Here is a 57,671-nt window from a genome sequence, read left to right as displayed (position 1 = left end):
CCGGGAGAATACTCTGAATCTTACTTATAACACAGAAAAAGTAGCATACAGTTTTCAGGGAGGATATAACGATGGAATCTCATTTTATCAATACAATGCCCTACAACGGCTGGCTAATACCAATGTTATGAGGACCAGAACCTATCAGGAGGATCAGGTAAATGTGTACAACATTCAGGCAGGAGCAGATTTTAGATTGAATGATAAAAACAGGCTAAGGCTGAACCTAAGGGGCAGTTCCAGGGAGATTGACCGGATGCGCTTAGGTTCATTATATACTACTGATAAAAGTGAAAAACAGCTTGTTTTTAATACCAGAAATGAAAATCCAATGCACTATTCCCAGAACAATTACGGGATTACCACTGATTATTCTTTTCAAAATAAAGGATTTAAAATAAATTTTTTAGGTAATTATCTCTCCGTGAAAAACAAGCAGAAAGATGATTTTATTAACAGAGACAAAGCTTCTTCTGAGGTATTGTCCTATTGGAAATCTGATCTTGTTAATAAGATAGATATTTATACAGGGCAGATTGATGCCTCTCAAAAAATAGGAGAAGCAGAAGTAGAGGCAGGACTTAAATATAGCCAGTCTGATACCAACAACAATATCAGGTATGATACTTTATCTGTGAATAACCAGTTTGCATTCGATCCTGATAGAAGTAATCTGTTTTCCTACAAAGAGAAAGTATTGGCAGGGTATTTAGCCTATAAACAAAAATTTGGAAAACTTCAGATCAATGCAGGATTAAGGCTTGAAAATACAAATAGTGTTTCTGATGCTGTTACTTTAGATTCTATTGTTTCAAGAAATTATCTGGAATGGCTACCATCTTTCAGTGCAAACTATACATTTAATAAATCTAATGAACTTTCACTATCCTATAGCAGAAAAATAACAAGGCCTGTTTTTTCACAGCTTAATCCATTTCGGTATTACTTCAGTCCTTTGAATTACTCAATAGGAAACCCTTATCTGCAGCCTTCTTTTACAAGCCAGATCAAAGCAACTTATCGATACAAAAATTGGATCACAAGTTTTACAATAGGAAAAGAAAAAGATGTGATGGCCCGCTATCCTATATATAATCCGAAAACCAATGTATTGGAATATCTTGGAGCCAATCTTCCATACCGTAATTTTGTAGTCCTGGAAACAAGTTTTCCTGTGAAAATTACAAAATGGTGGAATATGACAAGCCAGATTTCAGGATATTACAATTATGAGTTCAGACCTTATCTTGATCAGGTTTTTACACTGGGGATTTATAACTATGAAATCAGGCTAAACCAGGTATTTACTTTACCCAAAGGATACACTGTTAATCTATTTGCTAATTATGAATCTAAAACCGGAAACAGTCTTTATATTATCAAACCACGGTATAGCATAGATCTATCCATTCAAAAATCCTGGCTTGATAATAAGCTGAACACAAAGATCGGCTATAATAATATTTTTGATACCTATGATCAGCAGTTAGAGTTCAGGCATAAACAGATTATGGACAATCAGTTTAGGCATTGGTGGGATAACAGTCGTTTCTATTTTTCACTGAGCTATAGCTTTGGAGGCTCAAAATATCAGGCAAAAGAATCTCAGAGAACAGAGGAAGAAAACAGAGCAAGATAAAAGAAAACCTGCTTGGAAAAGCAGGTTTATTATTTTTATTAAGGGCAAACGCAGTTACCACATGTCCAGATTCTGCAGCTACCGTCGTCATTCCATTCACAGCAGTATCTTGGCTTAGTAGGGCCAATTCCTCCGGTTACTGATTTTTGTTGCTCTCTTCCTAATTTTTGCGCGTTTTTAAGCACTGAATTGTTCTTGTTCATGATTTTGATTTTTTGATGTTAATAGTTAATTTGTAAACAATATAATTTCACGGAAATTATATCACTAATATAGGAATTTATTTTATTTAAAAAAGAAAAATTTATCATTATGTATATGAAATATAGAATTTTGTATCTTTTTAGATGAGGTTGTAATGTTTTTTTTCATAAAATAATGAGGATATTTTATACTCAAAAAAGAAAAATAAAGAGTCTCGTATAAATATCTTTTCCAAAAGCAGATTGATGATAAAGTATTAAAAAGCCGCCTCTGCATTTTGTAGAAACGGCCTAGGATATTTTATGGGCACATACATCTGTCACATGTCCAGATGAAACATTTTCCAGTGACATCATCCCACTCACAACATCTTCTGCCTGGTATTGCTCCTCCGATTACTGATTTTTGTTGGTCTCTACCTAATTTTTGTGCCTTTTTCAGCACTTGAATGTTCTTGTTCATAACTTTGTTTTTGATGTTAATAGTTAATTTTAATATATATAATTTCGCGATAATTATATCACTAATGTAGGAAATTAAATTATAAAAAAATCTATTTTTTGGTCCTTATGTAGATGAAATATAGTAGTTTATAGATGTTCTTTTATACTTTATACTGCGGTTTGTTGAATAGGGGGTAAATTTCGCTGAAAGGAGGTTCTTGCGGAGGCCGAAATTCAGGTATAAAATAATCCAAAAGTTTTCTAGATAGAGACCTTTACTTATATTTGTAGTATTGCATAAATCTTTATGAGACTAAACATTAAAAACGAAACGGGCAGGCTGAGATCAGTAGTTCTGGGCCAGCCTAATTCATTGGGAGCCGTTCCCACGCTAGAGGAAAGTTATGACGCTAAGTCATATTACTCAATTGAACACAACATTTATCCTAAAGAAGAGGATATTATCAATGAAATGAACGCTTTTGAAGCGGTATTAAAAAAGTATGACGTTGAAGTATTACGCCCAAGCATTATCCAAGATTATAATCAGGTCTTTTCAAGAGATGTAGCATTTGTAATTGATGATAAAATGATCATTTCAAATGTGATTGCAGACAGAGCAGATGAACAGGAAGCATACAAAAGCGTTTTTGAAAAAGTGGCCTGGAGAAAAATTATCAATCTTCCGGAAACAGCACATATTGAAGGTGGCGATGTAATCGTATGGAATGATTTTATTTTCATCGGAACCTGTTTCAGCGAAGATTACAGAAACTATAAAACGGCAAGAACCAACGAGTATGCCATTGAAATTTTAAAAGAATACTTCCCCAAGAAAAGAATCATTGATCTTGAACTGAAGAAAAATGATAAAATTCCGTTTGAGGGAATCTTACATCTGGACTGTACTTTCAATCCGGTGGGAGAAGACAAATGTATCATCTACAAAAACGGATTTGTTGACGAAAGCGATTACCGCCTGATCATCGATATTTTCGGAGAAGAAAACTGCTTCCACATCAATGATGAAGAAATGTTTGAAATGTTCCCTAATATTTTTTCTATTTCTCCGGATGTTGTCGTTTCAGACAAAGCATTCACAAGAATGAACAACCATTTAAGAAACGAATGGGGAATGACCGTAGAGGAAATCCCATACAGAGAAATCTCTAAAATGGGTGGTCTGTTGAGATGCTCTACAATGCCGCTTGTAAGAGAATAGTTGAGTTGTAGAGTTATAGTGAGAGAGAATCTTTTAATTTTTTAATTCAAAAAAACATGCAAACAACAGATACAGTATTAATGATAGAACCGATTGCATTCGGTTACAACGCAGAAACTGCGAAAAATAATTACTTTCAGGTAGAACAGACAGGTTCTGATATTCAGTCAAAAGCTTTGGCAGAATTCAATACCTTCGTTGGGAAACTGAGAGAAAAAGGGATCAATGTAATTACTATTAAAGATACATTGGATCCTCATACCCCGGATTCTATTTTCCCAAATAACTGGGTAAGTTTCCACAAAGACGGAAAAGTGGTTTTATACCCGATGTTCGCTTCCAACAGAAGAGTGGAGAGAAGAGATGATATTATTGAAAGCATCAAGGACCAGGGATTTGAAGTCTCTGAAGTTGATGACTGGTCATTTCCTGAAACTCAGGGTCATTTCCTGGAAGGAACGGGAAGTATGATCTTCGATCACGATAATAAGATTGCATACGGATCTGTCTCTTTGAGGTTAGACGAAAACCTATTCAGAGAATTCTGTGAAAAGTATGACTTTACACCGGTTGTTTTCCATTCTTATCAGACTGTGGGTACAGAAAGACTACCTATCTATCACACCAATGTCATGATGTGCGTGGCAGATAAATTTGTAGTGATCTGCCTTGATTGTATTGATGATGAATTGGAAAGAGAAAAGGTGATTGAAACCATCAAGAATTCAGGAAAAGAAATCGTTGAAATTTCAGAAGATCAAATGCAGCAGTTTGCTGGAAATATGCTTCAGGTTCAGAATAAAGATGGAGAAAAATTCCTTGTCATGAGTCAGACAGCTTATCAATCGTTAAATCAGGAACAGGTAGCTGCCATTGAAAAATATTGTGAAATTATTTATTCAGATTTAAATACCATTGAGGTAAACGGAGGAGGAAGTGCAAGATGTATGCTGGCAGAGGTTTTTCTTCCAAAAAAATAATATATTTACGAAAAAATTAATTGAACCCATTATCAAATAAAGGTTTACATATTCTTCTGACTTTGGAAACAGAGTCAGAAGATTTGTTATTAGACAGCACAGGTTTTCTTGCTTTTACAGAACGTATTCTCAAAACAAAAGAAGTAGAGATTGTAGGAATTACCAATCATGTATTTGAAAATCAGAGTTTCACTTCGGCAGTCTGCCTTAAAGAATCACATCTCTGTATTCATACATGGCCGGAATTTAAACAGCTTACTTTCGATGTTTTCCTTTGTAATTATACTCAGGATAATACCGCAAAAGTAGAGCAGATTGCGGATGAGGTTGTTCAGTATTTTAAAGCTAATACCATTCAGAAACACAAAATTTACAGATAGAAATGGATCATATATGTCCCGTTTGCCGAACTCATAATAATGATCTGGCCATAGATTTTTCCATTGAAGAATTTATCTGCAGCCATTGTAATAATCTCATTACAATAGGACAGTCTGTCAAGAGAAAGATTGTTAAAAAGCCTGTAGAAAATGTTGTCCTGGAAGTGGGTCGCAAGGGTTTGCTATATGGTAAGGAGTACTGGATAATTAATATTGTTATTAAAAAATATGGTTCAGATACCTTTTGGCGGGAATATGCTCTGAAAGACCGTGCCGGAAACAATGTGTATCTGAGTGAAAGTGACGGCCACTGGGTTTTCCTTCGTCCTGTAGATTTTGCCTTTAAAGAATTCCAATATTATGCTGAAGCAGATGGTAAGAAATACAGATGGTATGAAACCACACCCTGTAACGTTCATGCTGCTGCCGGTTTTTTTGAAGAAAAATTACAGTCTGGGTTAGCGTACTATAAAGAATATGTAAACGGTACAGAAATGATCTCCCGCGAAGAATATGGAAAAGCAGTACAGTTTTTCAAAGGAAATCATATTTCAAGGGGTGAAATTAAAAAAGCATTCGGTATAACAGATATGCCTTACCGCTCTGGAACAGGAATTGTTCAGCCGTTTCTCTTTAATGTTAAACAATGTACCAATATTATGGCAATTACAGCTTTATTGATCTGTATCTTGCAGTTATATGTGGTAACCTCAAGAAGTAATCAGACCGTCTTTGAGCAGGGTGTCAACTTTGCAGATGTTACTGATAAGGAGATGGTAAGTAAAAGCTTTACCCTTTCAGGCGGATCTGCCCCGTTAAAAGTACATGTATTTTCTGATGTGGATAACTCCTGGGCGAATGTAGGCCTCGGCCTTGTAAATGAAAAAACCAACGAAGTAATTTATGCTTCCAAGGATATTGAAAAATATTCCGGATTTGAAGGAGGAGAAAGCTGGAGCGAAGGAAGTACTACTGAAGACTTTAATCTGTGCGGTATTCCTGGAGGAACTTATCATTTTCTGATCTCAGCAGAAAAAGAAGGTGGTACAAAAGACCTGTTTAAATCTGGCTACAGGCCGGAGAATGCAGATTTTTCTATTATTAAAAACGATGCGGGAAGCTTCTTTCTCAAAAATGATAAAGACCAAACCATCAGTACCTATGGCGAAAGAGGTATTCTTGCCAATGATATTATACTGAGAACCGGCCTTCAGAATAATATGAAAGAAACAGGAAAATTAGATTCTATCCTTACCAATATGCCTCAGGAATATGGTTATCCTGGAAACTATGAAAGAAATCCTTCTGTAAATATTAAAGCAAGCTGGCTGCCGGTTTCCTTCTGGAACTTTGGAATTGTGTTGGCCTGTCTCATCATATTTGCCGTAGTAATCTCCTGGATGAAACGTATTTTTGAATCAGGCAAATGGAGTCATAGTTCCAATTCACCCTATTCCAATAATTAAACTATGGAAAGAGTAATTAATTATATCAAAAGCAACTGGCTGCTGTTTACCATCGGAGGATTTTTTATGGGCTGGTTCGTTTACCTTACATTTACAGGAAACCAATTCTGCGACTGTGTAAAAACAGAAAAATATCGCGACGGAACCACAAAAAGCCATTCCCGAACAGGATTTTACAGATACTATCACAAATAAAAATTAAAAACTATGGACAACATGAATGTATTACCTATATTCAATTCAGTTCTTTATTCATTTTTAGGAATTGCCATCTTACTGGTATGTTATTTTATCATAGAGAAATTGACTCCTGAAAAAACATGGCATGAGATTGCTCAAAATAAAAATATAGCACTGGCTATTGTTTTCGGGGCTTTTATCATCGGAATTTCAATGATTATAAGCGCAGCGATTCATGGATAAAAAGAGGATTCCTCTTGAGCTGCTTTTACTGTTTTCGGTATTTGTTATTGCTACATGCGGATTGATTTATGAATTGGTGGCGGGAGCGTTGGCAAGCTATCTTTTAGGAGACTCGGTAAAGCAGTTTTCCTTTATCATTGGGGTCTACCTGTTTTCTATGGGAGTAGGTTCCTATCTGGCTAAATTCATTAAGGGGAATCTTATCGATAAATTCGTAGAGATTGAAATACTGGTAGGAATTGTTGGCGGAGTCAGTTCAGTAGTACTGTTTGTATTGTTTAATACCCTGGCCCATTTTGAAAGTGTTCTATATCTCTTTGTCTTTTTCACAGGATGTTTGGTAGGTGTGGAAATTCCACTTTTAATGAATATTCTGAAAGATAAGGTTCAGTTTAAAGATTTAGTTTCAAATGTATTTGCCTTTGATTATATTGGGGCTTTACTTGCATCTATTCTTTTTCCTTTGGTTTTGATTCCGCAGCTGGGCATTGTAAAAACACCTTTGTTCTTCGGGTTAATTAATATTTCCATTGCCATATTTTTATGCTTTTATCTTAAAAAAGAATTATCAAAACCTTTCTCATTAAAAATAAAATCAATTGCTGCATTTATCTTATTGGTTGGGCTTTTCATTTTTTCAGATACGATTTTGTCTTACTCGGAGGAGAAACTTTATGGGGAAAATATTGTATATACAAAAAGTTCTCCCTATCAGAGAATTGTTTTAACAAGAAACAATCGTGAATTCAGGCTGTATTTGAACAATAACCTGCAGTTTTCCTCAACTGATGAGTACCGTTATCATGAAGCATTGGTACATCCGGCAATGTCGATGGCTAAAAATATTGATAATGTATTAATTTTGGGCGGCGGTGACGGTTTTGCAGTACGTGAGGTTCTGAAATATAAAGAGGTGAAAAAGATTCAGCTCGTTGATTTGGATGGCGAAATGACTGATTTCTTCAAAACCAATGAAACCATGCGAAGACTGAATCAAAGTTCTTTGTCTAATCCAAAGGTGGAAGTGATCAACAAAGATGCTTATATCTGGGTAAAAGAAAATAAAAAGAAGTTTAATGTCATCATTATTGACTTTCCGGATCCGTCCAATTACAGCTTAGGAAAACTGTATTCTCTGCAGTTTTATAAAGAGCTTGAAAGATTGACTACTCCGGATACTAAAATTGTAGTACAAACTACCTCTCCTTATTTTGCCCCTAAATCATTTTGGTGCATAGAGAAAACGCTTAATCAGATTTTTCCTTTTACTTCAGCATATCATACATATGTTCCGTCTTTTGGAGAATGGGGTTTTTCAATGGCCTCATTTGAGCCGGTGAAGAATAAGATCTACAGAAGGCTTCCCAATCTGAAATACTATGATTATGATTTTTCACAAATATCTTACTTCAACAAAGATATGAAAGTGAATGAAGTAGAAGTTAACCGTCTGGATAACCAGATATTAGTCCGTTATTTTGATGAAGAGTGGGGGAAAGTTCAGTAGAAAAGACTTCCTGAAAACAGTAATGTTGGGCGGACTGATGCTTCCATTTCTGCAATATTGTGGAAAGAAGGTGAAATCTCTGTTGTTGAAAATCACGGGCACCAACCATGTTTTAGGGCATAAGCTATGGGCAAAGGATTTTCCACAATTTTCAGAAGTTATCCACATTAAGTATCTCGTGGTAGGTGGAGGGATCTCGGGGCTTTCTGCCTGCAGGTTTTTCAGTCAGCATGGTGAAAATGATTATCTTTTACTGGAAATGGAAGATCATTTGGGAGGAAATTCCTCCAACGGGCAGAACACATTTTCAAAATTTCCGCTGGGAGCACATTATCTGCCCCTACCCAATAAAGAGAATACTGAGATTATAGACTTCCTTGCTGAATTTGGGATTTGTCAGGGAACAGAAGAGAACGGAGAACCTGTTTTGGATGAGTATCAGATGACTTTTCCACAACAGGAAAGACTGTTCTATAAAAACTCATGGCAGAATGATATTGTTCCCCAAAAAGGTATTTCTGCAGAGGTACAGCAAGAGCTTGACCGTTTCTTTAAAATGATGGATGGTTTCCGCCAAAAGAAAGATATCCATGGAAACTATTGGTTTGCGATTCCTGTTCATGATTCCAGCAGGGAAGATGAGGTTCTGGAGTTGGAAAAGATGCTTTTCAAAGATTGGTTACAAGAATATGATTTCAAATCGGAGGAACTTCTCTGGCTGTTGGATTATTCCTGCAGAGATGATTATGGTTTAGGAATAGATTATGTTTCAGCCTGGGCAGGAATTCATTATTTTGCCGGCAGGAAAAACAATTGGAGTAAAAAGTATAAGGATCAGGTATTCACATGGCCGGAAGGAAATGCAAAGCTAACTCATTATCTTTCAAAGTATACAAAAGATAAAATATTAACTAAAAATTTAGTTTTTGATATTGAGATCAATGATAAGGTCGAAGTTTTAAGTTTTGACAATGTTCAGAAGAAGACCAGAAAGATCATTGCTGATAAAGTTTTATTAGCCACTCCACAGTTTGTCAATGAAAGAATATTTAAAAACAGAAAAGCATCACCATTCCATTATGTTCCATGGTTATTGACAACCATTACCCTGAAAAATGATTTTGGAGGAGATGAAGAGCTTGCCTGGGATAACGTAATTTATGGATCATCCGGCTTAGGATATATTTTTGATCAGCATCAGAATATCAGTCAGGTCATCGGCGAGAAAGTGATTACTTACTATAAAAGCTTCTCTACAAACGATTGTAAAAAGGCAAGGAAGAAGCTGTATTCTATGAAAGAACCTGAACTGAAAAACTTAGTTTTAGAGGACCTGAAGAAAGCTCATCCTTTGATAGAAGATTTTATTTTGGAAATGCAGTTTCATAAAATAGGCCATGCTATGATTGCTCCCGTTCCGGATCAGATTTTTGGAGAACATACAAAAGCAGCCAAAGAGCCTATTGAAGGAAAAGTATTTTTTGCCCATTCCGATCTTTCAGGAATTTCTATTTTTGAAGAAGCTTTCTATCAGGGAATAAGAACAGCCCAACAAATGTTTTAAGTCCCCATGATTGGTATATAATCTAAAGAAATAGCCTTGTCAAGGCTGATTGATTTTAAAAAACAAATTACTATCACAGATGAAACAACCTTGGATACATAATGCAAAAACAGACGGGTGGTTTATCTTATCCCCACCATTTCTGGTATTGTTGATCATTTTTCTTTTTCAGAAGCAAATTCAGGGGTTGGAGAATCATTATTCCTTTTATACATGGCTTTTCCTGATTGTTTTTGTAGATGTAGCACATGTGTATTCCACTTTGTTTAAAACCTATTTCGTGAAAGCTGAAGTACAAAGGAGAAAGCTGTTGTATTTGGGCATACCGGTTATAAGCTGGTGCTTGGGAATTGCTTTGTTCCAATTTGGAGCTTTAACGTTCTGGTCAGTACTGGCACTCATTGCTGTGTTTCATTTTATCCGACAGCAGTATGGTTTTATGAGGATCTATGCCCGTTTTGAACCGGATAACTGGAGTAAGAAAATAGATGAGGTTGCGATCTATACCGCTACTGTCTTTCCCATGTTATATTGGTTTAAAACCCCACGTGCCTTTACCTGGTTTGTTAATAATGAATTTGACTGGCTTAAAAATTTACCGGATTATATTGGTGTTATTACGGTTCTGTATATTCTTATTGTAACGGTTTGGATTATAAAAACTATCGTTGAAGTCATTAAAACTAAGACGGTCAATATTCCTAAAACAGCATTGATTACCGGAACTTATTTATCCTGGTATTTTGGAATCATATATTTTAATAATGATCTGCTTTTCACTTTTCTGAATGTAGTTTCCCATGGGATTCCATATATTGCCCTGATCTATATCCGTGAAATTAAACAGAAGGATCATCGTCAGTTGAACTGGATGCAGGTTTTTAAACCATTTTCAGGGATCTTTTTATTTGTTGGCATTATTTTATGCTTAGCCTTACTGGAAGAGTTTTTATGGGAAACCTTGGTGTGGAATGAACACTTTTCAATGGATCTGGCTGTTTCAGAGAGTCTGCTTCAGTTTTTGGTACCCTTATTAGTAGTTCCGCAGCTTACTCACTACCTGTTAGATGGTTTTATCTGGAGAAGACCGAAAAAAGTTAGCTAACTTTGTCTGGAATTTTTAAAATCTAAAAATGAGACAATACTTTTTAACTTTAGCAATTTTCCTCGGAATATTTGTGGGAGGACAACAGAAAACATTCTGTAATCCGATCAATATAGATTATGGTTATACTCCTTTTGAAGTCTTTTCAAAACAAGGAAAACACCGTGCTACAGCAGATCCGGTTATTGTCAATTTTAAAAATAAACTTTTCCTTTTCTCTACGAATCAGGAAGGGTATTGGTATAGTGATAATATGCTGGACTGGAAGTTTATCAAAAGAAAATTTCTCAGGGATAATAAATATATTCATGATCTCAACGCTCCGGCGGTATGGGCAATGAAAGATACATTGTATGTGTATGGCTCTACCTGGGAACAGGATTTTCCGATCTGGAAAAGTACAGATCCTACGAAAGACGACTGGAAAATTGCTGTGGATACCTTAAAAGTAGGTGCCTGGGATCCAGCATTCCATTATGATGAAGATAAAAATAAGCTCTACCTGTACTGGGGATCCAGTAACGAATGGCCTTTATTGGGAACAGAAGTAAAAGTTAAAACCCTTCAGTCTGAAGGCTTCGTAAAGCCTATCATTAAACTGAAACCGGAAGACCATGGCTGGGAAAGATTTGGGGAATATAATGATAATGTTTTTCTTCAGCCCTTTGTGGAAGGAGCTTGGATGACCAAACACAATGGGAAATATTATATGCAGTATGGCGCTCCGGCTACTGAGTTCAGCGGATATTCAGATGGTGTATATGTAAGTAAACATCCTTTAGAAGGCTTCGAATACCAGCAGCACAATCCGTTTTCTTATAAACCGGGAGGATTTGCACGAGGAGCCGGACATGGAGCAACCTTTGAAGATAATTATAAAAACTGGTGGCATGTTTCAACCATTTTTATTTCCACGAAAAATAATTTTGAAAGAAGACTGGGAATATGGCCTGCAGGATTCGATAAAGATGATGTCATGTATACCAATACAGCATATGGAGATTACCCGACTTACTTACCACAGTATGCACAGGGGAAAGATTTTTCAAAAGGTCTTTTTGCCGGATGGATGTTACTTAATTATAATAAACCTGTTCAGGTTTCGTCTACCCTTGGAAGTTATCAGCCCAATTTTGCCGTAGATGAAGATATTAAGACTTATTGGAGTTCTAAAACAGGAAATGCAGGAGAATGGTTTCAGACCGATCTTGGGGAAGTATCCACCATCAATGCCATCCAGATTAATTATGCAGACCAGGATGCTGAGTTTATGGGGAAGACTTTAGGCAAAATGCATCAGTACAAAATCTATGGTTCAAATGATGGGAAAAAATGGAAGGTCATTGTAGATAAAAGCAAAAACACAAAGGATGTTCCTCATGATTATATTGAGCTTGAAAAACCAGTGTCGGCAAGGTTCCTTAAAATGGAAAACCTTAAAATGCCCACAGGAAAATTTGCACTGAGCGGTTTCAGGGTATTCGGAAAAGGAGCAGGGGAAAAGCCAAAAAAAGTAGAAGGATTTGTTCCTCTCAGAGCTGATGCTAAAAAATATGGAGAAAGAAGAAGTATATGGATGAAATGGCAGCAAAACCCTGAAGCGGATGGATATGTTATCTACTGGGGAAAATCTCCTGATAAATTATACGGAAGCATTATGGTATATGAAAAGAACGAGTATTTTTTTACCGGGGCAGACAGAACGGATGCCTATTATTTCCAGATCGAAGCTTTTAATACCAATGGAATGTCTGAAAGGACAGAGATTGTAAAATCTGAATAATTTTAAAACAATAAACCAAACTACATACCATGAAAAAACTTAAAATCATTTCATTTTCACTTTTTCTGCTTGCTTCCTTAGGTTGCGGGAAAAATGAAAACCAGGACTACCAGTCGAATCTGGATAAAGCTGTTCGGAATATTCACAACAGTCTTCAGAAAGAGTTGAAGACTTCTATTCCCTCACTGAGTGTTTACGTAGTTTCCCCAAAAGGAACTCTTTTCAGTACCATAACAGGAGCAAATGGTACTGTGATTAACGAAAATACCTATTTCCGTTTTGCAAGCAATACAAAGAATTTTACTTCTACAGCTATTTTAAAAATGATGCAGGACGGATGGCTGCACCTGGATGATGAAATTACAGAGATGATCCCCGGAACGAATATTCCTTATACTCCAGACGGAGCAGATTGGAATTTCCCCAATAAAAGCCAGATAACGATCCGGCAGCTTTTGCAACATAATGCGGGAGTATATGATATTACGAATGATGCTTCAAAGTATAATATAAACGGACAGACTTATACTGAGTATATGCTTGATAATTTTCCGGATCACCAGTTTTCTACTTCGGAATACGTGAAAATTTTAACAAAAAACAGCCTTACCTATGGTGCACCCAATACAGTGTATCACTATTCAAATACAGGATACTCTATTCTGAGTGAAATTATATCCAGGATTTATTCACAAAAAGCTGGAATGAACAAAACATACAGTAACTATATGTATGATTATATTGTTGGTCCAGGTACAAAGGTTCCGCTAAAAATCAAATTTCCGGAGCTTGCTTCAGATAAGCAGCTTCCTGCACCTTATGTGAAAGGACTCATTAAATATGATAGTCATGACGAGTTTACCAATCTTAAAAATACAAGTGCTCATATAGGAGAAGGAAACGGGATTGGAACTATGAAAATGCTTTCTGAATATATCAGAAGCATAATGAAAGCAGAGAATGTACTTAATGCTTCAAGTGTTAAGCTAATGAGAACCAATAAAGGCCCTGCAACTACTCCTGAACAACATAATTATTCTTTGGGGTGTTTCTACATTCCGGGAGTAGGATATGGACATAATGGTGCCACTGAAGGATATCTTTCCATGATGCTTTATGATCCGGAAACCGATTTTTCAGTAGTTGTACTGATGCCATTCTGGGATCTTAGAAATAATATGAAAGATTTTCCTAAATGTATAAATACTCTGAATGCCGCTGCTGCAGAAGCAAAAAAGGTCGTTGGATATTAAAAAAATAAACGCTTTGAGAATTTTCAGAGCGTTTATTTTTTATCAATATGTTTTAGAAACGTTTCAATTTTATTAATAAGAAAAAAATTATTAGGCTGCTTATCCCAATCCAGATGTCCGCCATTGAATTCATAAGATTCATGGATGACATTATTTTTACTCAAAACCGAATCCAGTATTTTACTTTGGCTTAAAGGAATAACACGGTCTGTTTTTCCATAGTAGGAAAGGGTAGGGGAAGAAGTGGAGGTAATCCAATGCACTGGGCTTGCAAAATTAATTGCTGAGGTTCCGGTTGGTAAAGTTTTAGGGTCAACTAAATGTTTTTCCACAAAAGAATATTCTTCATAGTTTTTAAAACCAGCATCTGAAAGATCAGCAGGACCTACAATATTGATCACCGCTTTTACCTCTTTATCAATATCAGAATGATAAGCATAAAGCATGGATAAATGCCCACCAGCGCTGTTTCCCAGAAGAATCAACTTAGGTCTGTATCTTAATCTGTCTTTGAGAAACGCAGTAACGCTTTTAATATCATCTGTTTGATTGGGAATTCCGTATTGCATTGCAGAGGCGAGTCTATAATTCATATTCACAAAAATATGGTCGGGAAATCTCTGCATCAGGGAAAATGTGAATAAGGTAAGCTGAGATTTATCTCCACCACGCCAGCCTCCACCATGAATTATGATAAAGACTTTACGTTCTCCGGTGAGTTTTTTATCAGGAATATAAAGGTCCATAACCTGCTCAGGGCCTTTTCCATAACGAATATCTTTCTCTTTACTAAAGCTTATATTGTTTCCAATACTGATTTTGTTTTCTTTACATGCAGTCAGTAAAAAGAAGACCAAGCAGATAATGAATCGTAAACTCTTTTTCATACAACTAAAGATAAAAAACCTGCTGAAGAATCAACAGGTTTAGATACAAAATAATTTGATTGAATATATATGAAGAAAGATAGTTTATCTTGTTCTGCTCTTGATAGAATCTGAAGCCCCTTCAATATCTCTTACCTTTTTCAGTTTTTTATTTCCGAAATTGTAAGTAAGGCTTACTGTTAAGGTTCTTTTATACTGATTCTGATGAATATAGTTATAATTTCCATTGCTTTGATAATCGTCAATTACCACAATATTGGTTCTTAAAACATCATTTACATTCACGGCAAAGGTCCAGTCGTTCCAGTTTTTCTTTATGCTAAGATCTAAACTTGATAATCCGCGTAGCATACCCAGTTCTATCTGCTGTTTGTCTATATAGAAGAAATTCACTCCAAGGAACCATGTTTTCGCTTTATCAAGACGGATAGTATTGTTGGTCTGAATCAATAGACTGGTAGAATTTATATCATTGACATAGGTGACGTACTGCCCAGATTCATTTTTGAATCGGTCTCCTGTAGTGGGATCCATATCCAGACTTCCGTTGTTTCTGTTATGTTGAACACCTATGCTGAAGTTGGTCGTCCAATACTGTTTAAAGAATGATTTTTGGACTCCTATCATGGCAGACATTTCCTGCTTATCTCCAAAATTGGTTCTGATATATCTTAAGGCAAGATTTTTACCAGTATCCCCATTAGGCTTTTCTGGATATCCCTGTAGAGGAACCTGGGTGATAGCATCTTTAATATAAGAATGATTTAAAACTACAAAGTAGGAGTTTTTATACATATACATCAGCTCCTGATTATATGTAGAGGAAGCCTTTACAAACGGGTTGTTTTGAGTATAGTTATCATCTGTTAGTTTATTCACAACCGGATTGAGTTCCCAAAAACTAGGTCTTCTCATTCTGCTTGAAAATGAATAAGAGAGATTGTTCTTATCATTAATGGCATAGTTAAAGCTCAGATAAGGAAGAAAATTGCTGTAGTTTCTTTCTATCCTTTTAAGAGCTTCTGCATCTGGAGGTGGATTATCCGAAGTTCCTAAACTGTTGGTAATCTCATATCGGGCCCCTATTTTTCCGGAAATTTTATCAGAAAACTTCTTTTCAGCTGTCACGTAGAAACCATAGATGTTTTCATCGTAGATAAAATGGTTAGGTGCTGACTTTGTTGGCTTTGCAGGGTCAATGAAATAAGTATCGTTTTTAGTATCATTGTCTGTTTTGGTTTTATTATAATTTCCACCTACAGAAATGGTCAGATCATTTTTAAACTTCTGAATATAATCAGCCATTCCTGAGAAATTGTTGATAATCTGTGGCAGGTTCTGTAGTAATTGTGTGCTTTCACCCAATACCTCTCTGTTGATATTGGAATTGTAGGTCATATTATTTATAGACTGGAATCTTTTATAATTCAGGTATGCTGCGTTTATATTCAGCTTACTTCCTAGAGAATCCGTTTTTAATTCATAATTTAAATTGAGCGAGTTATTATAACTTCTTGCATCTTCTTTGTTTTTGGACCAGGTATACCTGGGTTCGTCTTTTTGATTAATAATAGTATTGAACAGAGCTACTGTTGAATTATAACTTTTATTGGCCCAAGTGTTCCAGGATAATGCTAAGTTGCTTTTATCATTCAATTGATAATCTACATTCAGGTAGCCACCAATGTTTTTATTTGGATCATCAATATTACCGGTGGATTCATTGGATGCCCCCTCACTGCTGTTTTTCAAAGTGTAGGTCTGAGCCTCAATATTCTCACCGCCGCTGAGGCTGGCACTTATTCCCAGTTTGTCTTTTCTGTAATTAGCTGAGAAACTTGCCTGGCTGCCATTGTATTTTCCTTGGGTATTGGAGAATCTCATGTTTCCGTTAAGACCGTCACTCATTTTCTTCTTTAAAACGATATTGATGATCCCGTCAGAAGATTCCACCTGATATTCACTTCCCGGAACCGTAATCACTTCAATTTTCTGAATGTTTTCTGCCGGTGTATTTTTCAGGAACTGAGCCAAAGACTCTGCATCCATATTGGATTTTCTTCCGTTGATATAGATTAATACATTATTTTTCCCTGCAATTTTTAATGTTTTGTCATCTGTTGAAGACAATAAGGGAGTCTGTTTCAGAATATCGAAAGTTGTATTTCCTTTCGCTATAGGAGAAGAAGCTACATCATATACCAGACGGTCACTTTGTTTTTTGAAAATCTGTTTCGTGATGGTAACACCTTCTATATTTTTAGTTTTTGTCGAGTCAGATTTCTTTTCCTGAGCAAAAGCACAAGTTCCGAATATGACTGCTATTGACAAAAGTATACGTTTCATGTTTGTTATTTTAAGAGTGGTTAAATGAGGTAAGTTTTTATAGATTAGGTTCTTGATTTTACAGCATCATTCGCTGATTTCATTTCCCTTGCTTTTTTCAGTTTCTGATTTCCGAAGTTGTAGGTTACTCCAATGCTAAATACTCGCGGATAGTTGAAGTTGGTTATATTATTGTATTTTCCATTAGGCTGTATACCATTCACGCTGTAAAAGCTCTGGTTAAATAAGTCATTAACTTCTGCAACAACGGTCCAGTCGCCTATAATTTTTTTAACATTGATATCTAAGCTTTGTCTTACTCCTATTGTACCGCCTTCCATAGCTACTTTACTTCCGAAATAGTAATTAACTCCTAAAAACCAGTCTTTTTTAGATGAAAGACGAATAATATTGTTGAGGGTTGCAGACATATTGTAGTTTTTAACATCCACAATATAAGGCTCCAGTTCTTCAGATTCATATGGACCTAGCTGAGAAGTTGGATCCTGCCAAACCCCGCCTGTGTAAACAATATATCCCAGATTCACAGAATAGTTAGTGGTCCAGATATCTTTAAACCAGGACTTGTTCATCCCAAGTGTTAAGCTGATTTCTCTATTCTTCCCATAGTTGGTTCTTATATATCTCAGGAATTTTATTTTTTGCATAAGCATATCACCATTTGGACCATATATGATATTACCGTTTTTATCCGTTTGTGGAGTTGTTAAAATTCCCTGTAAAGGAAGCAGGTCAGAAGCTGCTGCATCATCAACCATTGTATAATTGAGATTGGCATAGAATGCATTTTTGTACATATAGTTCAGCTCCTGATTATAAAATTTAGCAGCCATTACAAAAGGGTTATTCTGAGTATAATTCGTTGGAGTAAAATATGTTCTGGAAGGATTCAGTTCCCAGAATCTTGGTCTTCTGATTCTGCTGGAGAACGTGTAGCTTAGGTTATGATCTGAATTGATGGCATAGTTTAGATTCAGATAAGGAAGCAGGTTGTTATAATTTCTTTCGAATCCTGTTTTTCCAAGAATATCCCCTGTACTTCTGGTCATTTCATAACGGGCTCCTATTTTTCCGGATAATTTTTCAGTCAGCTTTCTTTCATAATTAAGGTAAATACCCAGAATATTTTCTTTATAAATGAAATGATTGGTTTGCTTAGAATCCATTACAAATTCACCATCAATTAATTTGTCCTGTCTGGTATCATTATCTGTATTTGTATAATTATAACTCACCCCCATTAACCAGGTTGCTCCTTTGGATGTCTTTTTAAGATAGTCTATATTAGCTGCATAATTGTTGATGATTTGAGGTACAGATTGTTGCAAAGCAGAGTATCTCTTTTTATAGTCTTCACTGGAAGGGTCTATACCGAAAGGGATGCTTTCATTGAAGCTTGCTTTATCTCTGTTAAACCACAGATAAGAAACATTAGAAGTCAGTTTACTTCCCAGTGAGTCAGTTTTTATTTCATAATTTAAATTGAAAGAGTGATTTCTGGTTTGGGCGTCTTCATGATTAACAGTTCTGTCCATTAATATCCCATTTTGCCAGTTCGTCATATCAAGAATAGAGTTGAAACTCTTATTATATCTCATATTATAAGATAATCCCAAACTTTGATTCTTACTGATTTCATAATCAACATTAAATCCACCGCCAAAGTTTTTGTTAGGATCATCATTAGAACCATAAGATTCATTTCTGAAAGTTGGGTCTCCGTTGGAAAGCGTATATCTTTGTCTTTCAGTCCAGCTTCCCATTCTGAAATTAGAATTTCCTGACCATTTTCCCTGTCTGAAATTAAAAGAAGCCCCTGCTGACGGATTGTTGTAATAGGCCTGCTCATTCTGCATTTTCAAAGTTCCATTATAGCCATTATTTTTGTTCTTCTTCATCACAATATTGATGACCCCTTCCTTAGATTCCACCTGAAATTCACTTCCCGGAACTGTAATCACTTCAATTTTCTGGATATCTTCTGATGGAGTAGACTTCAGCATTTCAATCAATGCTTCAGAATCCATATTGGTCTTTTTATTATTGATGTAAATAACAGCATCAGACTTTCCAAGAATCTTTAGCGTTTTACCATCAATGCTTGAAATCATAGGAGTTTGCTTTAAAAGGTTAAACGTATTAGTGCCTTTAGCAATAGGGGAAGCTGCTACATCGTAAACAAGACGGTCTCCCTGTTTTTTGAAAACCTGTTTCTTGATATTGACTGACTCAATAGCATTTACTTTCAAACTATCTTTTTTCTGTTGAGCGGAAACCAGTCCGCTGAAGAATAGAGCTGCAATAAGAATTTGAGTTTTCATGATTATTATTTTTTAATTAATAGCTTGTATGGTTTGTTATTTAACATTACAAAGATATGTAATAAATTTAGTATTATGCAATACAAAGTACTTGAAAATAATTTTAACCAATATTAATTGATTGATTTTCAGTGACTAAAAATTTATATTTAAAAATTGATTGCTTGACCTTTCTGTATAATAAGACAACTGTAACAATAATTTTGTTACAGTAAAATGTGAAATTTTATGAAAAATAAATTTATTCTCTGTCGAATTGAGCCAGTTTTTTATCTACCCATACCGTAGCAAAGGGGAAAAAAGCAGCTAATAAAGCGAATACAAAATCTTCATCATCCCAGTTGTAAATTTTTCTTGCAGGAATGCAAAGTAAAAGATAAAGTGTAAAAAATAATCCGTGTAAACTACCCACAACGCTGATAAAAATAATAGAATACAGATTTTCATCATATCGAATCCAGATCATAGCAACACAATACAATAAAACACATGAAATAGCCTCTGCAAGACAAATCTGTTTAAACCATTTGATGAGTTTTTCCTGAGAATATTTGAAGAAGAATTTTTCGATGAAGTCCATTTCTATAAGGATAAATTGAAAGCTAAAAAGTAAGAGACTTTCTCTGACTTCTCATTTTTGCCCTCTAATGTTCTGGTTTTGCAAAATTACTTATAAAAGTTACTTCCATCCAAATATTCAAAAACTTCAGGCGGCAACATAGGTCTTACATTCTTACCTTCCTTGAGCATATTACGGATTTCTGTAGCAGAAAGTTCTATTACAGGTGCTTTTATCATAGAGATATTTTCATGCTGAAGGTATTCAGAATCTTTCTTTTCTCCTTCAAATACTCTTGGATAAACAATGATATGATGATTTTTGATCAGGGCTTCAGAATTTTTCCACTTGTGCAGGCTATCCAGATTATCCTCACCCATAATCAGGCTAAAAGAATAGTCCGGGTACTTTTCATGAAGATAAGTAAGTGTATCAATAGTATAACTCGGTTTCGGGAGCGAAAACTCCACATTGGAAGCCCGCATATTAGAATAATTCTTCACCGCCAGCTGTACCATATCCAATCTGTTATGATCTTTCAGTAAAGACTTTTTGTCCTTAAACGGATTTTGCGGACTCACTACGAACCATAGTTCATCCATATCCGAATTTTCCAGAATATAATTAGCTAAAATAAGATGCCCAATGTGAATCGGGTTAAAAGATCCGAAGAATAGACCAATTTTTTTCATATTTGTCAGATAAAAGGTTATAGGTGATCATATTTAAATGATACTTACCTAATCCCTAAACTTTACATCTTTTATATTAAGATAGTGAGTTACATTGCCTTTCCAGTGATTTTCTTCCAGTGTAAAAGCAAGATCGAAATTTTTATTTTTAAAATCCTCTACAAACTGCCCGAGTTTAAAACCAACACATTCAATATTTCGTCCTGTAGATTCCTGTTTGATATAAAACTTCAGATGATTGTTGTCTTTACCCATCGTTTTAACATAACCGGAAAGCTTTTGATTGGTCAGTGTAAAGATAGGCTTCATATTGTGAGGACCGAAGGGAGCCAGTTTTCTATGAAAATTGATGAACTCTCTGTTAATTTCGTCAACGGTAATTTCAGTATCAATTGATATAGATGGTTCTTTCTGATGGTCCTGAATTTTTTCAGAAACAATTTGTTCAAACTTTACTTTAAATGCTTCAAACTTATCTTTCTCCATTGAAAGTCCTGCAGCAGCATGATGCCCTCCGAATTTAAGGAAATATTCAGAGCACAAATCAAGAGCTTCATGAACATCAAAATCTGAAACAGATCTTGCTGAAGCAACCATTTCACCATTATTTCCGTCTGTAAATACCAGCGTAGGTTTATAATAGGTTTCAATAAGCCTTGAAGCTACAATTCCGATAACACCTTTGTTCCACTCAGGATGATAAACAATGGTTGTATGTTTGGTTTCCTGCTGAGATTCTATAATCTGATTCAGAGCCGAAAGAGTAGAGTTCATGTCCAGTTCACGCCTTTCATCGTTGAGGTTCATGATGTCTCCCACGATCTGGTTGGCATGTTTCAGGTTTTCAGAAACCATAAGTTCCACAGCGGCTTTTCCATGGGAAATTCTTCCTGCAGCATTTATTTTAGGAGCAATTTCAAAAACAATATTTGAAATTTCGAAATGAGACAGCTTATCCTCCGGGATTAATAATCTTAGTCCAAGATTTCTTGTTTTTCTGAGGGTTTTCAATCCCATTTTCGCAAGAACCCTGTTTTCACCGGTCATCGAAACGATATCTGCAGCAATGGAGATAGCCAAAAGATCCGTTAGCTCAAATAATTCAGCATCCGGAAGCTTATAGATCGTATTCAGACCCTGGCAAAGCTTAAAGCCCACACCACATCCTGAAAGTTCCTTGAACGGATATCGGCAGTCATTTCTTTTAGGATCAAGAACTGCAGCCGCATTAGGAATCTCTTCACCGGGAAGGTGGTGATCACAGATAATAAAATCTATTTCCAGGCTGGAAGCATAGTTAATCATATCAATGGCTTTAATACCGCAGTCTAAAGCAATGATTAATGAAAAGCCATTCTCTTTGGCAAAATCAATTCCCTCCGTAGAAATTCCATATCCTTCAGAATTTCTGTCCGGAATATAGTAGTCCAGGTATTTTTTCTCAACAATTTTGCTGAGGTACAGGTACATTAAGGCAACAGCCGTGGTTCCATCCACATCATAGTCGCCATATACCAATATTTTTTCGCCATTTTCAATTGCAGTGGCAATACGCTCTACAGCTTTTTGCATATCTGCCATTAAAAACGGACTGTGTATATCGTTAAGGTTGGGTTTGAAAAATTCTCTCGCCTTCTGATAATTGTCAATTCCTCTTAGAACGAGAAGTTTAGATTCAAAAGTTCCAAAACCAAGCGACGAACTTAGTCCGTCCACAATTTCCTCATCGGGTTCGGGCTTGTAAATCCATTTTTGACTCATGTTCACAAAAATAAGGAAAAAAAATAGCATTTTGATGGGATCGAGAATGAAGTTTTGACTTAATAATTGTTAAAAATTGATTACCTTCGTGCTCCAAATTTAAAATGACTATGAAAAAAATTATCGTATGCCTTACTTTTCTAGGCGCAATGAATTCTATCAATGCACAATTTAATCTCGGAAAAGCTGCCGGGGTTGTTTCAAAGGGTGCAAAAGCTTTAACGTTTACCAACGAAGATGCCATTAAATTATCCAAAGAATCTGTAGATTGGATGGATAAGAACAATGCTGTAGCAGGGCCAAAAGATCCTTATACAGTAAGACTGAATAAACTGTTTGGAAAACACAAAACACAAGACGGTCTGAATTTGAACTATAAAGTGTATAAAGTGAAAGATATCAATGCTTTTGCTTGTGCAGACGGAAGCGTACGTGTATTCTCTTCTTTGATGGATATTATGACAGATAACGAGTTGTTGGCTGTAATTGGTCACGAAATCGGTCACGTTAAAAATCAGGATACGAAAGATGCTATGAAATCTGCTTATTTAAAAGCAGCAGCATTAGATGCCGCTTCATCTGCTTCCGGAACAGTAGCGACTCTTAATGACAGCCAAATCGGAAAGATGGCCAATGAATTTTTAGATGCTTCTCACAGTAAAAAACAGGAATCTGAAGCAGATACTTATTCTTATGACTTTATGAAAGCTAATAAATATGACGTAGTAGGTGCATATACTGCTTTCAAGAAATTAGCATTATTGTCACAAGGAAGTACGCAAACCGGTTTTGAAAAAATGTTCAACTCTCACCCTGACAGTGAAAAAAGAGCTCAGGCTATTAAAAAGAGAGCAGAAAAAGATGGATTATGGAAAGATCCGGGAACTGTTGCTCTTCCAACAACGAAACTTACAAAATAATTATTTTATTTATTGTTTAAACGAAAATACCTCAAAGCATTGCTTTGAGGTATTTTTATATCTATTGAATGTATCTGATTAAGAATACATTTTTTCTCTTAATTCCTTCACTTTTTTATCAGCAAGGTATTCATCATAAGTCATTTCTCTGTCGATGATTCCGTTTGGAGTCAATTCAATGATTCTGTTACAAACCGTTGACAACATTTCGTGGTCATGAGAAGACAATAAAAGATTTCCTTTGAAGTTAGACAATGAGTTGTTCAATGTCGTGATACTTTCAAGGTCTAAGTGGTTGGTAGGTTCATCTAATAAAAGAATGTTAGCTTTCTGAAGCATCATTCTACTGAACATACATCTCATTTTTTCACCTCCGGAAAGTACTTTACATGATTTCAATGCTTCATCACCTGAGAATAGCATTCTTCCTAAGAATCCTCTTACAAATTCTTCGTGACGCTCTTCGTCGTTTTTAGTGAATTGTCTTAACCAGTCAACCAAACTTAAATCTTCCTGGAAGAAATTAGTATTATCTAAAGGCATGTGAGACTGGTTCGTAGTAACTCCCCAAGCCACAGTTCCTTTGTCTGCTTCAACATTTCCAGCCAAAATTTCGAAAAATTCTGTAATTGCTAAAGAGTTTTTAGAAAGTACAGCTACTTTATCTCCTTTCTTAAGATTTAGATCGATATTAGAGAATAATAGTTCTCCATCTTTTGTTTTTTCAAGATCTTTTACATCAAGAATCTGATCTCCAGCTTCTCTTTCCATTTCAAAAATGATAGCAGGATATCTTCTTGAAGATGGCTTAATATCATCAATATTTAATTTGTCGATCATTTTCTTTCTTGCAGTAGCCTGTTTAGCCTTAGCAACGTTAGAACTGAATCGTGCGATGAAGTCCTGAAGTTCTTTTTTCTTCTCTTCAGCTTTCTTGTTAGCCTGAGCTCTTTGTCTTGTTGCTAATTGAGATGCCTGATACCAGAAAGAGTAGTTACCTGTATAAAGGTTAAGTTTAGCATAATCTAAATCTCCAATGTGAGTACAAACCGTATCCAGGAAGTGACGGTCGTGAGATACTACGATTACTGTATTTTCATAATCAGCAAGGAAGTCTTCTAACCAGGAAATTGTATCAATGTCAAGGTCATTGGTAGGTTCATCCAGAATAAGAACATCCGGGTTTCCGAAAAGTGCCTGGGCCAAAAGAACCTTTACTTTGTCTTTGTTCTCAAGTTCACTCATCATTTGCCAGTGCATGTCATCTTTAACTCCCACATTGGAAAGCATGGTCTGAGCATCAGATTCTGCAGTCCATCCACCCATTTCATCATAGATTACACCCAGTTCACCAGCTTTAATCCCATCTTCATCGGAGAAATCTTCTTTTGCGTATAACGCATCCATTTCCTCCTTTATCTCAAATAATTTTTTATTACCTCTTAATACAGCTTCAAGAACAGTATACTGATCATAAGCAAAGTGATCCTGCTCCAAAACTGACATCCTTTTCCCTGGTTCCAGAGATACGTGACCTGTTGTAGGATCCTGCTTTCCTGTTAATATTTTAAGGAATGTAGATTTTCCCGCCCCGTTTGCTCCGATGATCCCGTAGCAGTTTCCTTTGGTAAACATAATATTTACCTCGTCAAAAAGAACTCTTTTCCCGAATTGTAAAGATAAGTTAGATACTGTTAACATATAGTTTTGTAAATTTGGCGCAAAAATACGAAAAGAATTTGGGTATTTTGTAATAATATAATACTCAAGTTTTTAAATGTATGGTATTTTTTATATATTTCATTAACGAAATTTTAAAATGATGAAGATTGAGAAAACAGTTAGCATATTAAATAGAAGAGCCCGCTTTGAATATGAAATTCTTGAAGAATACGAAGCCGGAATGGTTTTGACAGGTACAGAAATAAAATCTTTACGATCTTCCAAAGCATCGATCACAGAATCGTTCTGTCAGTTTATTGATGGGGAGTTATACATCATCAACATGATGATTGATGAGTATAAATTGGGAACTTTTTACAATCATAAAACAAAAAGGGAACGGAAATTGCTCTTGCACAAAAAAGAATTGCAGAAACTTGAAAAAAAGTTAAAGGATGCAGGAAACACGATTATACCTTTGAAATTATATATCACTGATCGAGGGAAAGCAAAAGTGCTGATAGCGCTGGGTAGAGGGAAAAAGCTTTTCGATAAAAGAGAGGCCATTAAAGATAGAGAAAATAAGCGGAACCTGGACAGAATATTAAAGAAAAGTTAAAAATCATTTGAAAAACTTTGTATATAAAGAAAAATTATATTTATTTTGCATTATCAATTATTTAATCATTTAATTCTATGAAAAATCTAAAATTAGGAATTTCAGCATTGGCGCTTACCGTTGCCTCTACTGTTTTCGCGCAGACTACCAACAATCCGTGGTTAATCGGAGTTGGTGCTCATGCAGAAAACCACGTAGCAGCAAGATCTACATTCGGTAATACGTTCTCTGCGAAAAATTTGACAAAGAATCTGTTCAATATGAACAGCTATTCTATTACACCACCATTATCTAAGTTAACAGTTGCTAGAAACGTTGGTAAAGGTTTAGTAATCGACTGGCAAACTTCTGTTGGAAATGTTGAAAACAAAAGATTCAACATGGGGAAAGAATTTTTCCTAATGACAGGTCTAGGTTTCCAGGCTCACGGTGCAGGTCTTTTATGGAACGAAGAATCTTGGTTTGATCCATATTTAAGAGTTGGTGCTAACTACCTAAGACATGACTATACAGGACAAAGTTTCCCTAAAAATGGTCTTGATGCTAATGGTAATGTGTTAGATTATAACGTAACAAACGGAAAAGATGGTAACGAAGTAGGTAAAGCTAATCACTTTACAGTAGCTACTGGTGCTGGTGCTAACTTCTGGGTAACTAAAAACTTCGGTCTTGGTATCCAAGGAGATTATGTTTCAACTCCAGGTGATAAATCTACAGTTGCTAACTTCTGGCAAGCTTCTGCTTCTATCTTATTCAGATTCGGAAACAGAGACAGAGATAAGGATGGTATTCTAGATAAAGATGATCTTTGTCCAGATACTCCAGGTTTACCAGAATTCCAAGGATGTCCTGATACTGACGGTGACGGAGTTCCAGATAAAGACGATCAATGTCCAGATGTAGCTGGTCCAGTTGAAAACAACGGTTGTCCTTGGCCAGATACAGACGGTGACGGTGTTATCGACAAAGATGATGCTTGTCCTACTGTTGCAGGTCCTGCTGAAAACAAAGGTTGTCCTTGGCCAGATACAGACGGTGACGGTATCTTAGATAAAGATGATGCTTGTCCTACTGTTCCAGGTCTTCCAGAATACAACGGATGTCCTAAACCAAAAGGTCAAACAGCTATCGATGTTGAAACTAAATTGAAGAGTGTTTACTTCGATTTCAACAAAGCTACTATCAAAGCTGAATCTAAAGATGCTTTAGATGCTGCTGCTGCTATCATTACAAAAGACGGAGGTAACTATCTATTAGAAGGTAGAACTGATGCTAAAGGTGCTGCTGCTTACAACTTGAAATTATCTAGAGAAAGAGCTGCTTCTGTAGTTGCTGCTTTAGATTCAAGAGGTGTAGATGCTAACGCTCTTAAGTCTGTAGGTGTAGGTGCTACTAAAGCTACTGTATCTGCTAAAGCTACTGATGCTGAAAGACAAGTAGACAGAAAAGTAGTTGTTAAAGCTATCGAAAACGAAGCTGAGTGGAATGCAATCTCTAAGAAAGATTATGCTGATGCTCCAGTGAAGAAAGCTACAGCTAAAAAAGCTCCAGCTAAGAAAAAAGCTGCTGCTAAAAAGAAAAAATAATTAATTTTTCTAAATAATGAATACCTCCAATTTTTTGGAGGTATTTTTTTTTTGTATACTTTTAAGTAATTTTGTTGAAAATTTAAAAATTTAAAATGGGAAGAGCATTTGAATATAGAAAAGCTTCTAAAATGGCCAGATGGGATAAAATGGCTAAGACATTCTCTAAAATAGGTAAAGATATTGCATTAGCAGTAAAAGCGGGAGGAACAGATCCTGAAGCTAACCCTGCATTGAGAAGATGTATCCAAAACGCTAAAGGGGCAAACATGCCTAAGGATAACGTAGAAAGAGCAATAAAAAAAGCAAGTGGTGCAGATGCTGAAAACTATGAAGAAATTACTTATGAAGGATACGGACAAGGGGGTGTTGCTTTCTTTGTAGAATGTACTACAAACAATACAACCAGAACTGTAGCCAATGTAAGAGCTATTTTCAATAAGTTTGACGGTAACCTTGGTAAAAATGGTGAACTTGCATTTATCTTCGACAGAAAGGGGATTTTTACAATCGATTTAGCTCAGGTTAAAATGGAATGGGATGACTTTGAAATGGAAATGATTGATGGTGGTGCTGAAGATGTAGAAAAAGATGAAGAAGAAGTAATGATTACTACAGCTTTTGAAGATTTCGGGTCTTTATCTCACAAATTAGATGAACTTGGAATTGAGGCGAAGAGCGCAGAATTACAAAGAATTCCAAACAATACAAAAGAGGTAAGTGTAGAACAGTTCAAAGCGAATATGAAAATGCTTGAGCGTTTCGAAGATGATGATGACGTTCAAAACGTTTATCATAATATGGAAATCACGGAAGAGCTAATGAACTCTTTATAAAAAATAATATAGCATTCATATACAGTTAACTTTCAATTAGTTTCTTTGTAAAAACTATGAAATGCCTTCATGTTTTCGATTCGGAAATAATAGGTGTTCCGTCCAGCCAATGTAAAAGCTGAAAAATATACGGATGAAAAGAAACGTTGAGTTAGTTGTCATATCGGATGTTCATTTGGGAACTTATGGATGTAAGGCTAAGGAATTGCTGAGATACCTCAATTCTATTCAGCCTAAAACTTTGGTTTTGAATGGTGATATCATTGATATCTGGCAATTCAAAAAGTCTTACTTCCCTAAACCTCATTTGAAAGTAATCAGAAAGATCCTTTCATTTGCTACCAAGAATACGGATGTTTATTATATTACAGGCAATCATGATGAAATGTTCCGTAAGTTTACCGATTTTGAACTTGGAAAACTTAAAGTCTGTAATAAAATCTGCCTGACTATTGATGAGAAGAAAACCTGGATCTTTCACGGTGATGTTTTCGATGCATCTGTCCAGCATTCCAAATGGATCGCCAAACTTGGCGGAAAGGGATACGACCTTTTAATTATCATAAATAATATTGTAAATTGGTTTTTGGAAAAAATGGGTAAAGAAAAATATTCATTTTCAAAAAAAATTAAAAATAATGTGAAGAAAGCAGTAAAGTATATTGGAGACTTTGAACTTACAGCTTCCGAGCTGGCTATTGATAACCAATATGACTATGTAATCTGCGGACATATTCATCAGCCACAGATCCGGGAAGTTGTTAATAAAAAAGGATCCTGTACTTATCTGAATTCCGGGGACTGGATTGAAAACCTGTCTGCATTGGAATACCATGATAAAGAATGGAAAATCTTTTACTATGACGACCACAAACATTTACTGAAAGATGATGAAGCAGAGGAAATTCAGGAAATGGATAATTCTGAGCTTTTAAAAATCGTAACCAATTTTACTTAATGAAAATCTTATATGCATTTCAGGGTACTGGTAACGGACATGTTGCCCGCGCACAGGAGATAATCCCGATACTCAAAAAGTATGCTTCGGTAGATACACTCATTAGTGGTCATCAATCGCAGTTAAAGGCCGATTTCGATATTAATTTTCAATATAGAGGTATTTCCCTTCTTTATAACAAAACAGGCGGTTTATCCTATCGGAAAACATTTACTGATAATAAATTTATTGATGCTGCAAAGACCATTAAAGATTTGGAGCTTTCCCAATATGATTTAATTATCAACGACTATGAACCTTTAACAGGCTGGGCTTCGAAATTGAAAAAATTACCCATGATTGAACTTAGTCATCAGGCATCTATGAGTTTTCCGGAAACGCCTAAGCCTCAAAAGAAAGATTTTCTGGGTGAAATGATTTTAAAATACTATGTTCCCAGTGACAGGAAAATAGGCTTTCATTTTGAGAATTATCATCCACAGATTAAAAAACCGGTCATTCGAAGAAAGATAAGAAGTCTCAACCCGTATAAGAAAGGGTATTATCTTGTTTACCTTCCAAGCTTTGCAGATGAAAATATCATTAAGGTTCTAAGGAAAATTCCTGTAGAGTGGAAGGTCTTTTCAAAATACAGCAAAGTGCAGGTTAAGGTGAAAAATGTTGAAGTATTTCCTATTGATGAAATCCAATATCTGAAATATTTTGAAGGCTGTGAAGGGATTCTGTGCAATGCTGGTTTTGAAACACCTGCTGAAGCGCTTTTCCTGGATAAAAAACTCTTCGTGATTCCTATTCACAATCAATATGAACAGGAATGTAATGCCTGTGCTCTGGATAAAATGGGAATTCCGAATTCTAAAGTGTTACAATTGCAGGAGATTATGGAATGGGTAGCCTCTGACCAGCATCTGGAAGTAGATTATCCGGATAATATTGAGGAGATTCTGGTGAATGAGGTCTTAATTCTTTAAGAAAATATCATCCACATCATTCATTCTCATCATAACGGCTCTGGCATAAGAACAGTGAGGATAAACATTCCAGTTATTTTCCCTTGCAAATTTGATGGCCTCTTCCACTAAATATTTTCCCATTCCCCTTCCTTCAAATTCAGGATGAACGAGAACAAAAGAAATGATCAGCCTATGGTCTTCAGGAAAAATTGTATAGGTTAACCTTCCTACTTCTTTTACTTCGTTATTCAGGGTAAGAACTCCGCCGTTTCCGGATCTGTTGTTTTCAAATTTCATGATACAGGGTTTGTAATTATTAAAGATACGAAAATTATAAGGAGTAATAAAATGTATTCACTTCAATAGTTCTCTAATTCAGTATCTACTTTCGGTGTAAAATTGACCATTGACAATGCATTAATTATCCTTTCCTGTGTAATAGTTATAATCTTTAATAATAACATTAATAAACTGTCTTTCCGTCATCTTTGCTGGGTCTATATCCAGCTTAAGGATGCTTTTGATTTTATCAGAAAGCTTGCTGATAATTTGTCGGTCATCTACTTTGACGGCTTTGGTATAATTATCTTTGATGATCCTCATGTCATTATCACTCAAAGCAATCACCTGAGGAAATGAAGGGATGTAATCTTCATTGATGTTTTCCAAAATAGTATGAGAGATATTGATATTGTTCTTTAGAGAAATAACAGCCGTTCCGGAAGCTATATCTCCCAAACGCTGATTGTTTTTTGAAACAATCATTGAAATCAAACCTACCACTCCGGCAAAAGATACATCTACCAGTCTGAATACCCAGCGGATCATATAGTCTCCAAAGCTGGCCTGATATCCGTCAATTTTTACCACTCTGATCTTCATCAGTTTTTTCCCTGGTGTCTGCCCTTCCATTAAGCTTTCCAAAACAACAGGATAAATGTAGGTTGGAAAGGTAAGTATGATATAAACTGCCATTACAGACCAGGTATCTAACCCGTTCATTAAATATCCCAGGTCAAGGATATTGAAAAACACATAAAGGACCATCAGAACGTAGGCAACCCTTATCAGAAGATCAATGATAAATGCAAGCATTCTTTCCCCAACACTTGCCGTATTGAAGTTAATATTTACATTTTGTGAGGTATTTATCGCGATCTGAGACATATTTTTTATTATTTTAGCCTTACAATTATGAGAGAAGTTTATTTCATTAAACAAAATAAAGAAAAATGGTTGGGAATAGAACAGGTTATTGATGGGAAAATAAAAAAAAATCCTGATGACCTGTCTTCGTTGTATATTAACCTGATCAATGATCTTTCTTTTGCTCAGACTTATTATCCTAAAAGTAATACGACCATTTATCTGAATCACCTTTCATCACAGATCTTCCAAAAGATTTATAAAATCAAAAGAGTAGAGGAGAACAGATTGGTTTATTTCTTTAAAACGGAAGTACCATTGCTGGTCTATCAGTATCGGAGGTATTTGTTGTATGCTTTTCTGTTTTTTATTCTCTTTACCTCAATAGGAGTTCTCTCTGCAATTTATGATAAAGAGTTTGTAAATATTATTCTCGGTGAAAGCTATGTAAACGAAACGATTGAGAATATTAAAAAAAATAATGCTGTAGGAGTTTATCAGAGCGGGACAACCTGGGGAAGTACGATTGGGATTATTTTCAACAATATCCAGGTAGGAGCCAAATTGTATATTTACGGAATTGCAGGTGGAGTGGGAACTTTATTTGCCCTGTTATCCAACAGTGTCATGTTGGGGTCCTTTCAATACTTTTTCTTTGATTACGGAGCATTGAAACAGAGTGCCAGAGGAATATGGCTTCATGGTGTTTTTGAAATCTTTGCGATGGTGGTGGAAGCAATGTGTGGGTTGATTCTAGGAGCATCTATTCTGTTTCCGAAGACTTTTTCGAGGTTTAACTCTTTTAAAAAAGGCTTTAAAGATTCTTTTAAAATATTTTTAAGCACTGTTCCATTTACCATTTGTGCAGGGATTATTGAAGGCTATGTTACAAGACATGCTTTAAAAATGCCATTGGTCCTGAATCTTCTTATTATTCTGGGATCATTAGCTGTTATAGGGTTTTACTATTTTGTATATCCGTCAATAGTCAATAAAAAAACTAATAAACACATCAATGATACAATTTTATAAAAAAAGGGATTTTGGAACTTTCATTAGTGACAGTTTCAATTTTTTCAAACTATACGGAAAGAATTATTTTAAAAATTATATTCTGATCAACGGTTTGCTGTTGATTTTAATGGTAACTGTTTTTATTTTCGGATATAAAGAACTTTTCTCTCAAATTTTCGGTTCTAATCTGGGAGGAGATACCTACTATTTTGAACGTTATTTTTCAGAGAATGCCGGAATGCTGATTGGGGTGGGTGTCCTTACATTCGTACTTTTTATGATTCTGGCTATTATCAATTATCTTTATCCTGTCTTTTATCTGAAAAGAATTGCCACCGGAGCAAAAAATATAAAGACAGATGACATTTTAGGAGATTTCAAAAAAAATGCAGGTAAAATTGCTAAACTATGCCTTGGGATAACATTTATAGTGGCTCCTTTATCTTTATTTCTTGTAGGTTTTTCCTATCTTCTGATCTTTGTTCTGATCGGGATTTTTCTTATAATGCTGGTTTATCCTACATTATTTAATGTGATTACATTTCTGATGTACGATTATTTTAATTCGGGAAGAGGTTTTATGGAAAGCCTGAGCTATTCTATCCGTGCGCAGTTTTCTTATCCTAATGGAAGCGAAAAATCTCCTTATTGGAAATATTGGGGAGCAGCGTTTGTGATGTTTATCATTATATCTACAGCAAGTTCGGTATTTACATATATTCCGATGATCTTTTTTTATGGGTCGATCCTGACGAGCACACCCGATGGAAATTTTGAACAAGACCCTTTTACCGGTGGTTTTGGGATTGCATTTTTTGTGTTTTATGGAATTTCAATGCTGCTTTCATTCTTTCTTTCCAATCTGTTGTATGTGAATGCCGGATTGATGTATTATGACAGCAGAACAGATCTTCATCAGAAAGTAGAACTTGAAGAAATAGACACGATTGGAATCAATGAATAGAACTCTTTTTTTCATATTGTTTTTCTTTTCCCTCGGCTTTGTGAAGGCTCAGGATGATAACTATATGGAAGATTCACTGTATACTACCGGGCATTATCATAATATGCTGCGTGCAGATTCTGTACTGGTGAAGAATCCGGTTTCTGAAAATGCGGTGTATCCCAAAGAATTTAAAAAGAATGTTCCGTCCAGATATAAAGGAAATGAATTTGATTATTCAGTATCAAAACCCAGAGAATCTTTCTGGCAAAAGCTATTGAAAAAGTTTGACCGTATTTTACGCAGCATTTTTGGTGATACGGTTTTTGCTAAATCTTCTGAATTTACCGGAGCATTTATTCGCCTCTTTGTAATTATTCTGGTTGGATTTCTTCTTTATTTCATCATTAAATATATTATTGGAAAAGATGGAAATTTTATTTTTGGTAAAAAGAATAAAAAACTGGATCTGAATGTAGAAGAACTGCATGAAAATATCCATGAAATTAATTTCCCGGAAAGTATAGCAACGTTTGAACATACAGGAGATTACCGTTCGGCAGTCCGTTATCAGTTCCTATTCATTCTTAAAAAATTAAGTGATAAGAAACTGATTAACTGGAATCCTGAAAAAACCAATAAAGATTATGTGGCAGAATTAAAAGTTCCAAATCTTAAAAGTGAATTTTCAGATCTGTCTTACATTTTTGATTATGTATGGTACGGAGAATTCAATATTGACGAACAGAGCTATCAGAAATTTAAAAATCAATATCAGGCATTTAAACCATAACTCCATTAACCATGAATAAGACTTTCAGAATATATGCTGTGATCTTCATCGTTGTGATGGTTATTTTGGCGTTGCTTGAAGTGAATAAAAAAGAAACTACAGACTGGCGCAAAAATTTTGATATCAATGAAAAGTCACCCTTTGGTCTTTTTGTTTTTAATAATGAAGCTAAAGATCTTTTTAAAAATCATTTGAAGAAGATCGACCGTGCTCCTTACGAATATTATAGCCAGAATAAAAAAGAAGTTCATAATATTGTCATTATTGAAAATAATATTGATACGGAATCTTGGAAAAAAATTATGGATCAGGTGTCAAAAGGCTCGGATGCTATGTTGGTGATGAACCTTATGCCTAAGGAAATTGCGGATAGTATTGGGTTTCATAGTTCAGATATTTCTTTTGAGGATGAAAATGTACTGAAACTTACAGATAAAAAATACCGGAACGATTTCATCCAGCTGGATAAATTTCCTTCAGGAAAAGGATTTTCATTTATCAAACCGGGGGTGGAAGTTCTTGGAAAAACAGTAGAGAGGAAAAATACAGACCAAGCCAACTTTATTAAAGTGAAGTTCGGGAAAGGTAATTTTTACGTTCATAGCGAACCCCTTTTTCTTACCAATTATTATCTGTTGAAACCTGGAAATGTAAGATATGCACAGGACGTATTCTCTTATCTGCAGGATAGGGAGACCCTTTGGTTTGTGGAGAACGATACCAAAGCTTCCCGGTTCTTCATGAGGTTTGTATTAGGAAATCCGGCACTGAAATATGCATGGTGGATATTCCTGGGGGGGCTTATCCTTTTTATTTTCTTTAATGCGAAGAGGAAGCAGAGAATTGTACCCGTTATAGAACCTTTGAGAAATACATCACTGGATTTTGTGAAAAGCATTGGAAATCTTTATCTTCAGGAAGGCGATTTTCATGATATGATGGCCAAGAAAGCCCAATATTTCCTGAATAAAGTGAGAATGGATCTTCTGATTGATACTCAAAATATTGATGAAGAATTTGCTCAAAAGCTACAGTTAAAAACAGGAAAACCTATGGAAATGATTAATGAGGCCATCAACCTTATCAAAAGAGCACAGGATCCGTATGCCAGTGTGATGAAAGAAGACCTGGCAAGAATCAATAAATTGCTAGATGAGTTACTAAAATAAGAGTCCCAACGCGACGATTTAATAAAAGATAGAACGGAGTCCTATCAAAACCAAAGATAAAAATTATGGAAAATCTTGATAACCCAAACATAGAAAATCAAAGTTCTATAGATCTTAATAAAAACGAAGACCACTTTCAGTCGAGAATTGATATGATAGAACTTCGTGCAAGCCTGGATAAAGTAAAAGCTGAAATAGGCAAAGTAATTGTAGGGCAGGAGAAGATGATAGAACATCTCCTGGCAGCGTTACTTTCAAACGGACACGTCCTGATCGAAGGTGTCCCGGGAGTTGCGAAAACAATTACGGCAAAACTATTAGCTAAAACCATTGATGTGGGCTTCAGCAGAATTCAGTTTACACCGGATCTTATGCCTTCAGATATTCTGGGGACTTCAGTTTTCAGCGTAAAAAACTCTGAATTTGAATTTAAAAAAGGACCTATTTTCTCCAATTTTATATTGATTGATGAGATCAACAGATCACCAGCGAAGACCCAGGCTGCCCTATTTGAAGTTATGGAGGAAAGACAGATTACAATGGATGGAACCCGTTATATTATGGAGGAACCATTTCTTGTGGTAGCTACACAAAACCCGATAGAGCATGAAGGAACATACAGGCTTCCGGAAGCTCAGCTGGATCGTTTCCTGTTCAAAATTAATGTAGGATATCCGAACCTTGAGCAGGAGATTATGATCATTAAAAATCAACACGAAAGCAAAAAAGAAGATAAAACAGAAGGGGTAAATCATGTGATCACTGCAGAACAGTTGAAAGGCTACCAGCGTTTGGTTAAAGAGATCATTGTGGAGGCTCATCTGATGGAGTATATCGCGAAAATTATTATCAATACAAGGGAGAATCAATTTCTGTATCTGGGAGCTTCGCCGAGAGCTTCATTAGCACTTCTTACGGCTTCCAAATCTTTTGCAGCAATGAGAGGAAGAGATTTTGTAACACCTGAAGACATCAAGGAGGCTAGTTATGCCGTTTTAAGACACAGAGTAATTGTTTCTCCTGAAAGAGAAATGGAAGGCCTTACTGCTGATGAAATTATCCGTCAAATTTTAGAAGGAATAGAAATTCCTAGATAGGTAATAGGTAATAGGTAATAGGTAATGGAGGGCCAAAGTTTAATTAGAGTATAAAGTATTCGATATGGCAAATTTTAAAGAGCTTTTAGTTTGGCAGAAGTCTATTGATTTTGTCACTGAGATTTATAAAATTACAGATGCTTTTCCTAAAAGTGGAGTTTATGGACTAACATCGCAGATCAGAAGAGCTGCAGTTTCTATACCTTCTAATATTGCTGAAGGAAATTCAAGAAGAAGTAAGCCTGATTATCTGCAATTTTTAAAAATATCAAGAGGCAGCTGCGCAGAAGTGGAAACACAATTAGTAATTTCGAAAAATCTCATTTTTTTTAGTGAAGAAGATTATTTAAAATTAAATCAGGAAATTATTGAAATAACAAAAATGTTGAACGGTTTAATTAATTCCCTACAATAATAATTCCCAACATGAAGTTAATGAGTACCTACCTGAAACCTATAATCTGCTACCCGCCACCTAAACAATGAAAAACTTATACATCAATACACGTTTCTTCTTTACACTCATCGGAGTGGGGATACTGTATGTTCTGGCTTTTTTCTTTCCGGTGTTGATGTGGGTAGGGCATATTGCAGTGTTGATATGTTTTCTTGCTGCCATGGTGGATTATTTGCTGATTTTTAATCAAAAAAATGCTGTACAGGCACAAAGAATATTACCGGAAAAATTATCCAATGGTGATGAGAACTTTGTAAAGATTGATATTAAAAATAATTATGGCTTTAAGATCACAACTAAAATTATTGATGAGATCCCATTTCAGTTTCAGAAAAGAGATTTTTTGATTGAAAAGACAATTAATACCGGAGCCAACACTTTCTTTCAGTATAGTTTAGAACCTAAGGAAAGAGGAGAATATCATTTCGGAAGCCTGAATATTTATGTTTCATCACCTTTAGGATTTGTTTCAAAAAGATTCAGTTTCCAGAAAGATGCGATGTTGCCGGCTTATCCATCTTTTATCCATCTCAGAAAATATGAGCTGATGGCTTTGCAGAGTGAATTTCTGCTGGGTGGTATAAAAAAAGTCAGAAAGCTGGGGCATACCATGGAATTTGAACAGATTAAGGAATATGTCCCGGGAGATGATATCAGAACCATTAACTGGAAAGCGACTTCTAAAGCGAATCGTCTGATGGTAAACCAATTCCAGGATGAAAAATCGCAGCGTATTTTTATGCTGATTGATAAAGGAAGAACCATGAAGATGCCTTTCAAAGGATTGAGTCTTTTGGATTATTCTATCAATGCAACCATGGCTTTGTCTCATATTATTCTGAGGAAAGGAGACAGGGCAGGAATGATGACTTTCTCCAAAAAAGCTGAAAATAAAATTGCTGCTGAGAATAAATCCGGACAGCTTAAGAAAATATCAGAATCACTCTATAATATTAAAACAGATTTCTTTGAAAGTGATTTCAACAGATTGTATCAGGATGTAAAGTATTCCATCAACCAGAGGAGCCTGATTCTGCTATTTACCAATTTCGAAACGTTGGATGGATTAAACCGTCAGCTAAAATATCTTCGCGGAATTGCTAAGAATCACTTATTGGTAGTGGTATTCTTCAAAAACTCAGAATTGCAGACTTTGATTCACAAAAATCCTGAAAATATGCAGGAGATTTATGATGAAATCGTTGCAGAAAAATTCGAATTTGAAAAGAAACTGATTATTCAGGAACTCCGCAAATACGGAATCTATACAGTATATACACTTCCTGAGAATTTGAATATCGACGTTATCAATAAATATTTGGAGATAAAAGCCAGAGGAATTTTATAATTTTGCAACAAGCAACAAGCAACAAGCAACAAGCAACAAGCAACAAGCAACAAGCAACAATGAAAATAACACTTAATAGAATCAACGATGACTTTTTATTTGAATGTACAAACGGCCAGGGAAATTCCATCCTTTTAGATAATACTTCACAGCCGGGAGCTAAAGGAGTTTCTCCAATGGAAAGCGTTCTGATGGCAGTAGCCGGATGTAGCGGAATAGACGTAGTTTCTATTTTAAAAAAGCAGCGTCAGGAAATAAAAAGTTTTCAGGCAGAAGTAGAAGGGGAGAGAATTCAGGTGGATGATGCAAAACCATTCAAATCAATTATGGTAAAATTCCTTTTGGAAGGAGAAATTGATCCAAAGAAAGCTTTGAAAGCAGCAGAATTATCTTTTGAAAAATATTGTTCCGTATCAAAAACTTTAGAACCTAATGTAGAAATAGGATACGAAGTATTTGTAAACGGCGAAAAAATCTAAAACTATAGTGAGGCTTTCAAGCCTCATTTTTTATTTAGCCACGAATACACGAATAAAATAATTGATGAGTAATATCTCGCCTAAGAGCTATGTAACTATGTGGTTTAATTTTTCTAGCCATATATAGAGTTTATACAAATAAAAATATTCGTGCATTCGTAGCAAAAAAAAGAGTGGGTAAAAAAAGAAAACCGAACATTTCATCCGGTTTTTTTATTGCTCATTACTGATTAAAAGGTAAGTCTTGGTTTTATCAGTTTCGCTACAGTAGCCGTCCATCCTGTCTGATGGGAAGCTCCTACACCACGTCCGTTATCTCCATGGAAGTACTCAAAGAAGGTAATATAGTCTCTAAAGTGCTCATCATAATTGAATTTTGGATTTCCTCCATTAAAAGCCCTTTGTCCATGTTCGTCTTTTAAGAAGATAGAACAAAGTCTTTTACTGATATTCTGAGCCACTTCATCCAGGTTTTTCTTTTCACCACTGCCTGTTGGGAATTCTACTTTCAGACTGTTTCCGTAATAATAATGGAAACGCTGCAGACTTTCTACGATAAGAAAATTGATTGGAAACCAGATAGGTCCACGCCAGTTACTGTTTCCGCCAAACATTCTGCTGTCGCTTTCGGCAGGAGTATAGTACACTACATTTTCATTACCATGAACAGAGAACACAAAAGGATTTTCTTCGTATACTTTAGACATAGCCCGAATTCCATAAGAACTTAGAAATTCTTTCTCATCAAGCATTCTTGTCAATACTTTTGTCAGTCTGTTTTTACGGAGAATACTCATCAGATGTTTTCTTCCCTGGCCTTCCTCATCCCAGTGAGAAACAAGCTTGGTGAGTTCTGGTTTATTTTTTAAAATCCATTCCATTCTTGTTTTGAAATTGGGCATCTTTTCCAGGAGGCGATGATCTACAATTTCTACGGCAAATAATGGAATTAATCCAACAATACTTCTCAATCGTAAAGAAACACTGTTTCCATTTCCAAGCTGAAGAACATCATAGAAAAATCCGTCTTCTTCATTCCATAACCCTTTCGTTCCTTCACCCAGATTCTCCATTGCTTCCGCGATATAAAGATAATGCTCAAAGAATTTGATCGCCATATCCTCATATACCTGATAGTATTGAGCAAGTTCCATAGCAATTCGCATCATGTTCAGTGCATACATGGCCATCCAGCTCGTTCCGTCAGCCTGCTCCAGATGTTGACCATCCTCTAAAACAGTATTTCGATCAAAGGCTCCAATATTATCCAGTCCAAGGAATCCGCCTCCGAAAATATTCTTTCCGTTTTTATCCTTTCGGTTCACCCACCAGGTGAAGTTGAGCAGAAGTTTCTGGAATACTTTTTCAAGGAATAGTAAGTCAGGCTTACCATTATTTTTTTCATCAATCTTAAAAACCCTGAAGCATGACCATGCATGTACAGGTGGATTTACATCGCTCATATTCCATTCATAGGCTGGCAGCTGTCCGTTAGGATGCATATACCATTCTTTGGTCAGAAGTAAAAGCTGTCCTTTGGCAAATTCAGCATCAATGATGGATATAGGAACACAGTGAAAAGCAAGATCCCAGGTTGCATACCATGGATATTCCCATTTATCAGGCATCGAAATAATATCCTTATTGTGAAGATGGTTCCATTCTGTATTTCTTACATAATCATTAAAGTTTCTCGGTGCTTCAAAGTTCGGATCCCCTTTCAGCCATTTTCCAATATTGTAGTGATAGAACTGTTTATTCCACAAAAGCCCGGCAAAAGCCTGCCTTTGTACATTCCTTTCATCTTCATTGGTAGTATCATTTTGAATTTCATGATAAAACTCTTCCGCTTCCGCCTGTCTTGCTGTAAAAATCTCATCAAAACGTTCAAAGGGCTCATCGCTTTCATCAGGACATAACCTGAATTCAAAGACCTGGGATTGTCCGGCTCCAATAAGTTCATCAATTAAGAAAGAAGCTTTGGTTCCCTTTTTTTCAGGATTTACCGTATTGCTGTGATGGATGATGAAATCATTGATTCCATCTTTAAAATAAGTGTTTTCTGCCTGTGGGGCTCCATACAGCTTTGGAGTATTGGTTTCATTCTCGCAAAATACACTTTGAGCATTCCTGTTTCTTGAATAAAACTTTTTGATGGAAATACTGTCGTGCCCAATATTGATACTTCCGTCATGTGAAGCATTCATTTCTCCTTTATAGGTATTGTAACCCCATTTCCAGTTATTTCTGAACCATGCAGTAGGTGCTACTGCAATAGGAGCGTCATACTGACTTCGGTTACAAACCGTTATTTTGACGAGAATATCATTGTGGTCAGCCTTACAATATTCAATGAAAATATCAAAATAGGCATCATTATCAAAAATCCCTGTATCAAAGATTTCATATTCCGGTTCCTGTTTGCTGCGTCTACCGTTTTCTGCAACAAGTTCATCATAAGGGAATTCATTGATCGGATATTTATAAACCATCTTCATATAGCTATGAGTAGGTGTATTATCCAGATAATAGAAAATTTCCTTGATGTCTTCACCATGGTTTCCCTGTGGATTACTCAATCCAAAGAAGCGTTCCTTAACGATTTTATCCCTTTTATTCCAAAACGAAAGAGCAAAACAGAACAATTGCTTTACATCAGAAATTCCGGCAATACCTTCTTCACCCCAACGGTAGGTATAGCTTTCCGCATTATTATGATTGGTGTAATTCCATGCATTTCCGTTCGGGCTATAATCTTCCCGTACATTTCCCCATTGCCGGTTGCTTACATAAGGTCCCCAGTTTTTCCATTTGGTATCTTGTAATCTTTCTTTTTCGGCGATCATATATCATCATTTTTCCATACGAAGGTAGTTTTTTTGCAAAATAATTCCAATTCCTTTTATCTGAAGAATTATTAATATACTCTTGAAATACTTGTGTTTAAGGGCTTTTTTAAATATTAAATTATTTTTTTTTTGATTTTAAAAGAAAAGAACTACCTTTGCATCATTCGTTCATTCAAATATTGAAAATGTTATCAAGAAAGGTTGAGGGATTAGACCCTATGAAACCTTAGCAACCCTTTGCGCAAGCAAAGAAGGTGCTACGTTCTACCAAAGTAATTTTGGACAGATAACTTACTGAAGTTCTTTTCAGCCATTTCCTGTGGCATTTTCAATTGTATTAAAATTTAATAGAATTGAAAACAGAACTAAACTATATTAATCTTTCGTATCAAACTCATTCCCAAAAGGAATACAATATCTCGTTGAGCTATGAGCTTTTCGGGAAAGACCTGTTTACAGCCCCTATCATATTAATCAACCATGCCCTTACCGGAAATTCAAACGTATCCGGAGAAAAAGGCTGGTGGAAACAATTGGTAGGCGAAAATCAGATTGTTGATATCAATAAATATACTGTTCTGTGTTTCAACATTCCCGGAAACGGATACGATCATTTTTTAATTGAAAACTATGAAGACTTTACTCCTTCAGATATTGCTAATATATTTCTGAAAGGACTGGAAGCTTTACATATCAAAAACCTATATGCCATTATTGGAGGCTCATTGGGTGGGGGAATCGCATGGGAAATGTTAGCAAAACAACCCAAGCTGGCAGAAATTTTCATTCCTATTGCCTGTGATTACAGAACCCATGATTGGTTGCATGCCCAATGTCTGGTTCAGAAATTTTTATTGAATGATAAAGAAGAACCATTACAAAAAGCAAGAATCCATGCCATGCTGTGCTATAGAACTCCGGAATCACTTAATGACAGATTTCAAACTCAATACAATCAGGACAAGCAACGCCTGGAATCGGAAGACTGGCTGGTTTACCATGGCAATGCACTCAACGAGAGATTTAGTTTAAGTGCATACAAGCTGATGAATCATTTGCTGATGAATATAAATACTGATGAAACAGCTCTGGAGAGCATAGAGGCACGAATGCACATGATCTCCGTAGATACAGATTTATTCTTCCCGGCTTCTGAAATCCGAATGTGTTTTGAGAATCTGAAAAAGAAAAAGGAAAATATCTCTTATCACGAGATCCAATCTATACACGGGCATGATGCCTTCCTAATGGAATATCAACAATTAAATAATATCATAAAAAACATTTTATAAGTAATGAAAAATGCTAAAGAAATAAAATTTTTGAAGAACAGATCAATTGTCAAATTTGAAGGAGAAGATTTCTTAGGGGAAATCGGAATTGACGGACGAATTTTTAAAGCGCTTACTTTAGCGCGTATCAGTGTGGGAGTAATTTCCCAGCAAGCCATAGAAAACGGAATTTCCATTTTAGTTCATGAAAATGATGCTGAAAAAGCAGTAGCTTGTCTTATTGATGAGTTTGAAGCAGAAAGAAAATCAGGAAAAGTATCTCAAATATATAGTATCAACAATGTTTCTGTGATCGGTTTTGTAGCAGAAGATTCTAATAAAGTCTTTGCAGAATTGGCAAGAAATAATGTTTTTCCATTGCTTTTAAACCAGGTTGCCGGTGAAAACAGAGTAAACATCGTGGTGACTTCTTCACAGGATGAAAAAACCAGAAACATCATAGAATCTGAGATCTTCAAAAAACCGAAGACTGTTCATTTAGCGATCATAGGCCATGGAAATGTAGGAAAAACATTAATTGAACAGGTTCTTGAATCTTCAGAAGAAATTAAAAGACGTAAAAAAGTAGACCTTAAAGTAGTTGCAGTAGCCAATTCAAAGAAAATAGCATTCAACAAAAAAGGGTTTGATAGTAACTGGTCTGATGAGGTTTTAACAGCAGAACATTCATCAGATGTTCAGGAGTTAATTAATTTTTCCAATGAAAATCAATTGGAAAATCTGATTGTGGTAGACAACACCGCAAGCAAAGACTTTGTTAAAAACTATCATGCATTAGCAGAAAACGGCTTTGATCTGGTTTCTTCCAATAAAATTTTCAACACCCTTCCAATCGAAGAATACCGAAAACTAAGATATACGCTGAGTAAAAATAACAGACGTTATCTGTATGAAACCAATGTAGGAGCAGGTCTTCCGTTAATTGATACCATTAAATTATTACACCTTTCAGGAGAAAATATCACAAGAATTAAAGGCGTTTTCTCCGGAACATTAAGTTATGTTTTCAACAATTTCTCTTTGAGAGACGATAAATTTTCCACAATCATCAACGAAGCTCTGGAAAAAGGATACACAGAACCGGATCCAAGAGAAGACCTATCAGGAAATGACGTAGCAAGAAAACTATTGATTTTAGCTAGAGAATTAGACTTGATCAACGAATTCGAAGATATCAACATTCAAAATCTGGTTCCGGAAAGTTTACTTGAGGTTTCAAAACCCGAATTTCTTACAAGATTAGATGAACTGGATGAAGAATACCAGAAAATTAAAGAAAATCAGGAGCCTGGTCATGTGTTGAGATATGTGGGAGATTTGCATGGCGATTTACAGAAAGACAAAGGGGAGTTAGATGTAAAACTGATTTCTGTTCCCGCAACTTCTGCTTTAGGACAATTGAAAGGATCAGATTCGATCTTTGAGATCTATACGGAAAGTTATGGTGAAAACCCAATCGTGATTATGGGAGCCGGAGCCGGAGCACAGGTAACTGCCAGAGGCGTATTCGGAGATATTTTAAGACTAAGTGAAACAAAATAATCGTACAAAATAAATCATGCAATGTATCGAATGATGCTAATCCCGAAGAGATGATTTAACCAAGGATAGAATAAAATCCTATCAAACATAAACACATAGCATTTATATAGATGTAATCCATTTTATAATAAATGTACAGTAATTAAAAATTGGAAAAAATATCACAGAGATACATTGTTATATTAATTAAAACTATATGGAAAATTTCGAAACATCAGCAATAAGAACCCAGACGGAGAGATCTCAGTTTGACGAGCATTCTACGCCACTATATCTTACCTCCAGCTTTATTTTTCAGGATGCTGAAGATATGAGGGCAAGCTTTGCTGAAGAAAAACCTAAAAACCTGTACAGCCGTTTCTCGAACCCTAACGTATCTGAGTTTACAGAGAAGATTGCCAAAATGGAAGGTGCTGAAGCAGGTTACGCTTTTGCAACAGGAATGGCTGCTATCTATTCTACATTTGCAGCTTTGCTAAGTGCTGGAGATCATATCGTAAGCTGCCAGTCAGTTTTCGGTTCTACTCACACCTTATTCACAAAGTATTTCCCAAAATGGAACATTGAGACCTCTTATTTCAAAGCAGAAGATGCAGAGAATGTGGAACAATATATAAAACCGAATACAAAGATCTTATATCTTGAAACGCCTACCAATCCTGCGATTGAAATCCTGGATCTGGAGTTTTTCGGACAGATTGCTAAAAAGCATAATCTGATCTTTATTGTAGATAACTGTTTTGCAACTCCTTATCTTCAGCAGCCGATTAAATATGGTGCGGATGTTGTTGTACATTCAGCAACGAAGTTGATTGACGGACAGGGAAGAGTATTGGGAGGAATTGCAGTAGGAAAAGAAGACCTGATCAGAGAAATCTATCTTTTTGCAAGAAATACAGGACCTGCATTATCTCCTTTTAACGCATGGGTACTATCAAAAAGCCTTGAAACATTGGCGATCCGTGTGGAAAAACACTGTGAAAATGCATTGAAGGTAGCTGAATTTTTAGAAAGCCATCCTAATGTAGAACTCGTAAAATATCCATTCCTGAAATCCCATCCAAACTATGAAGTAGCGAAAAAGCAGATGAAGTTAGGTGGAAATATTGTTGCTTTTGAAATAAAAGGTGGAATAGAAGGCGGAAGAAACTTTTTGGATAAGATCCAGATGTGTTCATTGTCTGCCAACTTAGGTGATACAAGAACGATCGTAACCCACCCGGCATCTACTACGCACTCTAAACTGTCAGACGAAGAAAGAAACGAAGTAGGAATTACAGCAGGATTAGTCCGTTGTTCAGTAGGATTAGAAAATGTAGACGATATCATCGCAGACTTAAAACAATCCTTAGACTAACCCCAAAGAGCCCCAAAGGGGCGATTTAACCCAAGATAGGACGCAGTCCTGTCATACTCATATCCTCAACAACTACAAAGAAGATGACACATATAGAATCACTAAACAAAGCTCTCAAAGAACGAATCCTCGTTCTGGATGGGGCTATGGGAACCATGCTTCAGCGATACAAGTTTGAAGAAGAAGATTATCGTGGTGAACGTTTCAAAGACTGGGAACATCCGGTAAAGGGAAACAATGATCTGCTTTCTCTTACTCAGCCACAGGCGATTGAAGAAGTGCACAAGAAATACCTGGAAGCAGGAGCTGATATCATTGAAACGAATACATTCTCCGGAACTACCATTGCTATGGCAGATTATCACATGGAAGAGCTGGTGTACGATCTGAACTATGAGTCTGCAAAAATTGCGAGAAAAGCCTGTGATGAATATACAGCTAAGACTCCGGATAAACCAAGATTCGTAGCTGGATCAATAGGCCCAACCAACAGAACAGCAAGCTTAAGTCCTGATGTGAATGACCCTGGATACAGAGCTATTACTTTTGAAGAGCTGAGAGTCGCTTACAAACAACAATGTGAGGCACTATTAGATGGAGGTTCAGACATTCTGTTAGTAGAAACCATCTTTGATACCCTGAATGCTAAGGCTGCTTTGTTTGCGATTGATGAACTTCAGGAAGAAAGAGGAATCAAAATTCCAATCATGGTTTCAGGAACCATTACCGATGCTTCAGGAAGAACTTTGAGCGGACAAACGGCAGAAGCCTTTTTGATTTCTGTTTCCCATCTGAATTTATTAAGTGTTGGCTTTAACTGCGCTTTAGGGGCAGATCAGTTAACGCCTTATTTGGAAACACTGGCTCATAACTCAGAATTCTATGTTTCAGCTTATCCGAATGCAGGATTACCAAATGCCTTTGGAAAATATGATGAGACACCGGAAGATATGGCAAGACAGATCAAAGAATATGCAGAAAAAGGATTAATCAATATTATCGGAGGTTGTTGCGGTACTACTCCGGAACATATCAAGGCGATTGCGGAGCTGGTGGAAAAATATGAACCAAGAAAATTGAAAGAATTTGTGTAATTAGATAGATTTTTTTAATTAAAATCAAGAATGAAGGCTGGATTATAAATATTATCTTTAAGTGAGTCACAAAATTTAATATAATGGAAAAGCCAAGTTATTTAAAAGATTCAGATGACGCCAAATTGTTTAATGAACTGAGAAAGAAAGTAAACCAACGGATAGAAGCTATTTCTGAAAACAGGGATATCTATATTCAGATCAAAGCATTACTGCTGCCACTGATCTATGTTGGTTTATATTTCACTGCACTCCTTAATGCTGAAAAGTATTGGGTGTATATACTCAGTTTTGTTTTAATGGGAATCTCTCTGGTTTTAATTTATTTAAATCTGATTCACGAAGCAGCCCATAATAACATCTTTAAAAGTAAAAGGCTGAATGGGATGATCCTGCACATTTTTGATTTCATAGGAGCCAATTCCTATATCTGGAAGAAAAGACATATCGCAAGTCACCATGCCTATCCGAATGTAGATGGCTGGGATACCGATATTGAGCAGAGTGGTTTGCTGTTAATAGTGCCTTGGATTAAGGCAAAAGGAGTTCAGAAGTATCAGCATAGGTTTTTCTTTTTAGTATATCCACTGTATTTATTCAATTGGATGTTTATAAGAGACTTCAGAGACTTTTTTGACAAGAAAAGAGTGATTTTGAAAACTCAGGGAAGAATACCTGTCGTGGAGAAAGTAAAAATGGTGAGTTATAAGTTGTTTTACTTTTTTTATCAGGTTGTGATTCCTATTGTGTTCTTTAAAGTATCAATAGGACTGGCTTTAGGAGCTTGGTTTTTGCAGGTTATTGCAGCGAGTGTTTTTGCACTGTTTGTTTTATTGCCTTTGCATCCGCTTCCTGACAATGCCTTTCCAAGATTGAATAAAGAGAATGGAATTCCATTCAGCTGGCTTCGTCACCAGTTTGAAGTGACCAACGATTTAAAGGAAAATAACTGGTTGGTAAGAAATGTATTAGGAAATTTTAATTTTCATGTGGCACATCACCTCTTTCCTAACTACAGTTATATGTATTATAACGAGATTACTGAGGAGATAGAAGAATTTGCTAATGAACATGGCTTAGCATACAAAAGATTTCCGCTGTTCACTGCTTTAGGCAAGCACAGAGATTTATTGAGGCAGAATGCCAATAATGCCTACTATATTTTAGAAGAATAAAATGAAATATTTAAGATTATCAGGCCTTGAGCCTCTTATCATTACGCCGGAAAGTAATTTCATCAACGTTGGTGAAAGAACCAATGTTGCCGGTTCCAAAAAGTTTTTAAGACTGATCAAAGAGGAAAAATTCTCTGAAGCATTAGACATTGCCCGCCATCAGGTAGAAGGAGGGGCACAAATCCTTGATGTTAATTTTGATGATGGATTGATTGATGGAAAAGAATGCATGGTCAAATTTCTGAACTTAATAGCATCAGAACCGGATATTGCAAGAATTCCAATCATGGTAGACTCTTCCAAATGGGAAATCTTGGAAGCAGGTTTACAGGTGGCACAGGGAAAATGTGTGGTAAATTCCATCAGCTTAAAAGAAGGCGAAGAAGAATTTATCAAACATGCCAAAGCTATAAAAAGATATGGTGCGGCAATGATTGTAATGGCATTTGATGAGGTAGGGCAGGCTGACAATTTTGAAAGGAGAATTGAAATATCAAAACGATCTTATGATATCCTGGTGAACCAGATCGGATTCCCGGCAGAAGATATCATTTTCGACTTAAATATCTTCCCGGTAGCAACGGGAATGGATGAGCATAGAAAAAATGCCATCGACTTTATTGAAGCTACGCGTTGGGTAAGACAGAATCTTCCTTATGCATCCGTAAGTGGGGGAGTGAGTAATGTTTCCTTCTCATTCCGTGGAAATGATACAGTAAGAGAAGCCATGCACTCCGTATTCCTTTACCATGCCATTCAGGCCGGGATGAATATCGGTATTGTAAATCCTGCGATGCTGGAAGTTTATGATGAGATTAATAAAGAATTGCTGGAACTTGTAGAAGATGTAATCCTTGATAAGAGAGAAGACGCTACAGAAAGACTTCTTGATTACTCCGAAAAACATAAATCAGTTAAGAAAGAAAAGGTTGAAGATCTGGAATGGAGAAACAATCCTTTGCAGGAAAGAATTACCTATGCCTTAGTAAAAGGAATTGACCGTTTTATTGAAGAAGATGTAGAAGAAGCCAGACAGGTAGCTGCAAAGCCCCTTCATGTTATTGAAATCAATCTGATGACCGGAATGGGCGTTGTGGGTGATTTATTTGGAAGTGGGAAAATGTTCCTGCCACAGGTAGTGAAATCAGCAAGGGTAATGAAAAAAGCAGTTGCCTATTTACAGCCTTATATTGAAGCCGAAAAAGACGGATCAAGACCTGCCAATGGAAAAATCTTGATGGCTACCGTTAAAGGTGACGTTCATGATATTGGAAAAAATATTGTGAGTGTAGTCTTGGGTTGTAATAACTACGAAATCGTAGACCTTGGTGTAATGGTTCCTGCCGAAAAAATTATTCAGACAGCCATTGCAGAAAAAGTAGACGTTATCGGATTAAGTGGATTGATTACACCAAGTCTGGATGAAATGGTATACATCGCTTCAGAATTAGAAAGACAAAATCTAGATTTTCCATTATTAATTGGTGGTGCAACGACTTCAAAGGCACACACCGCAGTGAAAATTGATTTAAAATATAAAAATGCAGTTGTTCACGTTAACGATGCCTCAAGAGCGGTAAACGTAGTAAGCTCATTATTGGGAGACAGAAATAAAGAATATGTTTCTGATCTGAAGAATGATTATTCAGACTTCAGAGAGAAATTCCTGAACAGACAAGTGGATAAAGACTATGTTTCCATTGAAGAAGCAAGAAAAAATCGTTTCAAAATAGACTGGGAAAACGAAGAAATCTTCACACCGAATAATTTAGGAATAACTGTAATCGAAAATCAGGACCTGAGAGAATTATTACCATTCGTTGACTGGTCTCCATTCTTCAGAAGTTGGGATCTTCACGGTAAATACCCGAATATCCTGGAAGATGAGGTGGTAGGAGTGCAGGCAAAAGAACTCTTCAAAGATGCACAGGTGATCTTAAAGAGAATTCTGGATGAAAAGCTTTTAACAGCAAAAGCAATCTTTGGAATCTTTAAAGCTAACTCCAATGAAACGGATGATATTCTGATTTTTGATGAAGATAATAACGAAAAGGTTAAGTTTTTAACCCTAAGACAACAGGCTCAAAGGTCAAAAGGAAAAGACTATCTGGCATTAAGTGATTTCATTGCCCCACAAAGTTCAGGAAAAACTGATTATATGGGAGCATTTTGTGTGACTACAGGTTTCGGAACGGATGAATTGGCAGAAGAATATGAAAAAGCCAATGATGATTACAACGCGATCATGGTAAAAGCACTGGCAGACCGTTTTGCAGAAGCTTATGCAGAATTTCTACATAAAAAAGTAAGAACAGAATATTGGGGCTATGCCGTTCAGGAAGAATTAAGCAATGAAGAATTAATTGCAGAAAAATATAAAGGAATCCGCCCTGCACCGGGATATCCGGCTTGCCCTGACCATTTGGAAAAACATGCGATCTGGGATTTATTGAAAGTTGAAGAAAATATTGGAGTGTATTTGACAGAAAGTCTGGCAATGTTCCCGACAGCAGCTGTTTCAGGATATTATTTCGGAAGCCCACATGCAAAATATTTCGGACTGGGAAAAATCGCAGAAGACCAATTAAAAGAATACTCAGAGAGAAAAGGAATTTCTTTACAGGAAGCGAGAAAGTGGTTGTCACCAAATTTAGCAGATTAATACGATGAGATTTTTAATTAAATATTTGGAACTTAAAACAGGTTTTGCTGATGATGGTCCTGCCTGGATTGCAAAAGTGGAATTTTCTAAAAGCAAAAAGTCTATTTATTTCAATGATAGATGCCTGATGGGAAATGGCCATGGAAATTGTCAGGATATTGAAACTGATGAAATTTTTTGGGTATCCGGTATTAAGAAAAATGGAGATGATAGACATTCTTGTGGCTCAGGTAAAATATTCATTGACAGGAATGTCATTGATGATTATTTGGAAATTATTGGTAGAAATGAGCTCGACACAACAAAATTTACTGTAATTGATATAAAAAAAACTCAAAAGTCAAGATTTACAGACATTCAAAATAGTAATTTTTCCGCTGTTACTACTTTAGGAGATTTTTACGATTTATCAGAGCTGAACGAAAAAGAATTGTTAGAAACAATAAATTATCTTAAAAGAAAGGAATCGTACACCCAAAATAAATTTTTAACTCAAAAAATAGTAGAAGCCGAAAGGTATTTAAAGAGTATTCAAGAAGACAGGAGATTTATTTAAGAGAAGAGAGAATGGGGGAGCCCCAATCTGGTAGATTTAATTTTAATTAAAAATCCAAAATCTTCACTCAAAACCATCAACTATAATAAAATGAAGATAACAGAACATATAAAAAACGCAAATGGGAAAACCTTATTCTCCTTAGAAGTGGTTCCACCACAAAAGGGGATTGGTATTGAAGACCTGTATACGAATATAGATCCGTTGATGGAATTCAAACCTCCATTCATTGATGTTACCACTTCAAGAGAAGAATATATTTATTTAGATAAAGGAAATGGACTGATGGAACGCCGTATCACAAGAATGCGTCCGGGAACATTGGGTATCTGTGCAGCAATTCAACATAAATATAATGTAGATACTGTTCCACACTTACTATGCGGAGGTTTTACCAAAGAAGAAACAGAATATCTTTTGGTGGATTGTATGTACCTTGGTATTGATAATGTGATGGCATTAAGAGGTGATGCAATGAAAGGACATCAGTATTTCGAACCTACTCAGGGTGGTCATGCCAGTGCCATGGATCTGGTAGATCAAATCAACAATTTGGGAAGAGGAAAATATCTTCACAACGAAGAACAGGTTTGTGATGAACTTAATAAATTCTGCATTGGAGTAGCAGGCTATCCTGAAAAGCATATGGAAGCCCCTTCTATGAACTATGACCTGAAATGGCTGAAGCAAAAAGTAGATGCCGGAGCAGATTATATTGTCACTCAAATGTTTTTTGACAATAAAAAGTATATTGAATTCGTTCAGAAAGCAAGAGAGATGGGAATTACCGTTCCAATTATCCCAGGAATTAAGCCGATAGCTACGAAGAAACATTTGAAAATCCTGCCTCAGGTATTCAAAATAGATCTTCCTGAAGAGCTTATCAATGAAGTGGAGAACGCAAAAAATAATGAAGCCGTTAAGCAGATCGGAGTAGAATGGGCCATTGCCCAGTGCAAAGAACTTCTGGATTTCGGAGTTCCAGTTTTACACTTTTACTCAATGGGGAAAAGTGATAACATCAAAAAAGTAGCCGGTGAGCTATTCTAATAAAAGTACCAAAAATGAAAGTAGTCCTGTCTTAAACGACAGGGCTTTTTATTTTATCAGAATCATAAATAGAAAAACTTCAATCAGAAATAAAACACATAAAAAGAACCAGCCGTAGGCTACACACTCGCTTAGAAAGAATCAGCAAAGTTGATTCCACCTTCGCTCGCTCAAAAATAGAACAGCAGCAAATAAAACTTTGCGTCAAATCATCTAAAGCATCCAGAAAAAAGTAAACTAAACCTTTAGTCAATCACCACACTTCAATTACTCCCATCTTCCAGCCTCCATCTTCCTTACTCTAAAGAACAGCATGCCTCTCAAACTCCTTGTTCCTATCAAATAAATATCGATAAGTAGCAAGTTTCCTCGTCACAGTAGTATCAAGAGTCTCTGCAATCTTAATCATTTTAGGATTAAAATCACCAATCCACTGAAGTTCAGTGATCGTAAAATCAGTATGCTTTCTTAAATGTTGTGTCCCTTCCCAGATCATATACCCATCAATCCCTTTCTTTTGCCATTCAGGAACCACACCGAAGACAAGACCCACCATTTTTTCATTCTTTTTAAATCGCTTTAAGAACAAAAACTTAAGCTTTTCAAAAACTCCAAACTTTCCGTTGAGGTATTTAAACCACTGGTTGAGGTCCGGAATATTGATCCACATAGCGATAGGCTGATCATTTTCATACACAAACCATGAGATATGCTCATTCATAATAGGCTTCATGGTATTGAACATTTTCAAAACCTTACCTTCTTCCAATTGCTTTCCCTCTCCATGAGCTGCCCATGCTTTATTATAAACTTCCGTAAAGTCCTTAGCAAATTTGGAAAGGTTATTCTTTTTCATGGGCTGTGCTGAAATAGCAGGGTTTCTCCTGTTTTTCTCATGAGCAATCGTAAAAACGCGGGAAACTTCTGCAAATACAGGCCTGGTAAAACAGAGCTGTTCAAAATAAATCTGAAGCCCATAGTTTTCAAAAAGCTCTTTGTAATAAGGAAAGTTATAATTCATTCCGTACAGGGGCTCTATAAACCCCTCAATCAAAAGTCCCCAGAACTTATCCCTTTCTCCGAAATTGATTGGTCCATCCATCGCCTCCATCCCTTTTTCCTGAAGCCAGTTTTTACAGTGGTCAAAAATGAAATTTGCGGTTTCCTGATCGTTAATACAGTCAAAAAATCCGAAACCTCCGGTAGGTTGCACCTGTTCATAACAATTGTTAATAAAAACAGCTACTTTTCCAACCGTCTTATTGTCTTTTTTAAATAGAAATCTTTTACACTCTCCATTCTTGAAAAACTTATTCTTTTCAGGATTAAAAATCTCCTCAATGTGTTGATCTAAAGGGCGGATATAATTTTTGTCGTGTTGATAAAGTTGTGCGGGAAATTCCAGAAATTCCCTTTGGTGGTCTTTGTTTTGTACTTCTTCGACAATAATCATATAGTTTTAATCAGAGTAGGTTATAAAAGATAATGATTTTCGCCCCATTTGAAATATATGAAACGATATTATCCGTATTTTTGCTGCAAATTAAATAAAAATGGTTGATTTTACTGATAACGACGATGATATTTTCACTGGAAAAGAACATACGCCTATAAGGGAAGATGCTTTTGATAAATCGCCACAGGAAAAAATAGAAAAAATTACTGAGCTTTTTGGAGAAATTATGGAGACCTTAGGACTGGATATGACCGATGACTCCCTAAAAGATTCTCCAAAACGTGTTGCCAAGATGTATGTGAACGAGATTTTCGGAGGACTTCTTCCTGAAAACAAACCAGGCATCTCTACATTTTCCAATAAATATAAATACCGTCAGATGTTGGTGGAAAAAGATATCACTGTATATTCTTTTTGTGAACACCATTTCTTACCCATTATAGGAAGAGCACACGTTGCTTACATTTCCAACGGAGAAGTAATCGGTCTTTCAAAAATTAACAGGATTGTTGATTACTATGCAAAAAGACCACAGGTTCAGGAAAGACTGACAATGCAGATTGTAGAAGCTCTGAAAGAAGCATTAGGAACAAAAAATGTAGCATGTATCATTGATGCGAAGCACCTTTGTGTAAACTGCAGAGGAATTAAAGACACGGCAAGTTCTACCATTACAGCAGAACTAAGCGGAATCTTCAGAACAAATCCAATTACAAGACAGGAATTCTTACATTACGTAGGAAGTCATGCCAAATTAGACTAATCAATGAACTGCCAGATCCTTAAAAATAGTATAGATGCAGAACTTCAGAGGTTCCGGACAATTTCTGAAGAAGAGTGGACTTACAAGGCTACACCGGAAAAATGGTCCAAAAAAGAAATTATTGGCCATCTTTGTGACAGTGCTTTTACAAATATCCGTAGATTTGTAGTCACTCAATATAAAGAGAACGAGAATATCACATACGATCAGAACGCTTGGGTAAAGGCTCAGAACTATCAGAATGTTCCAACGGCAGAGTTAATCAACCTTTGGAAAGCTTTGAACGATCAGGTTGTTCATATTGTAGAAAATATTCCTGATGAAGCATTACAGAGAACTTGTGATACCACCAAAACAGAACCTCAGGTTTTTACCCTGGAGTTTATTATTAAGGATTACGTAGAACATTTGCAGCATCATTTAGAATCGATTTAATTATGATAAAATTTAAAAAAGTTTCACATAAAATCTTTATCACGACAATTATTTGTTGTGACAGATTTTTATTTTAACTAATTTTTGAATCTTAAAACTATTGAATCTTTTAACAAAAAATAAATGCAACTAAAAATATACAACTCGCTTACAGCGGAAAAAGAAATATTCAAACCCATCTTAGAAGGAAACGTAGGAATGTACGTCTGCGGACCTACAGTGTACAGCAATGTGCATTTGGGGAACGTAAGAACTTTCCTGTCTTTCGATTTTATCTACCGTACCCTAATGCATTTAGGATATAAGGTAAGATATGTAAGAAACATTACCGATGCAGGGCACCTTACTGATGACGGAGATGTAAATAACGATAGATTCGTTAAGCAAACTCGTCTTGAAAAATTAGAACCCATGGAAATTGTACAAAAATACACTGTAGATTTCCATAAAGTTCTGGAGATGTTCAACCTGCTTCCTCCAAACATCGAGCCTACAGCTACAGGTCACATTGTAGAACAGATTGAACTGACTCAGAAACTAATAGATACAGGTTTCGCTTACGAAAGCAATGGTTCTGTATATTTCGATGTATTGGAGTACAATAAAAGAGGGCTGAACTACGGTGAACTTTCAAAACGTAATATAGAAGAGCTTTTTGCTAACACCCGTGATCTTGACGGACAGGGGGAGAAAAAGAATCCACAGGATTTTGCCCTTTGGAAAAAAGCATCTCCGGCGCATATCATGAGATGGAACTCTCCTTGGGGAGAAGGTTTCCCGGGATGGCACCTTGAATGTACAGCTATGAGTACTAAATATTTAGGTGAAACTTTTGACATCCACGGAGGAGGAATGGATCTGAAATTCCCGCACCACGAATGTGAAATTGCTCAGGGAAAAGCTTGCAATGGTGCTGCACCGGTACATTACTGGATGCATGCCAATATGCTGACGATGAATTCCCAGCGTATGAGTAAATCTACGGGGAACTATATACTTCCAATGCAGTTGGTAACAGGTGATAATGATTTTTTTGAAAAACCTTTCCACCCGTCAATTGTACGTTTCTGCTTCCTGCAGGCACATTACAGAAGTGTTTTAGACATTTCCAATGATGCCATGATCGCCAGCGAAAAAGGATTTATCAGATTGATGGAGGCCGTGAAAGTATTAAATTCTATTACTCCTGATGATAACAAAGAATCTGCATTCAGTCTTGCAGAATGGAAAAACAAATGTTATGATGCATTAACAGATGATTTCAACTCTCCAATTCTGATCGCTCACTTGTTTGAAGCCGTAAAATACATTTTTGCTTTAAATGATGGTAAAGAAACCATCTCAACAACAGATCTTGAAGATTTAAAGTCAACATTGAATGCCTTTATCTTTGATGTCCTTGGATTGCAGGCTGTAGAAGAAAACAATAATGAAAAGCTTGATCAGACTTTAAAAGTTTTAATTGAACTTAGAAATCAGGCAAGAAAATCCAAAAACTTTGACCTTTCAGACCAGATCAGAGATAAACTGCTTGCTGAAGGCATAGAATTAAAAGACGGAAGAGACGGAACATCCTATGTTCTGAACTAAAAATATAAACTTCAGTTTTACAATCATTCCGTAAGAAACCTGCTATAAAGGATTCTTACGGAATTTTTTTATCCCCTCCTTTGAAAGCTTCCTTACCTAAATAAAGATTTTATAGTTTTTCTTTTATAAATTTTTCTATTCTTCACCTTTCACTCTTTCATATATATTCGTTCTCTCCAACTCTAGCACGCACATACCCTCAAACTCATTGAGGAGCTTAATCCCGCTATCCACTCATACTCCTCGTGCCAACACACACCTACACCCAAACCCTTCTACGCTCCAACCCATACTGTGGGGTAACCGTTCCTATCGGGGCTAGGGTAGGAGACGACTTTATAAATGATGAATAAATAATAGATTGGCATCAATTAATAGCATTACCTATTATCCATAAGTGATGGCTTCTATCATTCCCATCCTTTGGAGGGGTGTCAAAAATTCAAAGAATTTTTGACGGGGTGGTAATCTAGTCATTTCTGCCCTATGAAAGTTCTGTGAAAATCTGTGTTATCTGTGGTTAAAACAATAAAACATCAGCATACATCATACCTGCTTTTTCTATAAAGGCTACATTTAAAAGCTCATTACATAACGTACATTATATTATTTACCGCTGTATTCCTGATATTTTAATAATACCAGCCTTTATCATCCTGTAAGGATCTCAACAATATTATTTCCATAGTAATAAAGTATTCCTCGAATCAATTCCGGTTTTCCCTACTATATAATATATACTCTCCGTTTTTCTTACGGGCATAAGCTCATCAGTAGGAGCTGGCAATAATCCTGAGCTTAGCTGAAGGAAGTCCGCTCAAATAAAATAAACACTCTTCCACTAGCTTTAGCCAAAACTTATTTGCTTACTATATATAGATTTCACCTCCTACATATAATATAGATAATGCATCTATATTGTAATTGATGTATAGAATAACCGGTTATATAGCCCTCAAAACGGTGTTATATAGTTTTTCAAAAACAATTCCACCGTTGTGGATAAGTATACTTTATAATTTAAATATAATCATATCAATAAGTTAATGTATAAACTTACCCACAATTGTAATATTGGTGTAAACTTTATGTTAAATAAGTTTGCGTGGTAAAGGAGAAGTCTCTATCTTTGCCCCACTGAAAAACGAGAGAGATTCGGTAAGCGCAGGAGAGCTTTTAGATAAGCAGAAACATTATATACTACGAAAGATAAAGACGGAAAAAAACTTTCACTTTTTAGTTTAAAAAGTTGCGGGTTAAAATAAAGTTTGTATCTTTGCAGTCCCAATAAAACGGGAGCGCAGGAGTAGAGAGATTGAGGGTTTTGGAAAGGAG

Annotated in this window: 49 protein-coding genes and 1 riboswitch (1 of these 50 running past the window's edge); of the genes, 37 read left to right on the top strand and 12 right to left on the bottom strand. The window is 35.9% G+C overall.

The window, feature by feature from the left end; all coding sequences use genetic code 11:
• Positions 1-1,639, top strand: partial view of a TonB-dependent receptor domain-containing protein gene (locus tag M2372_RS11735; protein WP_123320570.1) — the 3' portion only. Its footprint begins 536 nt before the window's first position; the window shows 1,639 of its 2,175 coding nt (coding positions 537-2,175); the start codon falls outside the window, past its left edge; the stop codon is at positions 1,637-1,639.
• A gap of 38 nt (positions 1,640-1,677) precedes the next feature.
• On the opposite strand, the gene M2372_RS11730 is transcribed toward M2372_RS11735, so the two are convergent.
• Positions 1,678-1,842, bottom strand: a complete 165-nt coding sequence (locus M2372_RS11730) for a hypothetical protein (RefSeq protein WP_165852311.1) — start codon at positions 1,840-1,842, stop codon at positions 1,678-1,680.
• Between the two features lie 751 nt (positions 1,843-2,593).
• Between M2372_RS11730 and M2372_RS11725 the strand changes: the two genes are divergently transcribed.
• The 11 genes from M2372_RS11725 to M2372_RS11675 all read left to right on the top strand — a co-directional run bounded on the left by M2372_RS11725 (position 2,594) and on the right by M2372_RS11675 (position 13,969).
• The gene (locus M2372_RS11725) at positions 2,594-3,508 is read left to right on the top strand and encodes a dimethylarginine dimethylaminohydrolase family protein (RefSeq protein ID WP_123320571.1); all 915 of its coding nucleotides are present in this window, start codon (positions 2,594-2,596) and stop codon (positions 3,506-3,508) included.
• Positions 3,509-3,564: 56 nt separating this feature from the next.
• Positions 3,565-4,488 (top strand): citrulline utilization hydrolase CtlX, encoded by a 924-nt coding sequence (gene ctlX, locus M2372_RS11720; protein WP_123320572.1) that lies wholly within the window; start codon positions 3,565-3,567, stop codon positions 4,486-4,488.
• 20 nt (positions 4,489-4,508) lie between these two features.
• Positions 4,509-4,868, top strand: coding sequence for an S-adenosylmethionine decarboxylase family protein (locus M2372_RS11715; RefSeq protein ID WP_115973432.1), 360 nt, complete (start codon positions 4,509-4,511; stop codon positions 4,866-4,868).
• A gap of 2 nt (positions 4,869-4,870) precedes the next feature.
• Positions 4,871-6,334 carry a DUF4178 domain-containing protein gene (locus M2372_RS11710; protein ID WP_123320573.1) on the top strand — a complete coding sequence of 488 codons (1,464 nt, stop codon included), beginning with the start codon at positions 4,871-4,873 and terminating at the stop codon, positions 6,332-6,334.
• Positions 6,335-6,337: 3 nt separating this feature from the next.
• The gene (locus tag M2372_RS11705) at positions 6,338-6,529 is read left to right on the top strand and encodes a hypothetical protein (RefSeq protein WP_115973434.1); all 192 of its coding nucleotides are present in this window, start codon (positions 6,338-6,340) and stop codon (positions 6,527-6,529) included.
• A gap of 12 nt (positions 6,530-6,541) precedes the next feature.
• Complete coding sequence (locus tag M2372_RS11700) at positions 6,542-6,757, top strand: DUF350 domain-containing protein (RefSeq protein ID WP_115973435.1); 216 nt, start codon at positions 6,542-6,544, stop codon at positions 6,755-6,757.
• Positions 6,750-8,264, top strand: a complete 1,515-nt coding sequence (locus tag M2372_RS11695) for a polyamine aminopropyltransferase (protein WP_123320574.1) — start codon at positions 6,750-6,752, stop codon at positions 8,262-8,264. The genes M2372_RS11700 and M2372_RS11695 overlap by 8 nt, the downstream gene beginning before the upstream one ends.
• Complete coding sequence (locus M2372_RS11690) at positions 8,239-9,828, top strand: NAD(P)/FAD-dependent oxidoreductase (protein ID WP_123320575.1); 1,590 nt, start codon at positions 8,239-8,241, stop codon at positions 9,826-9,828. The genes M2372_RS11695 and M2372_RS11690 overlap by 26 nt, the downstream gene beginning before the upstream one ends.
• Before the next feature lie 79 nt (positions 9,829-9,907).
• The gene (locus M2372_RS11685; RefSeq protein ID WP_123320576.1) at positions 9,908-10,933 is read left to right on the top strand and encodes a hypothetical protein; all 1,026 of its coding nucleotides are present in this window, start codon (positions 9,908-9,910) and stop codon (positions 10,931-10,933) included.
• Positions 10,934-10,961: 28 nt separating this feature from the next.
• Positions 10,962-12,716 carry a discoidin domain-containing protein gene (locus M2372_RS11680; protein WP_123320577.1) on the top strand — a complete coding sequence of 585 codons (1,755 nt, stop codon included), beginning with the start codon at positions 10,962-10,964 and terminating at the stop codon, positions 12,714-12,716.
• Positions 12,717-12,745: 29 nt separating this feature from the next.
• Positions 12,746-13,969 (top strand): serine hydrolase, encoded by a 1,224-nt coding sequence (locus M2372_RS11675; protein WP_123320578.1) that lies wholly within the window; start codon positions 12,746-12,748, stop codon positions 13,967-13,969.
• 32 nt (positions 13,970-14,001) lie between these two features.
• Here the strand turns inward: M2372_RS11675 and M2372_RS11670 are convergent, their stop codons facing one another.
• The 6 genes from M2372_RS11670 to recJ all read right to left on the bottom strand — a co-directional run bounded on the left by M2372_RS11670 (position 14,002) and on the right by recJ (position 22,535).
• Positions 14,002-14,856, bottom strand: coding sequence for an alpha/beta hydrolase (locus M2372_RS11670; protein WP_123320579.1), 855 nt, complete (start codon positions 14,854-14,856; stop codon positions 14,002-14,004).
• A gap of 84 nt (positions 14,857-14,940) precedes the next feature.
• A complete protein-coding gene (locus tag M2372_RS11665) occupies positions 14,941-17,202 on the bottom strand; it encodes a TonB-dependent receptor domain-containing protein (RefSeq protein WP_123320580.1) in 2,262 nt (753 codons plus the stop codon).
• A gap of 44 nt (positions 17,203-17,246) precedes the next feature.
• Positions 17,247-19,523, bottom strand: coding sequence for an outer membrane beta-barrel family protein (locus M2372_RS11660; RefSeq protein ID WP_123320581.1), 2,277 nt, complete (start codon positions 19,521-19,523; stop codon positions 17,247-17,249).
• 241 nt (positions 19,524-19,764) lie between these two features.
• The gene (locus tag M2372_RS11655; protein ID WP_123320582.1) at positions 19,765-20,103 is read right to left on the bottom strand and encodes a DUF3817 domain-containing protein; all 339 of its coding nucleotides are present in this window, start codon (positions 20,101-20,103) and stop codon (positions 19,765-19,767) included.
• A gap of 86 nt (positions 20,104-20,189) precedes the next feature.
• The gene (nadD, locus tag M2372_RS11650) at positions 20,190-20,774 is read right to left on the bottom strand and encodes a nicotinate (nicotinamide) nucleotide adenylyltransferase (RefSeq protein WP_123320583.1); all 585 of its coding nucleotides are present in this window, start codon (positions 20,772-20,774) and stop codon (positions 20,190-20,192) included.
• 48 nt (positions 20,775-20,822) lie between these two features.
• Positions 20,823-22,535: a single-stranded-DNA-specific exonuclease RecJ gene (gene recJ / locus M2372_RS11645; protein ID WP_115973446.1), complete on the bottom strand. Its 1,713-nt coding sequence runs from the start codon at positions 22,533-22,535 to the stop codon at positions 20,823-20,825.
• A gap of 110 nt (positions 22,536-22,645) precedes the next feature.
• Here recJ and M2372_RS11640 point away from each other — a divergent pair, with 110 nt between their 5' ends.
• Complete coding sequence (locus M2372_RS11640) at positions 22,646-23,455, top strand: M48 family metallopeptidase (protein ID WP_115973462.1); 810 nt, start codon at positions 22,646-22,648, stop codon at positions 23,453-23,455.
• Positions 23,456-23,533: 78 nt separating this feature from the next.
• Here M2372_RS11640 and M2372_RS11635 read toward each other — a convergent pair whose 3' ends face one another.
• Positions 23,534-25,156: an ABC-F family ATP-binding cassette domain-containing protein gene (locus tag M2372_RS11635; protein WP_123320584.1), complete on the bottom strand. Its 1,623-nt coding sequence runs from the start codon at positions 25,154-25,156 to the stop codon at positions 23,534-23,536.
• Positions 25,157-25,277: 121 nt separating this feature from the next.
• On the opposite strand from M2372_RS11635, the gene smpB reads away from it, so the two are divergent.
• The 5 genes from smpB to M2372_RS11610 all read left to right on the top strand — a co-directional run bounded on the left by smpB (position 25,278) and on the right by M2372_RS11610 (position 30,087).
• Entirely contained in the window at positions 25,278-25,736 is a 459-nt protein-coding gene (gene smpB, locus M2372_RS11630; protein ID WP_045501613.1) for an SsrA-binding protein SmpB, read from the top strand.
• Between the two features lie 77 nt (positions 25,737-25,813).
• Complete coding sequence (locus M2372_RS11625; RefSeq protein WP_123320585.1) at positions 25,814-27,322, top strand: OmpA family protein; 1,509 nt, start codon at positions 25,814-25,816, stop codon at positions 27,320-27,322.
• Positions 27,323-27,417: 95 nt separating this feature from the next.
• Entirely contained in the window at positions 27,418-28,158 is a 741-nt protein-coding gene (locus M2372_RS11620) for a YebC/PmpR family DNA-binding transcriptional regulator (RefSeq protein ID WP_115973449.1), read from the top strand.
• A 133-nt stretch (positions 28,159-28,291) separates the two neighbouring features.
• Positions 28,292-29,116 (top strand): UDP-2,3-diacylglucosamine diphosphatase, encoded by an 825-nt coding sequence (locus M2372_RS11615; protein ID WP_115973450.1) that lies wholly within the window; start codon positions 28,292-28,294, stop codon positions 29,114-29,116.
• The gene (locus M2372_RS11610) at positions 29,116-30,087 is read left to right on the top strand and encodes a glycosyltransferase family protein (RefSeq protein WP_123320586.1); all 972 of its coding nucleotides are present in this window, start codon (positions 29,116-29,118) and stop codon (positions 30,085-30,087) included. Before M2372_RS11615 ends, M2372_RS11610 begins: the two co-directional genes overlap by 1 nt.
• Here M2372_RS11610 and M2372_RS11605 read toward each other — a convergent pair.
• Together M2372_RS11605 and M2372_RS11600 are read right to left on the bottom strand one after the other, a co-directional pair.
• Positions 30,076-30,366, bottom strand: a complete 291-nt coding sequence (locus M2372_RS11605; protein WP_123320587.1) for a GNAT family N-acetyltransferase — start codon at positions 30,364-30,366, stop codon at positions 30,076-30,078. The genes M2372_RS11610 and M2372_RS11605 overlap by 12 nt on opposite strands.
• Before the next feature lie 120 nt (positions 30,367-30,486).
• A complete protein-coding gene (locus M2372_RS11600; protein ID WP_123320588.1) occupies positions 30,487-31,236 on the bottom strand; it encodes an RDD family protein in 750 nt (249 codons plus the stop codon).
• A 27-nt stretch (positions 31,237-31,263) separates the two neighbouring features.
• Here M2372_RS11600 and M2372_RS11595 point away from each other — a divergent pair, with 27 nt between their 5' ends.
• The 8 genes from M2372_RS11595 (at position 31,264) to M2372_RS11560 (ending at position 38,515) form a co-directional block, all read left to right on the top strand.
• Positions 31,264-32,247: a stage II sporulation protein M gene (locus M2372_RS11595; RefSeq protein WP_123320589.1), complete on the top strand. Its 984-nt coding sequence runs from the start codon at positions 31,264-31,266 to the stop codon at positions 32,245-32,247.
• Positions 32,231-33,193, top strand: coding sequence for a DUF4013 domain-containing protein (locus M2372_RS11590; RefSeq protein WP_123320590.1), 963 nt, complete (start codon positions 32,231-32,233; stop codon positions 33,191-33,193). The genes M2372_RS11595 and M2372_RS11590 overlap by 17 nt, the downstream gene beginning before the upstream one ends.
• Positions 33,186-33,965: a DUF4129 domain-containing protein gene (locus M2372_RS11585; protein ID WP_123320591.1), complete on the top strand. Its 780-nt coding sequence runs from the start codon at positions 33,186-33,188 to the stop codon at positions 33,963-33,965. The genes M2372_RS11590 and M2372_RS11585 overlap by 8 nt, the downstream gene beginning before the upstream one ends.
• An 11-nt stretch (positions 33,966-33,976) precedes the next feature.
• Positions 33,977-35,134 (top strand): hypothetical protein, encoded by a 1,158-nt coding sequence (locus tag M2372_RS11580; RefSeq protein WP_123320592.1) that lies wholly within the window; start codon positions 33,977-33,979, stop codon positions 35,132-35,134.
• 65 nt (positions 35,135-35,199) lie between these two features.
• On the top strand, positions 35,200-36,231 hold the full coding sequence (locus M2372_RS11575) for a MoxR family ATPase (protein WP_115973458.1): 1,032 nt from the start codon (positions 35,200-35,202) through the stop codon (positions 36,229-36,231).
• 64 nt (positions 36,232-36,295) lie between these two features.
• Complete coding sequence (locus tag M2372_RS11570) at positions 36,296-36,646, top strand: four helix bundle protein (RefSeq protein WP_123320593.1); 351 nt, start codon at positions 36,296-36,298, stop codon at positions 36,644-36,646.
• Between the two features lie 67 nt (positions 36,647-36,713).
• Positions 36,714-38,036: a DUF58 domain-containing protein gene (locus tag M2372_RS11565; RefSeq protein WP_123320594.1), complete on the top strand. Its 1,323-nt coding sequence runs from the start codon at positions 36,714-36,716 to the stop codon at positions 38,034-38,036.
• Positions 38,037-38,095: 59 nt separating this feature from the next.
• Positions 38,096-38,515 carry an OsmC family protein gene (locus M2372_RS11560; protein ID WP_115973463.1) on the top strand — a complete coding sequence of 140 codons (420 nt, stop codon included), beginning with the start codon at positions 38,096-38,098 and terminating at the stop codon, positions 38,513-38,515.
• A 230-nt stretch (positions 38,516-38,745) separates the two neighbouring features.
• Here the strand turns inward: M2372_RS11560 and M2372_RS11555 are convergent, their stop codons facing one another.
• Complete coding sequence (locus M2372_RS11555; RefSeq protein ID WP_123320595.1) at positions 38,746-41,361, bottom strand: MGH1-like glycoside hydrolase domain-containing protein; 2,616 nt, start codon at positions 41,359-41,361, stop codon at positions 38,746-38,748.
• Positions 41,362-41,549: 188 nt separating this feature from the next.
• Positions 41,550-41,657: riboswitch (SAM riboswitch) on the top strand.
• Between the two features lie 60 nt (positions 41,658-41,717).
• On the opposite strand from M2372_RS11555, the gene M2372_RS11550 reads away from it, so the two are divergent.
• From M2372_RS11550 to metF, 8 genes are all read left to right on the top strand, one after another.
• On the top strand, positions 41,718-42,656 hold the full coding sequence (locus tag M2372_RS11550) for an alpha/beta fold hydrolase (protein WP_123320596.1): 939 nt from the start codon (positions 41,718-41,720) through the stop codon (positions 42,654-42,656).
• A 3-nt stretch (positions 42,657-42,659) separates the two neighbouring features.
• Positions 42,660-44,198: an ACT domain-containing protein gene (locus M2372_RS11545; RefSeq protein ID WP_115972934.1), complete on the top strand. Its 1,539-nt coding sequence runs from the start codon at positions 42,660-42,662 to the stop codon at positions 44,196-44,198.
• Between the two features lie 196 nt (positions 44,199-44,394).
• Positions 44,395-45,555 (top strand): O-succinylhomoserine sulfhydrylase, encoded by a 1,161-nt coding sequence (locus M2372_RS11540; RefSeq protein ID WP_123320597.1) that lies wholly within the window; start codon positions 44,395-44,397, stop codon positions 45,553-45,555.
• A gap of 83 nt (positions 45,556-45,638) precedes the next feature.
• The gene (locus M2372_RS11535; RefSeq protein WP_123320598.1) at positions 45,639-46,649 is read left to right on the top strand and encodes a homocysteine S-methyltransferase family protein; all 1,011 of its coding nucleotides are present in this window, start codon (positions 45,639-45,641) and stop codon (positions 46,647-46,649) included.
• A gap of 83 nt (positions 46,650-46,732) precedes the next feature.
• Positions 46,733-47,824 (top strand): fatty acid desaturase, encoded by a 1,092-nt coding sequence (locus M2372_RS11530; RefSeq protein WP_123320599.1) that lies wholly within the window; start codon positions 46,733-46,735, stop codon positions 47,822-47,824.
• Position 47,825: 1 nt separating this feature from the next.
• On the top strand, positions 47,826-50,486 hold the full coding sequence (metH, locus tag M2372_RS11525) for a methionine synthase (RefSeq protein ID WP_123320600.1): 2,661 nt from the start codon (positions 47,826-47,828) through the stop codon (positions 50,484-50,486).
• 4 nt (positions 50,487-50,490) lie between these two features.
• Positions 50,491-51,042, top strand: coding sequence for a hypothetical protein (locus M2372_RS11520; RefSeq protein WP_185018876.1), 552 nt, complete (start codon positions 50,491-50,493; stop codon positions 51,040-51,042).
• A 90-nt stretch (positions 51,043-51,132) separates the two neighbouring features.
• Entirely contained in the window at positions 51,133-52,092 is a 960-nt protein-coding gene (gene metF, locus M2372_RS11515; RefSeq protein WP_123320601.1) for a methylenetetrahydrofolate reductase [NAD(P)H], read from the top strand.
• Positions 52,093-52,393: 301 nt separating this feature from the next.
• Here metF and M2372_RS11510 read toward each other — a convergent pair whose 3' ends face one another.
• A complete protein-coding gene (locus tag M2372_RS11510; protein ID WP_123320602.1) occupies positions 52,394-53,545 on the bottom strand; it encodes a hypothetical protein in 1,152 nt (383 codons plus the stop codon).
• 100 nt (positions 53,546-53,645) lie between these two features.
• Between M2372_RS11510 and folE the strand changes: the two genes are divergently transcribed.
• From folE to cysS, 3 genes are all read left to right on the top strand, one after another.
• Positions 53,646-54,311 (top strand): GTP cyclohydrolase I FolE, encoded by a 666-nt coding sequence (folE, locus tag M2372_RS11505; RefSeq protein ID WP_045490962.1) that lies wholly within the window; start codon positions 53,646-53,648, stop codon positions 54,309-54,311.
• Positions 54,312-54,314: 3 nt separating this feature from the next.
• Positions 54,315-54,746 carry a DinB family protein gene (locus M2372_RS11500; protein WP_123320603.1) on the top strand — a complete coding sequence of 144 codons (432 nt, stop codon included), beginning with the start codon at positions 54,315-54,317 and terminating at the stop codon, positions 54,744-54,746.
• Positions 54,747-54,869: 123 nt separating this feature from the next.
• Entirely contained in the window at positions 54,870-56,336 is a 1,467-nt protein-coding gene (gene cysS / locus M2372_RS11495; RefSeq protein ID WP_123320604.1) for a cysteine--tRNA ligase, read from the top strand.
• Positions 56,337-57,671 lie beyond the last annotated feature (1,335 nt).

The organism is Chryseobacterium sp. BIGb0232 (assembly GCF_024810195.1).
Lineage (GTDB): Bacteria > Bacteroidota > Bacteroidia > Flavobacteriales > Weeksellaceae > Chryseobacterium > Chryseobacterium pennae.
This window is presented reverse-complemented; position numbering and strand designations above follow the sequence as displayed.

Coding starts and splice junctions, on each gene's coding strand:
- M2372_RS11730 (WP_165852311.1), bottom strand. CDS start 1,842: ATGAACAAGAACAATTCAGTGCTTAAAAACGCGCAAAAATTAGGAAGA.
- M2372_RS11725 (WP_123320571.1), top strand. CDS start 2,594: ATGAGACTAAACATTAAAAACGAAACGGGCAGGCTGAGATCAGTAGTT.
- ctlX (WP_123320572.1), top strand. CDS start 3,565: ATGCAAACAACAGATACAGTATTAATGATAGAACCGATTGCATTCGGT.
- M2372_RS11710 (WP_123320573.1), top strand. CDS start 4,871: ATGGATCATATATGTCCCGTTTGCCGAACTCATAATAATGATCTGGCC.
- M2372_RS11705 (WP_115973434.1), top strand. CDS start 6,338: ATGGAAAGAGTAATTAATTATATCAAAAGCAACTGGCTGCTGTTTACC.
- M2372_RS11700 (WP_115973435.1), top strand. CDS start 6,542: ATGGACAACATGAATGTATTACCTATATTCAATTCAGTTCTTTATTCA.
- M2372_RS11695 (WP_123320574.1), top strand. CDS start 6,750: ATGGATAAAAAGAGGATTCCTCTTGAGCTGCTTTTACTGTTTTCGGTA.
- M2372_RS11690 (WP_123320575.1), top strand. CDS start 8,239: ATGAAGAGTGGGGGAAAGTTCAGTAGAAAAGACTTCCTGAAAACAGTA.
- M2372_RS11685 (WP_123320576.1), top strand. CDS start 9,908: ATGAAACAACCTTGGATACATAATGCAAAAACAGACGGGTGGTTTATC.
- M2372_RS11680 (WP_123320577.1), top strand. CDS start 10,962: ATGAGACAATACTTTTTAACTTTAGCAATTTTCCTCGGAATATTTGTG.
- M2372_RS11675 (WP_123320578.1), top strand. CDS start 12,746: ATGAAAAAACTTAAAATCATTTCATTTTCACTTTTTCTGCTTGCTTCC.
- M2372_RS11670 (WP_123320579.1), bottom strand. CDS start 14,856: ATGAAAAAGAGTTTACGATTCATTATCTGCTTGGTCTTCTTTTTACTG.
- M2372_RS11665 (WP_123320580.1), bottom strand. CDS start 17,202: ATGAAACGTATACTTTTGTCAATAGCAGTCATATTCGGAACTTGTGCT.
- M2372_RS11660 (WP_123320581.1), bottom strand. CDS start 19,523: ATGAAAACTCAAATTCTTATTGCAGCTCTATTCTTCAGCGGACTGGTT.
- M2372_RS11655 (WP_123320582.1), bottom strand. CDS start 20,103: ATGGACTTCATCGAAAAATTCTTCTTCAAATATTCTCAGGAAAAACTC.
- nadD (WP_123320583.1), bottom strand. CDS start 20,774: ATGAAAAAAATTGGTCTATTCTTCGGATCTTTTAACCCGATTCACATT.
- recJ (WP_115973446.1), bottom strand. CDS start 22,535: ATGAGTCAAAAATGGATTTACAAGCCCGAACCCGATGAGGAAATTGTG.
- M2372_RS11640 (WP_115973462.1), top strand. CDS start 22,646: ATGAAAAAAATTATCGTATGCCTTACTTTTCTAGGCGCAATGAATTCT.
- M2372_RS11635 (WP_123320584.1), bottom strand. CDS start 25,156: ATGTTAACAGTATCTAACTTATCTTTACAATTCGGGAAAAGAGTTCTT.
- smpB (WP_045501613.1), top strand. CDS start 25,278: ATGAAGATTGAGAAAACAGTTAGCATATTAAATAGAAGAGCCCGCTTT.
- M2372_RS11625 (WP_123320585.1), top strand. CDS start 25,814: ATGAAAAATCTAAAATTAGGAATTTCAGCATTGGCGCTTACCGTTGCC.
- M2372_RS11620 (WP_115973449.1), top strand. CDS start 27,418: ATGGGAAGAGCATTTGAATATAGAAAAGCTTCTAAAATGGCCAGATGG.
- M2372_RS11615 (WP_115973450.1), top strand. CDS start 28,292: ATGAAAAGAAACGTTGAGTTAGTTGTCATATCGGATGTTCATTTGGGA.
- M2372_RS11610 (WP_123320586.1), top strand. CDS start 29,116: ATGAAAATCTTATATGCATTTCAGGGTACTGGTAACGGACATGTTGCC.
- M2372_RS11605 (WP_123320587.1), bottom strand. CDS start 30,366: ATGAAATTTGAAAACAACAGATCCGGAAACGGCGGAGTTCTTACCCTG.
- M2372_RS11600 (WP_123320588.1), bottom strand. CDS start 31,236: ATGTCTCAGATCGCGATAAATACCTCACAAAATGTAAATATTAACTTC.
- M2372_RS11595 (WP_123320589.1), top strand. CDS start 31,264: ATGAGAGAAGTTTATTTCATTAAACAAAATAAAGAAAAATGGTTGGGA.
- M2372_RS11590 (WP_123320590.1), top strand. CDS start 32,231: ATGATACAATTTTATAAAAAAAGGGATTTTGGAACTTTCATTAGTGAC.
- M2372_RS11585 (WP_123320591.1), top strand. CDS start 33,186: ATGAATAGAACTCTTTTTTTCATATTGTTTTTCTTTTCCCTCGGCTTT.
- M2372_RS11580 (WP_123320592.1), top strand. CDS start 33,977: ATGAATAAGACTTTCAGAATATATGCTGTGATCTTCATCGTTGTGATG.
- M2372_RS11575 (WP_115973458.1), top strand. CDS start 35,200: ATGGAAAATCTTGATAACCCAAACATAGAAAATCAAAGTTCTATAGAT.
- M2372_RS11570 (WP_123320593.1), top strand. CDS start 36,296: ATGGCAAATTTTAAAGAGCTTTTAGTTTGGCAGAAGTCTATTGATTTT.
- M2372_RS11565 (WP_123320594.1), top strand. CDS start 36,714: ATGAAAAACTTATACATCAATACACGTTTCTTCTTTACACTCATCGGA.
- M2372_RS11560 (WP_115973463.1), top strand. CDS start 38,096: ATGAAAATAACACTTAATAGAATCAACGATGACTTTTTATTTGAATGT.
- M2372_RS11555 (WP_123320595.1), bottom strand. CDS start 41,361: ATGATCGCCGAAAAAGAAAGATTACAAGATACCAAATGGAAAAACTGG.
- M2372_RS11545 (WP_115972934.1), top strand. CDS start 42,660: ATGAAAAATGCTAAAGAAATAAAATTTTTGAAGAACAGATCAATTGTC.
- M2372_RS11540 (WP_123320597.1), top strand. CDS start 44,395: ATGGAAAATTTCGAAACATCAGCAATAAGAACCCAGACGGAGAGATCT.
- M2372_RS11535 (WP_123320598.1), top strand. CDS start 45,639: ATGACACATATAGAATCACTAAACAAAGCTCTCAAAGAACGAATCCTC.
- M2372_RS11530 (WP_123320599.1), top strand. CDS start 46,733: ATGGAAAAGCCAAGTTATTTAAAAGATTCAGATGACGCCAAATTGTTT.
- metH (WP_123320600.1), top strand. CDS start 47,826: ATGAAATATTTAAGATTATCAGGCCTTGAGCCTCTTATCATTACGCCG.
- M2372_RS11520 (WP_185018876.1), top strand. CDS start 50,491: ATGAGATTTTTAATTAAATATTTGGAACTTAAAACAGGTTTTGCTGAT.
- metF (WP_123320601.1), top strand. CDS start 51,133: ATGAAGATAACAGAACATATAAAAAACGCAAATGGGAAAACCTTATTC.
- M2372_RS11510 (WP_123320602.1), bottom strand. CDS start 53,545: ATGATTATTGTCGAAGAAGTACAAAACAAAGACCACCAAAGGGAATTT.
- folE (WP_045490962.1), top strand. CDS start 53,646: ATGGTTGATTTTACTGATAACGACGATGATATTTTCACTGGAAAAGAA.
- M2372_RS11500 (WP_123320603.1), top strand. CDS start 54,315: ATGAACTGCCAGATCCTTAAAAATAGTATAGATGCAGAACTTCAGAGG.
- cysS (WP_123320604.1), top strand. CDS start 54,870: ATGCAACTAAAAATATACAACTCGCTTACAGCGGAAAAAGAAATATTC.